Origin of the sequence: Postechiella marina (assembly GCF_039538365.1) — a bacterium.
Lineage (GTDB): Bacteria > Bacteroidota > Bacteroidia > Flavobacteriales > Flavobacteriaceae > Postechiella > Postechiella marina.
In genome coordinates, this window is sequence record NZ_BAABCA010000001.1 from 864,541 (window position 1) to 922,211 (window position 57,671).

Annotated in this window: 42 protein-coding genes (2 of these 42 only partly in view); 21 read left to right on the forward strand and 21 right to left on the reverse strand. The window is 32.1% G+C overall.

What is annotated here, in order from left to right:
• A protein-coding gene (locus ABD715_RS03565; RefSeq protein WP_344786694.1) for a hybrid sensor histidine kinase/response regulator crosses the window boundary here: on the reverse strand, positions 1-694 show its 5' end (the start). Its footprint begins 1,043 nt before the window's first position; only the first 694 of its 1,737 coding nucleotides appear in the window; it begins with the start codon at positions 692-694; its stop codon lies beyond the left edge, outside the window.
• Positions 695-1,096: 402 nt separating this feature from the next.
• Here ABD715_RS03565 and gcvT point away from each other — a divergent pair, with 402 nt between their 5' ends.
• From gcvT to ABD715_RS03590, 5 genes are all read left to right on the forward strand, one after another.
• Positions 1,097-2,176 (forward strand): glycine cleavage system aminomethyltransferase GcvT, encoded by a 1,080-nt coding sequence (gene gcvT / locus ABD715_RS03570; RefSeq protein WP_344786695.1) that lies wholly within the window; start codon positions 1,097-1,099, stop codon positions 2,174-2,176.
• A gap of 3 nt (positions 2,177-2,179) precedes the next feature.
• On the forward strand, positions 2,180-3,094 hold the full coding sequence (locus ABD715_RS03575; RefSeq protein WP_344786696.1) for a glutaminase: 915 nt from the start codon (positions 2,180-2,182) through the stop codon (positions 3,092-3,094).
• A 28-nt stretch (positions 3,095-3,122) separates the two neighbouring features.
• Positions 3,123-3,956: a sugar nucleotide-binding protein gene (locus ABD715_RS03580; protein ID WP_344786697.1), complete on the forward strand. Its 834-nt coding sequence runs from the start codon at positions 3,123-3,125 to the stop codon at positions 3,954-3,956.
• Between the two features lie 37 nt (positions 3,957-3,993).
• Positions 3,994-4,293: a 4a-hydroxytetrahydrobiopterin dehydratase gene (locus tag ABD715_RS03585; protein WP_344786698.1), complete on the forward strand. Its 300-nt coding sequence runs from the start codon at positions 3,994-3,996 to the stop codon at positions 4,291-4,293.
• A gap of 134 nt (positions 4,294-4,427) precedes the next feature.
• Positions 4,428-5,165: a YebC/PmpR family DNA-binding transcriptional regulator gene (locus tag ABD715_RS03590; protein WP_344786699.1), complete on the forward strand. Its 738-nt coding sequence runs from the start codon at positions 4,428-4,430 to the stop codon at positions 5,163-5,165.
• Positions 5,166-5,406: 241 nt separating this feature from the next.
• Here ABD715_RS03590 and ABD715_RS03595 read toward each other — a convergent pair whose 3' ends face one another.
• On the reverse strand, positions 5,407-6,651 hold the full coding sequence (locus ABD715_RS03595; protein WP_344786700.1) for an Ig-like domain-containing protein: 1,245 nt from the start codon (positions 6,649-6,651) through the stop codon (positions 5,407-5,409).
• A 26-nt stretch (positions 6,652-6,677) separates the two neighbouring features.
• Positions 6,678-7,553 carry a 3-keto-disaccharide hydrolase gene (locus tag ABD715_RS03600; protein ID WP_344786701.1) on the reverse strand — a complete coding sequence of 292 codons (876 nt, stop codon included), beginning with the start codon at positions 7,551-7,553 and terminating at the stop codon, positions 6,678-6,680.
• Between the two features lie 369 nt (positions 7,554-7,922).
• Between ABD715_RS03600 and ABD715_RS03605 the strand changes: the two genes are divergently transcribed.
• Complete coding sequence (locus ABD715_RS03605) at positions 7,923-8,438, forward strand: VOC family protein (protein ID WP_344786702.1); 516 nt, start codon at positions 7,923-7,925, stop codon at positions 8,436-8,438.
• 519 nt (positions 8,439-8,957) lie between these two features.
• On the opposite strand, the gene ABD715_RS03610 is transcribed toward ABD715_RS03605, so the two are convergent.
• Positions 8,958-10,178 carry a glycoside hydrolase family 117 protein gene (locus ABD715_RS03610; protein ID WP_344786703.1) on the reverse strand — a complete coding sequence of 407 codons (1,221 nt, stop codon included), beginning with the start codon at positions 10,176-10,178 and terminating at the stop codon, positions 8,958-8,960.
• 331 nt (positions 10,179-10,509) lie between these two features.
• Here ABD715_RS03610 and ABD715_RS03615 point away from each other — a divergent pair, with 331 nt between their 5' ends.
• Positions 10,510-12,093 (forward strand): transcriptional regulator, encoded by a 1,584-nt coding sequence (locus tag ABD715_RS03615; RefSeq protein WP_344786704.1) that lies wholly within the window; start codon positions 10,510-10,512, stop codon positions 12,091-12,093.
• Between the two features lie 122 nt (positions 12,094-12,215).
• On the opposite strand, the gene ABD715_RS03620 is transcribed toward ABD715_RS03615, so the two are convergent.
• The 11 genes from ABD715_RS03620 to ABD715_RS03670 form a co-directional block, all read right to left on the reverse strand.
• Positions 12,216-12,863, reverse strand: coding sequence for a DUF4982 domain-containing protein (locus ABD715_RS03620; RefSeq protein WP_344786705.1), 648 nt, complete (start codon positions 12,861-12,863; stop codon positions 12,216-12,218).
• A 117-nt stretch (positions 12,864-12,980) separates the two neighbouring features.
• Entirely contained in the window at positions 12,981-14,741 is a 1,761-nt protein-coding gene (locus tag ABD715_RS03625; protein WP_344786706.1) for a glycoside hydrolase family 2 protein, read from the reverse strand.
• A 152-nt stretch (positions 14,742-14,893) separates the two neighbouring features.
• Positions 14,894-16,483: a hypothetical protein gene (locus ABD715_RS03630; protein ID WP_344786707.1), complete on the reverse strand. Its 1,590-nt coding sequence runs from the start codon at positions 16,481-16,483 to the stop codon at positions 14,894-14,896.
• Positions 16,484-16,494: 11 nt separating this feature from the next.
• Complete coding sequence (locus tag ABD715_RS03635) at positions 16,495-18,234, reverse strand: RagB/SusD family nutrient uptake outer membrane protein (RefSeq protein WP_344786708.1); 1,740 nt, start codon at positions 18,232-18,234, stop codon at positions 16,495-16,497.
• A 12-nt stretch (positions 18,235-18,246) separates the two neighbouring features.
• Positions 18,247-21,348 carry a SusC/RagA family TonB-linked outer membrane protein gene (locus tag ABD715_RS03640; RefSeq protein ID WP_344786709.1) on the reverse strand — a complete coding sequence of 1,034 codons (3,102 nt, stop codon included), beginning with the start codon at positions 21,346-21,348 and terminating at the stop codon, positions 18,247-18,249.
• A 1,054-nt stretch (positions 21,349-22,402) separates the two neighbouring features.
• Positions 22,403-23,467 (reverse strand): AMP-binding protein, encoded by a 1,065-nt coding sequence (locus ABD715_RS03645; RefSeq protein ID WP_344786710.1) that lies wholly within the window; start codon positions 23,465-23,467, stop codon positions 22,403-22,405.
• 5 nt (positions 23,468-23,472) lie between these two features.
• Positions 23,473-24,432 (reverse strand): CPBP family intramembrane glutamic endopeptidase, encoded by a 960-nt coding sequence (locus tag ABD715_RS03650; protein ID WP_344786711.1) that lies wholly within the window; start codon positions 24,430-24,432, stop codon positions 23,473-23,475.
• A gap of 4 nt (positions 24,433-24,436) precedes the next feature.
• A complete protein-coding gene (locus ABD715_RS03655; protein WP_344786712.1) occupies positions 24,437-25,471 on the reverse strand; it encodes an o-succinylbenzoate synthase in 1,035 nt (344 codons plus the stop codon).
• Between the two features lie 3 nt (positions 25,472-25,474).
• Complete coding sequence (locus ABD715_RS03660) at positions 25,475-26,152, reverse strand: metal-dependent hydrolase (protein ID WP_344786713.1); 678 nt, start codon at positions 26,150-26,152, stop codon at positions 25,475-25,477.
• Between the two features lie 16 nt (positions 26,153-26,168).
• On the reverse strand, positions 26,169-27,074 hold the full coding sequence (menA, locus tag ABD715_RS03665) for a 1,4-dihydroxy-2-naphthoate octaprenyltransferase (protein WP_344786714.1): 906 nt from the start codon (positions 27,072-27,074) through the stop codon (positions 26,169-26,171).
• Positions 27,071-27,910, reverse strand: a complete 840-nt coding sequence (locus ABD715_RS03670) for a 1,4-dihydroxy-2-naphthoyl-CoA synthase (RefSeq protein ID WP_344786715.1) — start codon at positions 27,908-27,910, stop codon at positions 27,071-27,073. The genes menA and ABD715_RS03670 overlap by 4 nt, the downstream gene beginning before the upstream one ends.
• A 424-nt stretch (positions 27,911-28,334) precedes the next feature.
• Between ABD715_RS03670 and ABD715_RS03675 the strand changes: the two genes are divergently transcribed.
• Entirely contained in the window at positions 28,335-28,511 is a 177-nt protein-coding gene (locus ABD715_RS03675) for a hypothetical protein (RefSeq protein ID WP_344786716.1), read from the forward strand.
• Positions 28,512-28,527: 16 nt separating this feature from the next.
• Here the strand turns inward: ABD715_RS03675 and ABD715_RS03680 are convergent, their stop codons facing one another.
• Positions 28,528-29,190 carry a uracil-DNA glycosylase gene (locus ABD715_RS03680; protein ID WP_344786717.1) on the reverse strand — a complete coding sequence of 221 codons (663 nt, stop codon included), beginning with the start codon at positions 29,188-29,190 and terminating at the stop codon, positions 28,528-28,530.
• Between the two features lie 70 nt (positions 29,191-29,260).
• Between ABD715_RS03680 and ABD715_RS03685 the strand changes: the two genes are divergently transcribed.
• Entirely contained in the window at positions 29,261-30,754 is a 1,494-nt protein-coding gene (locus ABD715_RS03685; protein ID WP_344786718.1) for a YfcC family protein, read from the forward strand.
• 3 nt (positions 30,755-30,757) lie between these two features.
• On the opposite strand, the gene holA is transcribed toward ABD715_RS03685, so the two are convergent.
• On the reverse strand, positions 30,758-31,762 hold the full coding sequence (gene holA / locus ABD715_RS03690) for a DNA polymerase III subunit delta (RefSeq protein WP_344786719.1): 1,005 nt from the start codon (positions 31,760-31,762) through the stop codon (positions 30,758-30,760).
• Between the two features lie 106 nt (positions 31,763-31,868).
• Between holA and ABD715_RS03695 the strand changes: the two genes are divergently transcribed.
• From ABD715_RS03695 to ABD715_RS03705, 3 genes are all read left to right on the forward strand, one after another.
• Positions 31,869-32,318, forward strand: a complete 450-nt coding sequence (locus tag ABD715_RS03695) for a type I restriction enzyme HsdR N-terminal domain-containing protein (RefSeq protein ID WP_344786720.1) — start codon at positions 31,869-31,871, stop codon at positions 32,316-32,318.
• A gap of 28 nt (positions 32,319-32,346) precedes the next feature.
• Positions 32,347-33,336 carry a glycosyltransferase family 2 protein gene (locus ABD715_RS03700; RefSeq protein ID WP_344786721.1) on the forward strand — a complete coding sequence of 330 codons (990 nt, stop codon included), beginning with the start codon at positions 32,347-32,349 and terminating at the stop codon, positions 33,334-33,336.
• A 95-nt stretch (positions 33,337-33,431) separates the two neighbouring features.
• The gene (locus ABD715_RS03705; RefSeq protein WP_344786722.1) at positions 33,432-34,268 is read left to right on the forward strand and encodes an OmpA/MotB family protein; all 837 of its coding nucleotides are present in this window, start codon (positions 33,432-33,434) and stop codon (positions 34,266-34,268) included.
• A gap of 213 nt (positions 34,269-34,481) precedes the next feature.
• Here the strand turns inward: ABD715_RS03705 and ABD715_RS03710 are convergent, their stop codons facing one another.
• On the reverse strand, positions 34,482-35,102 hold the full coding sequence (locus ABD715_RS03710; protein WP_344786755.1) for an L-threonylcarbamoyladenylate synthase: 621 nt from the start codon (positions 35,100-35,102) through the stop codon (positions 34,482-34,484).
• 93 nt (positions 35,103-35,195) lie between these two features.
• Between ABD715_RS03710 and ABD715_RS03715 the strand changes: the two genes are divergently transcribed.
• Both ABD715_RS03715 and ABD715_RS03720 read left to right on the forward strand, forming a co-directional pair.
• Positions 35,196-36,161 carry a pepsin/retropepsin-like aspartic protease family protein gene (locus ABD715_RS03715; protein WP_344786723.1) on the forward strand — a complete coding sequence of 322 codons (966 nt, stop codon included), beginning with the start codon at positions 35,196-35,198 and terminating at the stop codon, positions 36,159-36,161.
• Positions 36,158-37,126 (forward strand): early set domain-containing protein, encoded by a 969-nt coding sequence (locus ABD715_RS03720; protein ID WP_344786724.1) that lies wholly within the window; start codon positions 36,158-36,160, stop codon positions 37,124-37,126. Before ABD715_RS03715 ends, ABD715_RS03720 begins: the two co-directional genes overlap by 4 nt.
• A 411-nt stretch (positions 37,127-37,537) precedes the next feature.
• On the opposite strand, the gene ABD715_RS03725 is transcribed toward ABD715_RS03720, so the two are convergent.
• Entirely contained in the window at positions 37,538-39,895 is a 2,358-nt protein-coding gene (locus ABD715_RS03725) for an ATP-dependent helicase (protein ID WP_344786725.1), read from the reverse strand.
• A 219-nt stretch (positions 39,896-40,114) separates the two neighbouring features.
• Here ABD715_RS03725 and ABD715_RS03730 point away from each other — a divergent pair, with 219 nt between their 5' ends.
• Both ABD715_RS03730 and ABD715_RS03735 read left to right on the forward strand, forming a co-directional pair.
• A complete protein-coding gene (locus ABD715_RS03730) occupies positions 40,115-41,671 on the forward strand; it encodes an FMN-binding glutamate synthase family protein (RefSeq protein ID WP_344786726.1) in 1,557 nt (518 codons plus the stop codon).
• A 263-nt stretch (positions 41,672-41,934) separates the two neighbouring features.
• The gene (locus ABD715_RS03735; protein ID WP_344786756.1) at positions 41,935-42,456 is read left to right on the forward strand and encodes a DUF7935 family protein; all 522 of its coding nucleotides are present in this window, start codon (positions 41,935-41,937) and stop codon (positions 42,454-42,456) included.
• Here the strand turns inward: ABD715_RS03735 and ABD715_RS03740 are convergent, their stop codons facing one another.
• Positions 42,457-43,371, reverse strand: a complete 915-nt coding sequence (locus tag ABD715_RS03740) for a patatin-like phospholipase family protein (RefSeq protein WP_344786727.1) — start codon at positions 43,369-43,371, stop codon at positions 42,457-42,459. It lies immediately after the preceding gene.
• Positions 43,372-43,581: 210 nt separating this feature from the next.
• Between ABD715_RS03740 and ABD715_RS03745 the strand changes: the two genes are divergently transcribed.
• Positions 43,582-49,668 carry a PKD domain-containing protein gene (locus tag ABD715_RS03745; RefSeq protein WP_344786728.1) on the forward strand — a complete coding sequence of 2,029 codons (6,087 nt, stop codon included), beginning with the start codon at positions 43,582-43,584 and terminating at the stop codon, positions 49,666-49,668.
• Positions 49,669-49,682: 14 nt separating this feature from the next.
• On the forward strand, positions 49,683-50,678 hold the full coding sequence (locus ABD715_RS03750; protein WP_344786729.1) for a PorP/SprF family type IX secretion system membrane protein: 996 nt from the start codon (positions 49,683-49,685) through the stop codon (positions 50,676-50,678).
• Here ABD715_RS03750 and ABD715_RS03755 read toward each other — a convergent pair whose 3' ends face one another.
• Positions 50,679-52,673, reverse strand: a complete 1,995-nt coding sequence (locus tag ABD715_RS03755; RefSeq protein ID WP_344786730.1) for a M1 family metallopeptidase — start codon at positions 52,671-52,673, stop codon at positions 50,679-50,681.
• 107 nt (positions 52,674-52,780) lie between these two features.
• On the opposite strand from ABD715_RS03755, the gene recG reads away from it, so the two are divergent.
• The 3 genes from recG to pheT all read left to right on the forward strand — a co-directional run.
• Complete coding sequence (gene recG, locus ABD715_RS03760; RefSeq protein ID WP_344786731.1) at positions 52,781-54,883, forward strand: ATP-dependent DNA helicase RecG; 2,103 nt, start codon at positions 52,781-52,783, stop codon at positions 54,881-54,883.
• Positions 54,884-54,931: 48 nt separating this feature from the next.
• Positions 54,932-55,513: a MiaE family protein gene (locus ABD715_RS03765; protein WP_344786732.1), complete on the forward strand. Its 582-nt coding sequence runs from the start codon at positions 54,932-54,934 to the stop codon at positions 55,511-55,513.
• A 294-nt stretch (positions 55,514-55,807) separates the two neighbouring features.
• Positions 55,808-57,671 carry the 5' portion of a phenylalanine--tRNA ligase subunit beta gene (pheT, locus tag ABD715_RS03770; protein ID WP_344786733.1) on the forward strand. 563 nt of this gene lie beyond the right edge of the window, so 1,864 of the gene's 2,427 nt are visible here — the first part of the coding sequence; the start codon lies at positions 55,808-55,810; the stop codon falls past the right edge of the window.

Consider the following 57,671-nt stretch of genomic DNA (forward strand, 5'->3'; position numbering starts at 1 on the left):
CTAGTATTAATTGTGTTACCCCATTAATGCTGTTAATTTGTGTACGTAATTCGTGCCCTAAATTAGACAGAACTCTGGTCCTTCTTTCTTTTTCGTTTTCTGCTAACTGCTTATCTATACTTATTTTCTTGATAAAAAACTTGCTATGGCTAAGTGCTTGTAACGAAAACACCATAATAAGTAAAAAGTTTATTGACGAGTTTAAAATAAATCTATAATGAATATCTTCTTTACTAAGCTCTGCATAAAACTCAGAATACATTGGAGAAATTATAAAAGAGAGAACCAAACATAAAATAGTTGAAGTATAAAGAATTGTAATATGCTTTTTAAAATGCATTCCTCTAGGAATAACATAAGGCAAAGAAAAAATTAAGCCCAATTGAAACCAATAATAACCAGACATTAAGCCTTCTAAATAAGACATCGCAAGCGTTGCGATACCTAAAGAAACGTAAACAATATACGACCCTAATACATAATTTCGTTTTACAACAAATACGTACAAACTAAGTAGTAAACCTATTAAAGGCAGTGCTGTAAATATTGTAGACAGCATATAGCCACTGTACATACTAATAAATACATAATAAGAAGTAGCTAAAATGGCACTAAAATAGATGCGAATACCTAACTTAAAAAAGGTTTTTCGCCTTAATTCCTTAAATTTGAGAGTTTGTATTTTAGGGTTCATCAGCAATTTAATATAGACAAATGAAGCATTTATAACGATAAAAAGCAAGAAATGTATGGTTTTCCTGTATGAAATACTTTAGTTTTATTCGTTCATCGAAGGTATTACACTTAAATAAATACAATAATGTATTATTTTAAGAGCAACCTTGCTTTTTTTGTAATACAAGAATTAACATTTCTTAAACACCTTTTTTAAATACTACGAAAACGTTATATATAAATTTTCAATACATTTGCTCTCATTATTTATGGAAGACTTTTTGATTGGAATAATTAAGTTTTTTGGGCAATGCTGGAAAATGTTATTAACGCCATAAAAGGCAAGAAAGCACTATTTGTAGCTTATGTTATTCTAATTATATGCGTCGTTATTGTTTATATATTAACTAAATATTTTTAAATGAAAAATACAGCCTTAACAGAAACTCACCAAGCACTTGGAGCAAAAATGGTACCTTTTGCAGGGTATAATATGCCTGTACAATATGAAGGTGTAAATGTAGAACACGAAACCGTTAGAAACGCTGTTGGTGTTTTCGATGTATCACACATGGGCGAGTTTTTAATTGAAGGCGAACATGCTTTAAGTTTAATACAAAAAGTATCTAGTAATGATGCCTCTAAGTTAACCATTGGTAAGGCGCAGTATAGTTGCTTACCTAATAATGATGGTGGTATTGTAGATGATTTAATTATCTATAAAATAAAAGAAAACACTTACTTATTGGTTGTAAATGCTAGTAACATAGACAAAGATTGGAATTGGATACAATCTAAAAATGATGTAGGTGCAAAAATGAAAAACTTAAGCGAAGACTACTCATTATTAGCCATTCAAGGCCCTAAAGCTATAGCAGCCATGCAAAGTATTACAAGCCATGATTTATCTGCTATTAAATTCTACAATTTTGTAGTTGGCGATTTTGCAGGTATAGAAAATGTTATTATTTCGGCAACAGGTTATACCGGAAGTGGCGGATTCGAAATTTATTGTAAAAACAGTGAAGTAAAACAAATTTGGGATAATGTTTTTAAAGCAGGAGCCAATTTTGGAATAAAACCTATTGGATTAGCAGCTAGAGATACATTACGTTTAGAAATGGGATATTGTCTTTACGGTAATGATATAGACGATAGCACATCGCCTATTGAAGCTGGTTTAGGCTGGATTACAAAATTTACCAAAGATTTTACAAACTCAGAAGCTTTAAAAGCAGAAAAAGAGCGTGGTGTTAGTAGAAAACTTATAGCTTTTCAAATGGAAGAACGAGCTATTCCTCGCCATGGCTACGATATTGTAGATGATAACGGAAATAAAATAGGACAGGTTACCTCTGGAACCATGTCGCCTAGCTTGTCTAAAGGCATTGGTTTAGGTTATGTGCCAACAGTTTTTGCAGATGTAAATAGTAAAATTAACATACAGGTGCGTAAAAAAACAATTCCTGCCACAGTAGTAAAACTTCCTTTTTACAAATAATATATGCCAAATTTTCAAGCCATTTTAAATACCATTTATAACGATACAGTAAAAGCGACAGATAAAGGAAATGTAGCTACCTACATTCCTGAGCTTGCACATATAGATAAAAATAATTTTGGTATGCATTTAAAAACTATAGATGGAAAAGTATATGGCATTGGTAATTATAATACAAAATTTTCTATTCAAAGTATTTCTAAAGTTTTAGCCTTGTCTAAAGCAATGTCTTTAATAGGAAATGATATTTGGAAACGAGTAGATGTAGAACCATCTGGACACCCTTTTAATCAATTAGCGCTATTAGAAATTAATGATGGTATACCCAGAAACCCGTTAATAAATGCTGGCGCTATTGTTATTGCAGATATATTAGTGTCTAATTTAGAAAACCCTAAGGCCGATTTTTTAAACTATGTAAGAGAGCTAACTGGCGATCAATCCATTCAATTCAACGAAAAGGTTGCCCACTCAGAAAGAGAAACAGGTTTTAGAAATTTTGCAGCAGCCAACCTTTTAAAATCATTTAAAAATTTAAATAATCCAGTAGACGAAGTTTTAGATTTCTATTTCCATCAATGTGCTATAGAAATGACTTGCTCGCAGCTTTCAAAATCTTTTTTCTTTTTGGCAAATAAAGGCAAATGCGTATTAAACAAAACTAGATTAACAAAAACCCAAGCCAAAAGAATAAATGCTATTATGCTAACTTGCGGATTTTACGACGAAGCAGGAGAATTTGCTTTCGAGGTTGGCTTACCCGGTAAAAGTGGTGTTGGCGGTGGTATTGTAGCTTTACTTCCAGATCATTTTGTAATTACAACTTGGGCTCCTGGACTTAATAAAAAAGGAAACTCTAAACTAGGCATGTTTGCTTTAGAACAATTTACAACAAAAACAAATCTCTCTATTTTTTAAAATGCTAATGTATTTTGAAGTGTAATACATGACAAAACAAGAAAATAAACATAGAATTTTAATACTTGGTGCTAGCGGATTTTTAGGCGGAGCGCTTTACAAAGAACTATGCTCCTATTTTAGAACCTTTGGCACATACAATATTAGCAATAAAGCACTAGAAAAAAACAAACACTTTTTTCAGTATAACATCGAAGAAGATGATATTTATGAAATTTTAGATATTATAAAACCAACCATTATTATATCTGCCATACGAGGTAATTTCTCTAAGCAAGTTTTAATGCATATGCATTTGGCAGAGTATGTATATATTAATAAAGTAAAGCTTTTCTTTTTATCGTCTGCCAATGTTTTTGATGCTTACAGTAAATACCCAAGCTACGAACAAGACAAAACTTATAGCACAAGTATTTATGGACATTTTAAAATAAAAATAGAAAACATGCTCTTAAAATTGCCAAAAAAGTATGTGGCCATTATAAGGTTACCCATGGTTTTTGGCGCAAAATCGCCTAGAATTAACGAAATAACACAAGCCTTAAACCAAAAAACAGCTATTGAAGTTTTTCCTAATTTAATAATGAATGTTACCACAGATAGAAAAGTAACACAACAAATTCATTATATGATTAATAGAAATAAAAGCGGTATTTTTCATTTAGGTAGTAATGATTTAGTGCATCACGACGATTTTATAAAAGAAATAATTGAAGCCATAAAACATAAAAACAAAGCCATATTAAAAAACGTTTATACAACAAACGAAGAGCGTTACTTAGCTGTTTTACCAAAGTTTAATTTACTACCAAAACACTTACAATTAAAAAGCAAAAATATAGTTAGCGATTTAAAAATTTAATTTATTTGATTAAATTGTAGGTCTAAAAGAGAGACACATGAAGCAAATAAAATTAACTGAAGACGAGATAGAAAAACGCTTATTACATTTACCAGATTGGGATTATTTTGATAATGCCATACATGGAGAATTTGAGTTTGAAAATTTTAAAGACTGTTTTAGCGCTATGAGCAGAATTGCTTTTGAATGCGAAGCCTTAAACCATCATCCAGAGTGGAAAAACGTTTATAACATACTTACCGTTTCTTTAACCACACATAGCGCAAATGGTGTAACACCCTTAGATTTTAAATTGGCAGAAGCCATAGAAAACATTGTAGAACCAGAAGAAGATTAATTTGTTTTTGATTACTAGGTTTTTAACTTTGCGTTAAATTAAAAATAATTTATAGAATCTATTTATATAGGTTTTAAAATAACATAAAATAAGGTTTTCGCTTTCGCGGAAACATCACACAAAATAATAATATTATGGGAAGAGCTTTTGAGTTTAGAAAAGCACGTAAAATGAAACGTTGGTCTGCAATGAGCAAAGCCTTTACACGTATAGGTAAAGACATAGTAATGGCTGTTAAAGAAGGAGGTCCAGATCCAGACAGTAACTCGCGTTTAAGAGCAGTAATACAGAATGCAAAATCTGTAAACATGCCAAAAGATAATGTAGAGCGTGCTATTAAAAAAGCTAGTGAAAAAGGCCAAGGCGATTATAAAGAAGTTATTTTTGAAGGTTACGCACCTCATGGTGTTGCTATTTTAGTAGAAACTGCAACCGATAATAATACGCGTACTGTAGCTAACGTGCGTAGTTATTTTAATAAGTGCGATGGTAGTTTAGGTACATCTGGCTCTGTTGTTTTTATGTTCGATCATACTTGTAATTTTAAAGTAAAGGGTGAAGCATTAAATTTAGAAGAGTTAGAACTAGAATTAATAGATTTTGGTGTTGAAGAAATTTTTGAAGACACCGATGAAGATGCCGATGGAAACGAAATTAATAGCGTTATGATTTATGCTCCTTTTGAAAGTTTCGGGAAAATTCAATCTTATTTAGAAACCAATGATATAGAGATTCTTTCTTCTGGTTTTGAGCGCATTCCTCAGGTTACCAAACCACTTGATGCAGAAAAAGTAGCTGATGTTGAAAAGCTATTAGAAAAGTTAGAAGAAGATGATGATGTACAAAACGTATATCATACTATGGAGGGGTAAACACATATTTACTTTTTTTAACAACCAAGTGTTATTTTGAGTCTGTTTAAAGCTCTATTTAGTTCATATAAATATTATGGCTTTACATTTATAGTCAATCTATAATATATCAATTTAAATCATAAAATAAGGGCATGATATTTTTCATGCCCTTTTTGTTGAATCAAACTAAACTAAACTAAACTAAACTAAAAAATAATCTGTTTAAAAACAACTGCAAATCGAGATAATACTATCTCAATTAAATATCTTCTAGTTTCCATGTGCGTACCCAGTCTACACGCATTGTATTTATACTATCATCACTTAAGTCGTCTTTATCTGCTAATCCACCTAAAAAGCATTCATCTACTGTCCATAAATCCCAAAGTAGCTCAAGTTCTAGTGTAAAATCTTGACTTGTAGTCACTTTTCCTGCTGGCTCTCCATCTAAATAAAATTGAACAGTTCTTTTATCAATCCACCAACAACCAACAATGTGATAGTCTTCGTTCCAAGTTTTATCCTTTTTAGGATTTTCTGGGAGTAACCACCTAGTATCATAATTACCCTCATGTCTTTCTGTAACCCCATTTTTAGCAATGAAATATTGAGAATTCATTTGTGTTGGAAACAAGTGAGTTGTCCAAGGAAAATTAGGTGTATTCATAGATGTATCAATACATTCTTGTGTTGGTTTTGAATTATTTTCAACAATATCTATTTCATCTCTATTATTGATATCTCCATTATTTAACCAAAATGTATTAAATGCAGAGATATGTGCTGTTTTCATGCTACACTCAGTATACATTGGAAAACTAATTTTTGTCTTTGAATATATTCTTGCAGATTGAAACCATCTTCCATCTGTATTTGGTTCTCTTAAAGTTGCCTTAATCCACAAATCTCCATCATCAACTCCAGAGTTTGTGCTTGCGTTGGTCATCCAAACTGGCACTCCATAATTCCAAGTATGGTGTCCCCATTTAGTAGTATCCAATGGCCCATTAAATTCATCAGACATCTTATCTACTTTTACCCATTTTTTTCCTGTTGGTGTTGTATTGTCAATAGAAACAAAAGAAGGAAAATTAGGATCCATATTTTCAAAATCTTCTGCTGAGGGTCCCGCAACCTCACTTACCTTTACTTCAACCGAAGCAGTATCTTCGTTAGCATCTTTGTCAGCTATTTTATAAGTAAAACTATCGGTTCCAAAAAAACCAGGATTTGGTATATATTCAAAAACCCCATCGCTTACTTCAGTAACATTTCCATTTGCTGGAGCATTAATAAGACTGTAGTTGTTAGAATCCCCTCCGTTACTACCTATATTATCGTTTGTAGACACATTTATTTGATTTGCCTCTCCAGAACTACTATTTTCATTAACTGTAAGAAAATCATCACTCGCAGTTGGTCCAGTAAATCCATCGCTAGAACTTGATGAACATGATATAAGTACACTAGCAATACTATAAATTAAGAATAAATTAGTTTTCATAGAATTTTATTTAAATTTTTATTAGCTTAGAAAAGATCTTGTTGTTTCTGAGTAAGAGAATCTATTTTTCGTATTTTAATATCTTTAAAGAATATTTCTGCAGCTTCACTTTGTAATTGAATCTTACCTTTAACAAGTGGTACATCATTTCCCTTCTCGTCGATATATCTAGAATTTTTCAAAATCATAACTACCTCTCCATTAACCATGTGCAAACTTTTGCCATCAAAACAGTAAAGGTCTAGCGTATTCCATTCATTATGTAACTTTTCATAATTGCCACTTCGTAAACAATAATTTCGATATGGACTGTTCATACTTAGTGTGATGAAATCTTGAGATTTATGAGCCATAGGGTCTAATACAGATTCTGGTTTATAAGCTCGTATGTCTATTGCTGAATTTGCTTGACTCCAAAAATCACCTGTATGTCCCTCCATAATCTGAAATTCTTGAGAAAGCATCCATGATCTCCAATACTCTGCACCCATAGGCCCTATAGAGTGATACAAAATACCTGAATCTTTAAGTAAATTTTTTCTGTAAGCCCATTTTTTATCGCCCCACTTATATTTTAACTGAAAATGATAGTTTTCATATTCTTCTTTAGTAATTAAGCAACCATAAAACTCTCCTGTATTTCTAACAATTACATTCTTTTCTTCTTGGAATGTTGTAAATACGTCATAACCCTTAGGATTTAAACCTATTGGAGGAATTAAATTGCCTTTATTATCTTTTGGTTGTGTTCCATTATATCCTGGTTGAATTTGATAACTTAAATAAACATCCCATTTTGATAAATTAGAATCAACTAATTCTTCCCAATCAAGAATATTACTCGTATCCTGCTTCCCTTCTTTTTTTAATTCAGAACAAGAGGTTAAAAGTAAAAGAAGCATTAAGATATTTTTGCCAATTGTCATACTGTTTTTATTTAGTTTAATAAATCTAGTTTAAAATCTATTTGTATTTATTCTATGGTCAATTTTTGTAAAAAGCGTTTTCAAAAAAAAGTAAAAACAAATTTTAAGAATGGCTCATTATAAAAAACTAACCAACTGTAATATTACGAAACAAAATGTTTTAAAAGACCACCATGAACGGAGTAAAACGAGTTGTTTGGTTTTTGTTGAGTAACTATTACTCCTCTTTTAACCTCTAATTTTACAAATATTTCTTGTTCAGTTTTAATTCAGTAACTTAAAGTTTAAACAAGGGTATATTAACCTAAATTCGTAAATACTAATTAATTTAAATACATAAGTTTTATGAAAAAAAGAGCCACCATTTTAAAGAAATTTTCTTTCCTTTTAATATTTACAATATTAGGTTCAACCTCTTGCTTAGCACAAAGTTCTACCCTAGAAACAGTAAAAGAAAAAATTAAACCTAAAGGTCAAGTTACAGGTTTAAAATACATTTGTATCCATGTACTAAAACTAGAAAAAACACTTAAACTTTATCGTGAAATTCTGGGATTTAAATTAAATGACGCAGAAGTTCTTCATGGTCCTGGACTCGAAGGAATGTTGGTAATGAAACTAAAAGCGAATGATTTAACAATAGGATTATCTCTTACTGCACCCGAATTTTGGAAAACTGTAGGAGAAATAGGAAATACTAATCATAATCATTTTATGCTTAAAGTTGATAATATTGCAACTATAGGTGATAAATTGAAAGAAGAAGGTTATGAATTGGAAAATGAGAATTATGCTCGTGATAAATATACTTTTTTTGTAGGACCAAATGGCGAAATCATAGGGCTTTCGGCCTGGGACTAATTAATAAGTATTGTCTTTTGGGTATCATTAATTCATTTAAAGACACACTTAAAAGAAAGTGTTGTTTTCTATACTAATTAACACCTTAAAGCATTGAAGATCAAATTATATTAGCACTAAGACTGTAAAACAAACAGGTTTCTTTTTGCGTTTTCTATTGGTAAAAAAATAAACCGTATCTTATTTACGGTTTATTTTTTTTTATAAGAGACTACAAAAATATACTATAAAAACTAACCTGATACTTTTAAATTGCCTTTTAGGACATACAGTGGGTTGTATTAAATTAAAATATAACTATTAGTTTTACTTAATAAGTTTAAAAAAGATAATTAGGCCATCGAAAATAACAGAAGGCTTCAATTATTTTTTAAAACAAAATTCCGTTCCATTTTTTCTTTCTTTCACAAAATAGGCTTAATAAAAACTTAAAAACACAGAGTATTGCAAATATAAAGGGGCAATTCTCGAAATATGAGTAAAGCCCCTTTAATAATAATAATAATAATAGTCCTAAAGTTATTCTCCAGGAGCCCGGTGTTCAGTTTTTCTTTCAGAAGAAAACCTCATTATACTTTGGTAATCCCAACTGTTATATACATGAGACAAACCCCAACGCAAAATTTCTGTAGGATCTTTATCATTGTCTACTGTTCTATTTAACCCAATAGCATGAGCATCAACACCTTTTAAAACAGACTTGATTTCGAAATTAACACCATCTGGCGACCATTGAATTGTATTTTTTTCTGGCCCATCAGTAGTGATTAACGATGCTATTCCGCCTTTATAAGGCCAAACACAAATTTCATGACCACTATTACTAATTGGATTATAAGACGATTTTACATAAGGACCTAACGGTTTATCTGCAATAGCTACACCATGACGAATTTGACGTCCTCCAAAGGTGATTTTCTCACCCATTTGTTCTCCCTTATAATATAAATAGAACTTTCCTTTATAAGGAATAATACAAGGGTCGTGTACTTTATGGCTATCAAAATCTCCCTTTTTTTCAACCATAAACCTGTTTTGTTTTTTTCCTTTCCAAACACCATTATCGGCAGGGCTTAGAATGGGTTTATCTAGTTTAGTCCATGGACCATTAGGCGAATCTGCCCAAGCTAACCCAACTTGATTTTTAACTCTAACCGTGTATGGAGATTTAACCGTTTGATAGCTTAAATAATATTTATCTTCGTGCTTCATAATTTCAACGGTAAATACAGATCTGTCGTCATAAGAACCTTTAGGTCCACGAGCAACAGCTATACCTTCCTCTTTCCATGTCCAACCATCTTTAGAGGTTGCATACCATATATCACATCTATCCCATGGAAAAACCTTGTCGTTTTCAACATCACCTCCAAAACCATCACATTTTCCTGTACTTCTAGAATACCATACGTAATATTTACCGTTTTCTTTTATCATAGCGCTAGGATCTCTGCGCACAACACCTTCTTCATAAGCTAGGTCTCCTTTTAAAGGTTGTAGACCTCCAAATTCAATATACCAATCATTACCAAGATCTGCAGGCCATTTTAAAGCTCTTTTAGATGCGGTACTCAAATGGTTTATATCCGTAATGCCTAAATGATCTATTTGCGCCTTAGATATTTGCAAATCAGCAGAGTTTTTGTTGTCTTTATTACTATCATTCCTTGTGTTAGTTTTACAAGAAACAAATACTATAATTAATAACATTTGTATGAGTAATTTTGCTTTTAAAGTCATTTTTAATTGTTATTTAAGTTGTTAATATTCTTGAACAGCTACATGTTTAAGTAAATTTTATTTGTTAGTAAGAGCGAAGAATACTCAATTAAGTATTTTATTAACTTTTACTGTAACTGTTACTACAAATATGGGCTATATACAGTTAAAAGCATGTGATTTTTAATCAATATAAACTGAACATTTTAAAAAAAGAACTAAATTTTAATGAACTCTATCTAATCAAATAGTATCTTGAACTAGAGTTATACACTTTATTGTCTGTTCAGAAAAAAAACATAAGTGTTCGATTTGATAAAACATTATAATACAAAGGATTGCAAAAATAAATATGAGGAATTTTAATTTTAAGAAAAAACTTTTTTTACTCGTTTTTTTTGTGTGTTTAGGTATGAATGCTCAATATCCATATGGTACAAATGAGTATATTAATAAGGCGAATCCGTTATTATCCAAAAATTTAGATAGTGCTATTATAAATTTAAATGAAGGTATAAAGTTCTACACTAATAAAAGGGATACAATAAATCTGATCAATACTTTGTGTTATCGCTCAGAGGTGTATGACAATGTATTAGATTATGGCAAGTCCTATGACGGTTATTGGAGCGCTTTAATTCTTGCAGACTTATCAAATAATGATATTTCTAAAGCAAGAATTTACCAAGAATTAGGTTGGCTATATACGTCCTATAGAAGAGAAGAAGAATCGTTACGCTATTTCAATTTGTCTCTCGAATTGAAGAAAAAATTACTTGAACAAAAGAAAATAAGTAGAAATTATTTGGTTAGTAATTATTTTGCTATTGTTAACTTTTACAGGGTGAATAAAAATTTACCCATGACCAAAATTTACTTAGACAGTTGTCAGATTTCTTTAAATAAAATAGAGCCAAAGGAAAGGTCTTATTATGTTGAATCTGAACAGGCTTATTATAAAGCTGTAATAGGAGGTAAATATAATGAAGCTCATGATATACTAAACGAAACCAAGGATTACTTTCAAGCAATAGATCCTTCATATTTAACTGTAATTAATTTCTTAATTGGAGAAGTTTATAGGATTAGCGGAAATATTGATGAAAGCATCAAGCATTATAGAGAATCGCTCAAGTTTTCTGTGATGTATAATAAACATTTAGGTTATAAACAGTATAATTATGAGTTGTTATCTGATTTATATTATGATAAAGGAAATTACAAAGAAGCCTTTTATTTTAAAAATAAAGCAGATGAGCTAAATGAGCGAATATTTGGAAGAACTAGTGAAAACAATAAGCATTTAATAGAAATTAAGGATAAATACAGGCTGCAAAAGGAGACTGAAAAGGCACTACTGAAAGAGGCTAGAATTGACAAACTTGAAAACCAAAAAAGAATAGGTTTTTTACGAAATATTTTAATGGCTGTTGTGGTTGTTTTTCTAATACTGTACGGAGTGCTTTTTGTTAAAAATTTAAGAAGAAAACATAAACTAGAGAAACAAAAAACAAATGAAGTTATGGCACTAAAAAATAGAGAACTTACTGCCTCCGCTTTACAATTAATTGAAAAAGAAGAGTTTATTACTAAACTAAAAGAAAGCATTTCTAATAATGAAAATATAGATTTGAAAGCTTTAAACAGAATGATTAGTGGTTTTCAGAGTTCACCTGGTGGCAATTGGGAGGAATTTGAAGCAAGGTTTACTTCTATAAATCAAAGTTTTTATAAAAACATTAGAAGTAAATATCCTAATTTAGGTAAAACCGACTTAAAAATTTGTGCTTTAATTAAACTTGGTTTTTCTAGCAAAGAGATGTCTTCTCTTTTGGGTATTACCATAGAGAGTGTACACACATCAAGATACAGATTAAGAAAAAAACTTAATATAGCTAAGGGAATTAACTTGGTAGAATTTATATCAACCATATAAGTTGACAAAAAAAATCTCAGATTAATTTATAATCTGAGATTTTAAAGCAAAGTATTACACAACACCGTCTTGTGTTTAAGTAGTTAATTACATTTCTTGTTCATACCTTAATTTTTATTAACTTACTTAATTTCAATATTAATTGTTTTATCTTCAAAACCAGAGGCTCTTGCTGTAACTTTTACAATACCCGGTTTAAACTTTGATTGTATAATGGCTAAACATCGTCCTTTGGCTGTAGTGATTTTTTTAGATTTAAAATCTTGAGTGTTTGATCTTGCTCCATTATCTACACCTAACCATCGGCAATCGCCTTCAACAATAAACTCTATATCAGTATTTTCTGTTATAACTTCTAATCCATTTTCATCTAGCAATTGTACTTCTAAATGAGCAACATCATAACTATCTGCTTTTAATGTGTTTTGATCAGTTGTAAACTTTAAGGTGGTTGGCTTAGAGGTTGTATGTAACTCTGCAATCACCTCTTGTCCATCAAAACCAGCTTTAGCTGTCAAGGTTCCTGCTTCATAGGGTACATTCCATCGGAATAGACGATCTGGACACTCTGACATGCTTCTCCTTCCTAATGATTTTCCGTTTAGCAGTAGTTCAACTATTGTATGATTAGAGCAGACTTCTACAACTACCATATCTCCTTCTTTATAATTCCAATGCATATTAGAATCTCTCCAATTATAGGACGCGTCAGCATTTTCAGGAAGTTCTTGACCAGATATTTCATTAGCCTTAGAAGCAGATTTTTTCATGAGTAATGTGCCTATTGAAATATGTGGTTTATTAACCCAAATACTCTTAAAATAGTTCCATCCTTGATACTTAAACCCTGCTAAATCTAATAAATCGCCCCATCCACTTTTATTTGGTCAATCTCCATGTCTTTCTCCCATATAATCGATTCCAGTCCACATAAAAATACTAAAAACACCGGGGTTTTCTATAACTTGTTTCCAATCGTCCCATGTACCTGGATTTTCGTTAATTGTAATTTGTTTATTTGGAAAGTATTTTAGACCCCAAGGAATATCCTTATTTCTATAACTAAAACCGGCAATGTCTATGGCGTCTGCATAACCACTCACCATACTTGTTTGCGCTACTACAAAGTTTGCTGTTACGGGTCTTGTAGTATCTAATTCTCTAGTCCATTTACTAAGCTGTTTAGCGGTCTCAGTTAAACTATATTCTGTTTTTTCAATAGAGTCAAAGCGTTTCTTCATTTCTTCTGGTGTAAATAATGGAGCACTACTCCAGTAACTTCCAGAATCTTGGGGGTCGTCTGGATTTTCCCAAAAACCAGTTACATACCTGTAATGAAGGTATGTCCATTCAATTTCATTTCCAATACTCCATTGAAAAACACTTGGATGATTTCTATCTCTTAATATGGTTCGTGTTAAATCACTCTTGTTCCATTTTCTAAAATGATCTACATAACCTCTAGTAATATAATCGTCATGTCTATCGTGGAAATTTAAACGTTTATCTTTAGCGTATTCAAACTCATCAAAAAACTCATTTTGAACAAGGATTCCCATTTCATCACATAAATCTAAAAACTCTTGAGAGTAAGGATTATGGGCTGTGCGAATAGCGTTTACTCCACAGGCTTTTAATTTTTTAAAGCGTCGTTTCCAAACACCTTTAGGAACTGCAGAACCTACTAAACCAGCATCATGATGCAAACAAACTCCTTTTACATCGGTTATTTTTCCGTTTAGTTTAAAGCCAAAATCTTTATTAAACTCTATACTTCTTATACCAAATGGTGTTTCGTATTTATCAATAACTTTTCCTTTTTCTAAAATAGTAGTAATAGCCTTATACATATTAGGGTTTTGAGTATCCCATAATTTTGGATTTACTATTTTTAGAGATTGGTTAAATGTATTTTCTGTTTTTGATGCTAAATGTAATTCTTGCGAAACTTGAGCCACCTCGTTTTCTTTATTATCTAGAATAGATGTTATAAGCGTAAAAGACTTACTGCTATTGTAATCATTTTTTACTTTTAATTCTAGATTAACCTTAGCTTCTTCATTGGTAACTATTGGAGTGGTTAAAAAGGTACCCCAAATAGGAATGTGTAATTTATTAACAGTTATTAACTTTACATTTCTATAAATACCACTGCCCGAATACCAACGACTATCTGCATATCTTGAGTGGTCTACATGTACCGTTAATATATTTTCATTACTAACATCTTCCAGAAGCTCTGTTAAGTTAAAATATACAGGAGAGTATCCATAAGGATTCTCACCGAGAAGTTTACCATTTAACCAAAATGTAGCATTATTATAGACTCCATCAAAAAGTACATATGTATTTGTTTCCTTTTTATTTGATGGTGTTTTAAAATGCTTTTGATATAGGCCTACTCCACCTGGAAGAAATCCAGTTGCTCCTTCATATTTAGGATCAAAAGACGTTTCAACACTCCAATCATGGGGCAATCTTAGTGTTCTCCAATTTTTATCTTTTAAAGGAATAATTTTAGGTTTTGTAGTGTCCTTCAGCATGGTAAATTTCCATTCGAAGTTAAAATCTGTTTCCCGTTGAATATCTTGGGCATTTGCCTTAGATAGAAACAAAACACTTAATAATAATAATATTAATATTCTCATAAAATTTAATTATTTATAAAGGGATTATTTGAATTTGCTACTTACGTATTGCAACAAATTACATCTATGTATTAACTATTTTAAGATTTAAAAAAGGGTCTGTCATTAATTTCAGACAAACCCTCTTTTTTCAACTAACTAAACTAATAATTTTAAGGTCTCAACTCAACTTCAGCTAAGAAGAAATCGTCTAAATACAACTTAATTGGATTAGCATTATTTTCATTATTACCTCTAATTAACCAAGTAATCTCGGCATCAGTAGAAGCTTTAATGTATGATTTATGATATACCCATTCTCCAGTAGGAAATGATGGATTTAAATTACTTATACCTATATCTCCCATGGCCCAGTTACTAGCATAAAATCTAACGTCTGAACTTGCAGTACCTGTAGGTGTAGCACTTAAATCACTATCAACATATAGCCAATATCCTAGTTCGTACTCTTGGCCAACAACTAGTTTAAAATTACCACTACCTGAGAAAATCCATCCTCCGTTAGACCTCATTGTAATTTCCATACTTTGCGATCCAGAATGTGGTAGATTAGAATTTATAGCGATGTCATATTCACCCCAGTTACCACCCCAAAATTGATAAGGCCAATCTCCTCCTCCATCGTTTTGTGCAGTAGTAGATTCACATCCAAAGTCGAAAGTGGTAGATTCATAAATGTTTGAGTTAGCATCAGTGGTTGTTGACATAACATCAGTAAAGGCATCAGCATCAACTTGATCTGCAGTTTTTAAGCTTCCTGGTGTATATGATACAAAGGCATCATCATTATCATACATGCGCTCTCCTGTCAATTCTAATAGTACAATATTATTTTCATCGTCATCTATGGTTACATTTTCAACTGTTGGGTTAAACACATTCTCACCATTCTCTAGCCTTACTGTAAAGTTAGAAGCTTTTAAACTAGCAGGATCCATATCTCTACTAAACTGAAGTGCAACAAAACCATTTTTCTCTCTAACCGCCTCCAAAACAACAGGTTCTGTAGAAGGAATAACCTTTATAACTTTTTCAAAGGATATAGTATCTGCATCTCTTGGGCGAAATCTTGAAGCTATGAAGTTTATATCATAAGAACCTAAAGAGTTAAACTTCATGTCTACTTCATTTAAAGTAGTTTGGATATTATCAGGTTTACCACCATCAGAAGTCCATAGTACACCATCTGGTTCGCCAATTGCCTCAAAAGTTAATCTTACAAACTTACTAGCTGTAACTTCATTTTCTGCATCATCAGTTAACATTAATTCATTTCCAGTTGTCCCATCATCATTAACATGGTATAACTTTAATGTAGATTTGATTGAATCAAGCACAGTTACAACAATAGTTGTATCTAATACTCTACTATTAATAGGTTGGGTACTATCATCATTTGGGTACACGTCTCCACCAAATGTTTGACTTAATTTAACATCATATACTCCAGGCTTGTAAAAAACGCCTTTAATTACAGCTTTTTCTGAGGTACTAGCTCCGTTTTCAGCAATAACGGATACACCGGTATCTCCGGGCATAGTCCAAATTCTTGATACTACACCTCTTGAAATGTCACCAAAGTCTATATGTCCATTGACAGAAACTTTATTTTCAAAATCCATTTCTGAGGTCACTATTATTCTATGGTTTGTGTCCATTGTTTCAACAGACAAATCTTCTCCACAGCTTACAAAAAGTAAGCCTAATACGAAAAGAATACTTAAATATTTGTTTATTTTCATGATAAGCAATTTTATTGATTATAGATTTCATTAGACTGTATCTCTGTACTCGGTATAGGGAAATAGTCATGCTGTGCAGGGTCATAAATACTTTGAGCTACAGTAAAATCTGGTCTAACTTGACCTTGTATTACAAATGGTTGCTCTGTAGGGTCTTGAATTGAAGCTAAATTGTCTTGACGCCATACTTCATCAGCTCTAAGATCATCAAAAACTTCTTGAACAATACCCCAACGTACTAAATCTTTCCATCTATGTCCTTCATAACAAAGCTCTAAAGGCCTTTCAACACGACGGATGTGAGTCATAACTGTTTCTGCACTTGGTGTAACAAATGGACGGTCTCCATCAACTTGATTTTGTACAACTTGTTTACTTACATGTAATTGTGGAAAGGTTCCTTCATTCATATCCATATACTGCTGTAATGTGTACACACCAGCACGACTTCGTACCATATCGATATATTTAATAGCAGTCATATAATCTCCACTATCTTCAATAATGGCCTCAGCATACATTAACAATACGTCTGCATATCTTATATGTCTAAAATTAATACCGCCACGTCCTTGCGCAGGTTCTGCTGGTAAATGATACCAATTAGAGTGCTTTTTTACGTATGCACTTTGGCCACCGCCCCATCCACCAATTGTGCCATAAGGTTCAAGATACCACAGGCCTTCTCCGTTTTGAGGCGCAATACTAGCGTTCATTCTTCTAGATTCTAAGTTATCATCATTTATTGAATTATCAGGATCTACTTCATCATCAACAAGCATTTCATGCAGGTTGTAAGTAGGAAGAACTGTATTAAATCCTCCAGCTCCTAAACGACCAACCTCTGAAGATAATGTAGTTGATTCAGACCCTGTATTAAAAGGAGTATCATCAACTGGAAATCCAGAGTTTCCAGGATTGATATCAAAAGAGTAATTAACTTCAAGTATTGATTCTTCATTAAACTCATTTTCATGCCAAAAATTGTCGGTAATATCTTTTGTAAGTGCATAGTTACCAGAATCTATTACTTCCTTAAATAAAGCGACAGCTTGTGGCCAATTTTTCTCAAATAAATGTACTTTACCCAACATGGTTGTAGCAGCTCCCCAAGTAATTCTACCAAGATCTTCACCGTTCCATTCTTCTGGTAGGTTGGCCATTGCGAATTCTAAATCAGGAATAATTATAGTAGAAGTGACTTCTGCCTTATCTGCAAATGGCTGGTTAAAATCTTCTGTAGAACGTGCTATATCTAAATGAATCATAGCTCCACCATAAGAATGCGCTAATTGCCAATAGAAAAAAGCTCTTAAAAAACGTGCCTGTCCTTCAATGACTGCTTTTGTATCGTCATCCATTATACCTTCTTCAACTGTCTCGAGATTTACGATAACTTGATTTGCTCTAAAAATTCCGACATAACATTCTTCCCACTTATCAACTACATGAATACTGGTATTATTAAATGCTAGATTTCTAAACGCAAAAGGTCTGTACCACGATTCGGTGCCACCTAGGTCTCCTAATACAAATTCTTGTACTAGCTCTGCACCACTAATGGAGCGGTATTGCAAAGCACCATATACAGTAGCTAGAGCAGCCTGAAATTGCCCTTCAGTCTTCCAAAACGTCTCTGGTGTAATAAAATTTGGATTTTGTTCATCTAAGAATACACCTTCGCTGCAACTCGTTGTAACGAATATAAAAAGCAGTGTAAACTTGATTAAGCTATTTTTAATTTTTTTCATAATATTTATTTTTTAGAAACTTAATTGTAATCCCATCATAAACTGGCGCGATACAGGGTAATTACCGAAATCTATACCTCTATTAGTTATACCATTACCTCCTACTTCAGGATCATATCCATTGTACTCAGTAAAAGTAAAAGGGTTTAAAGAGTTTAAAAACACTCTAAACTTCTCAATTCCAATTTTTTCTGTTCCTGGTACAGTATAACCAATAGAAAGTGTTCTAACTCTAAGGTAGGTACCATCTTCTAACCAATAGTCTGATGAAGGCTTAATATTAGAATGCCCAGATGTTTGTCTGTATGTTGGAATATTTGAATCTGGATTTTGAGGTGTCCATTGAAATACTTGATCTTGATGACGTCCAAAAGTGTAAGCAATATTCTTACCACCATTATAAATTTTTGCACCATTAGAATAAAACAATTGACATGCTAAATCCCAATTTTTGTAATTCATGTTTAAGTTTAATCCCACATCAAAATTTGGAATACCTGATCCTGAATAAATTCTATCATCTTCGGTTAAAGCACCATCTGGCACACCATCTGGGCCACTAACATCTTTATAACGCATATCTCCAATTTGAGGTGTACTTACAACACCAGCAGAATTATCTAATAATTGATATTCTGCCAACTCTTCTGCAGTTTTAATTACCCCATCATTTTGAAATAGGAAAAAAGCATAAGCCTCACGACCTACTTCAAGAAAGGTAGTTGCTTCTCCAGTTGGAACATTTACATTTATAAAACCATTTGCAAAACCTCTAGTAACACCATCTAGCTCTGTAACTTCATTTTCATTCTTAGAAAACACACCAGAAATATTATATTTAAAATCTTTACCTATTTGGTCTCTATAACTTATTCCCAATTCAATCCCTCTATTAACCATATTTCCTGCGTTAACTGGAATTGTATTATAGGCACCTTCAGCAAATGGTTGCCATGTACCAGTAGATGGTGCAAGACGTTGATTAATTAGCATATCCTCCTTATCATTCTGGTATACGTCTGCAGTGATATTTAACTTATTGTTAAAAAGCCCTAATTCAAGACCAATATTTCTGGAAATAGTAGTTTCCCAAGCTACATCTGGATTGCTGTATTTTCTTTGAGTTTGACCGAATACAATATCTTCATCAAGACCAAAAGGATAATTAACTCCTGTTTCAATAAGCTGTTGGAATCTATAATCTCCAATATTATTAAAACCTGTTTCGGCCATACTTCCTCTAAGTTTTAAGGAGTTAATAGCTTCAACATTAAACCAGTTTTCATCACTTACATTCCAACCAGCAGATACTCCTAAGAAATCTGCATATCTATTATTGCTTGGAAATCTGGAAGAACCGTCTCTTCTGTAACTTGCAGAAAGAAGATATTTACCATCATAATTATACTGAACCCTTGCTAGTTTACCTGCAATAGTATTTTTAAAATTATTACCTGTTGGTTTAATACCATCTGCCCCGTTTGATAATACTTGAACGTCATTGGAAGCTATATCGTCATACAATACTCCTACAGAAATATTTCTATTTTCAAACCTCTCATAAGAAGCTACTGCTAAAAGGTCTAAGTTATGCTTACCAAATGATTTATTGTAATTTAAAATATGCTCAATAGTTTCTCTTTTGGCAAAATTGTAAAATTCCTGTAAAGATGCATTAAGTCTTGACGCAGATTCATTTATTCTTCCAGTTCTATCAATAGCTAAATATTGTGGCTGAAAGAACTTTCTGAAAAAGTTAAATTGATTACGCCCCATATTTAATTTATACTTTAAGCCATCTACAATTTCATATTCTAGGTTAAGAGCTATACTATAATTGTTGTTTTCTCTTTCGTCTACATTATCCAATTGCCTAGATAAAAAACTAAAAAACACTTCATTTTCAACATCTAGGACTACTGCATTACCTTGAGACTCTATTGCGTTAAACGGTCTAGTATGAGGTAACTGACCAACTCCATACTGATAGAAATTGAAAGGTTCTTGGTTTCTATTCTCTTGGGTCATACTCATAGATGCAAAAGCTTTAAATTTACCTTTATTAAATTGCCCTGTTATTCTATTAGTCAATCTATCAAAGTCTGACACCTTAATTACACCATCTTGTTTAAAATAATTGGTGTTAAAGTTAAAAGTAAGATTATCAGATCCACCAGAAATATTAGCAGTAACATTTTGAATAAAAGCATTATTATTTGTTACTTCTTCCACAAAATTTGTATCCCAATCTAATGCATTGGCATCCAAGAAAAATGTGTTTGGCTCGCCCCCAGCTGCTTCTGCAGTAGTTTCTCTATTGTAAAGATGACCTGCAGTATTTGCTAAAGGTGGTCCTGATGTAATATTTTGAATACCAGTATAAGTAGATATATCTACTTTCATATTTCCAGCTTTACCTTTTTTAGTAGTAATTAATATTACACCACCTGCAGCACGAACACCATAGACAGAGGCAGAAGCACCATCTTTAAGAATATCTATTGATTCTATTTGCTCTGGAGCTATATTGGGATTACCTTCCTGAGGAATATTATCTACAACATATAATGGTTCACCTCCATTAAGAGAAACCAATCCACGTATTTGAATATTGGATGAAGAACCTGGACGTCCACTTGCAGCTTGAACGTTAACACCAGCAACTTTACCCTGAAGTGCTGCAGCAATGTCAGATACAGGAGATTCTAAGAGTTCTTCAGCACTAATTTTGGCAACAGCTCCCGTTACCTCTTTCTTTTTTTGCGTACCATAACCAACAACAACCACTTCATCAAGTTGTGAAAGATTCTCTGAAAGTATAATATTAATAGTTGTCTTATTTCCAACAGAAGCTTCTTGTGAAGTATACCCTATGTAGCTAAAAGCAAGTACGTCATTAGGGTTGGCTGTTAGCTCATAATTTCCATCAAAATCTGTTACTGTTCCGCTAGTTGTTCCTTTGATGAGTATAGTTACCCCAGGTAAAGGTAGTCCTCCTTCTGCACTAACCACACCTTTAATGGTTTTGCTTTGTGCATGTACCCAGCCCATTCCTAAAGTAAGGAATAACAGCAAGGCACTTGCATTAATAAGTTTTAATTTTTGTCTTTTCATAATAATGAGTTAGATAGTTAGCGTTTTAATGTTAATTACTGTTTTAGCATTAAAACATGTTTAATTTTACGTTTTTAATAATGAAACGCATGTAAACTTATCAGATAATTAATTAAGACACGAAAACTCGTCATCAATAAAAACTGAACAGAACTTTGCATAGTTTTTTTAATGTCATGTTTTTCGTTTAAATTAAAAATGAGTGTCAACGATTTTAAGCCTTACTTTATAGTGGTGGGAAATATTTATTTAACTTTTTTATACCTAATGTTACTTATTAGGAATTTACTATTAAACTCAATGTTTTAATGCGTTTTGAAGGGAGTTGCAAACTTATGTTGGCATCTTGTTTTTGTAGTATTAAATATAAGTTCAGTTTTTGTTCAGTATTTAAATTTAAAAAAAGAGCACTTAACTTTTCCTTGATTTTAACTTAAACATATGATAAAGAAATTTTATTATAAAATTAAAATGTTCAGTTGAGATTTATCTAAAAAGCAATTTTATTGGTTGATGCATGCCTTTTTTTGTGGTATTTACTTCTTAGAAGGAAATGGAAAGAACGATATAATGTGTAATAAAATACATATAATTAATCGTTACCAATTTTTAAATTAATTTCAAGTCTTTAAAGAATGGTATTAAAGTGCTATCTAGAATACGACAAGCCCAGATAAAAAAGATTTTTTTTTTTTAATACCCGTTATAAACTCTATCTATTCAAGGCATATCCAGTTGCAAAATATAAATCTGAATACATATTATTAACAATACGAGTATTATTGTCTATTTTACTAAGTAACAATATAACACCCAAATTGAATTAGAAAAAAAGGTTTCGTTTACAACTGGCAAATTTTAAATATAAAAATAGAACAAATTGAAATATTGTTTCGAGAAAACATCTACTATATAAAATGTATATCACACTATGGAAGAAGCTACAAATTAAATTATCAACTTTTAAATTATAATAAAAGAGCGCACTAAATTGGTGCGCTCTTTTATTGTATATAAACTATTTTATGCTTTGTTAAACTTTAAAGTATAAACATTAAATAGAATTTAATGTTTTAGCTCGATGTATTTTACCCGAAGCTGTATCTATAAACTTGTTTACAAAATACACCTCTTTTGGCTTCTCATATTTTTCTAAATCATCAAAAATAGCATTGTCTAAAGTTCTTTTTTCTCCTTCAATTAACATAATAACGCGCTCGCCTAAAGTGTCATCTTCTTGAGCAGTTACAAAAAATTGCTCTGGTATTTTATCTTGAAGCTTTTCTTCTATAGTTTCAGGATAAACTTTAATTCCGCCAGTATTAATTACATTATCATAACGCCCTAACCACTCAAATTCGGTATCAGAATGAATTTTTACAATATCGTTAGTAACAATAGTATCGTCAGATAGTTTTGGAGCATCAATAACCAAACAACTTCTATCATCAACAGATAGTTTAATATTTGGCATTACTTTAAAATAATTATCAGACTCGGTGCCATCAAAATTATTTATTTTTTTAATAGCAATATGAGATACGGTTTCTGTCATGCCATAAGTTTCGTAAACCTTTGGTTTTTTATCCTTAATAAGCTCCTTTATAGAATTTGAAACACGACCTCCACCAACAATAACAGTTTTAATACTTTTTAAATATTTAGCAAAATTCTTTAGTTGCATTGGTGTAAAAGCACAAAAATCGTAATCTTTTTCATAGTCTATTTGTGGCAAAGAAGCTGGTGCTACCATATCTAATTCTAAACCTAAAACAATAGCTCTTATAATCATCATTTTACCTGCAATAAAATTGGATGGTAAACAATTTAAAACCTTTTTTCCTGGCGTAAGGTTAAAGAAGTCTCCTGTTGCTATAGCAGAGTTTACCATAGCCTGTTTTTTAATTTGTAGCTTTTTAGGTTTACCGGTAGAACCCGAAGTTTGTACGGTAACGTAATCATTTTTATCTAACCAATCTAGAAGAAAAACCCCTAACGCCTCTTGGTAAGGCTCCCCTTCTTTAACATAGCTATAAGCTACCTCCATAAGACTGTCAAAGTTATAACTAATGTTGTCTAACTTAAATTTTAAATGTACTTTGTTGTAGTTTGGAATCATAATCTTTAGTTTATAATTTTATAATCTTCTTTCGGGAGTTCTTTTACAGTGCCAAGTAAATTTTCTTTCCAGTTGGTCCACTTGTATTTTTTAGATAAAATAAAAAGTAAAATAGGAAATATAACAAATACAGGTACAATTATTTCTGCTATTTTCATGGTTTCTGGATCGCTCATATCTTTAAAAACAGAATGTGTTTGCAATGCTGTCCAGTCTGCTGTTACCAACAATGCTGTAAATAAATTATTAGCAGCATGAAAACCTAAAGCAAGCTCTAAGCCATCGTCCATTAACGTAATAATACCAAGAAATAAGCCAGTACCTATATAATAAATCATAATAATAGGACCTAGTTTATCTACTTCAGGGTTAGCTATATGTAATAAACCAAAACCTAAGGATGTAATAATTAAAGGTGCCCATTTATTTTTAACTACAGCGCCTATACCTTGCATTAAATACCCTCTAAATAAATACTCTTCGAAACTGGTTTGAAGCGGAATCATTATCATGGCTATTACACAAAGAATTAAAAAAGGAACGGGTTTAAAATTTAAAACATAGTTTTCGGGTGATAAATAATAGTCTACTACCAATATACTACTAGATATTATACCCCATAAAAAGAAAATAAACCAAAACCTTTTCCAATCTATTTTTCTTCTACTTGTTGTAAAATTTAAAAGCGGAAGTTTATGAAAATACTTAACAACTACAAACAGCGCTATTAAACCAATTGCAAACATTAATAGCATAAAAAACAGGTTTAAATTTGGCTCTAAAACGGAAAGTAATTCGCTTTCATTTAAATTAGTTATGTCTCCGCCTTCTCCTAATAATTTAACCATTACTGCTATAAAAAAAGGAATACCACCTATTACTTGCCAGGCTATAGAAACAATAACGAGTCCTAATAAATAACGCCACCATTCGTGTAATCCTTTAAACGCTTGAGCTATATACATATATTTATAAATTTATTTTCCATGTTTTTAAATTATCGTATTGTAAAGTACCATTTTTAACCACCAAAGGCGAATCAAAATTATTGGTAAATAAACTACCTGTACCTAGGCCTTGAGGCAATTTACTTTGTTTGTTGTATGTGTACTGTGCAATGGCGTTTAAACCTACATTACTTTCTAATGCACTAGTTATCCACCAACCAGTATTATTTTTTTCTGCTACATTAATCCATGTATCACTTCCATTAAAACCTCCAACTAGCGTAGGTTTTAAAATTATATATTGTGGATTAATAGTTTGTATCAATTCTTGCTTTTTTGTTACCGAAAAAACACCAATTAATTCTTCATCTAATGCAATAGGTAATGGTGTTTCTTTGCATAAATTAGCCATAGCTTCAATCTGGCCTTGCTTAATAGGTTGCTCTATAGAATGCAAGTTATAATCTGATAGTATTTTTAATTTTTCTAATGCTTCATTTGCAGAGAAGGCTCCGTTGGCATCAACTCTTAATTCAATATCTTTTGATGTGAATTCTTTTCGTATCGATTTTAAAAGTTCAATTTCACTATTAAAATCTATAGCTCCAATTTTCATTTTAATACAACTAAAACCTGCCTCTATTTTTTCTTTTATCTGCTTATTCATAAAGGCTTTTGTACCCATCCAAATTAAGCCATTTATAGCTATAGTATCTTTGCTTTCTGTAAATTTTGAAGGAAATAAATTAAACGTATTTGTGCTTTTTAATGACAAAAATGCCATTTCTAAACCAAATTGAATACTAGGAAACTCTACTAATTCGTTTAACAAAACAGCTAAACCTAAATTAATATTATGGGTAGCCCAACGTAGTTTTTCTTCGTAATCTGCTCTATCGTCTATAGATAAGCCCTTAAACATACCGCATTCTCCAATTCCAATTTTATCATTTTCTTTTATTATGATAAGCCAAGTAGATTTGGTTTTTAAAATGCCTCGCGAAGTACCACTAGCTTGTTTAAATTCTAAAATATGTTTTTTAAACGAAGCCTGCATAGTTTATAGTTCTATATTATCACCTATGTTTAAAAGCATCAGGTCTTTATCTTTATCGAAGAATTTTCGTTTTGCAACCTCTTTATCTATTTCAATATAGCCAAAAGTATCAAAATGATACCCTAAAACTTTATCGCATTCCACAAAATCGCTAGCTAATATAGCGTCATCAATTCCCATGGTAAAATTATCTCCAATAGGTAAAATAGCCAAATCTAATTTTGTTTGAAGCGGAATTAACTTCATATCGAAAGTTAAAGCAGTATCGCCTGCAATGTATATATTTTTATGCTCGCTTTCTATAACAAAACCTCCTGGTTGACCGCCATAAGTACCGTCTGGAAAAGATGATGTATGTATTGCATTTACGTATTTTATGGTGCCAAAATCGAAATCCCATGTACCGCCATGATTCATAGGATGTCCTTCTAAACCAAGGTTTTCATAATGTTTTATAATTTCGTAATTAGAAACTATTACTGCATTAGTACGTTTTGCTATGGCTTCTACATCTAAAATATGATCTTCGTGAGCATGTGTAACTAAGATATAATCTGCTTTAAGCGTATTTATATCTATATGTGATGCGTTTGGGTTTCCTGTAATAAAAGGATCGACTAAAATATGAATGTCATCAATTTGAATACCTAAACTTGCATGACCGTAAAATGTAATTTTCATGTTTTAATTTTAAAATTTAAATAATATATCCAACGCCCATTAAAACAGCTAAAAGAAATGTACTTAATGCTAGTTTTTTTAACTCCGGATTTAAATCTTTTGGTTCTGTATTTTTCGAAACTTTTATTAAATGTAAAAGGATAGGTACAAAAGCAATAAAACAGATAAAATTATAGGGCGATGTATAATATAAAATTGCGAATAATAGAGATAAAGTTAAAGCAGAAATAACTAAAAAATAATGATATCGTTTAATTTTTTTACTTCCTAATTTTACAGCCAAAGTAATTTTGTTCGATTTTTCGTCAGATTTTATATCGCGCATATTGTTAAGGTTTAATACACCTGCGCTTAAAAGTCCAATAACACATGCTGGTAAAAACACCACATGATCTATAGTTTTAGCATACAAAACATAACAGCCTGCAACGCTAACTAAACCAAAAAATATAAATACAAATACGTCGCCAAGTGCCCTATAGCCATAAGCTTTATCGCCTACAGTGTAACGAATTGCAGCAACAACAGAGGCTATACCTAGAATAAAAAAGAGTAGTGTTAATAAAAAATGTTTTACTCCAAACGATACAAAAATGAGCATAATAGCCAAAACAATACAGATTAACACATTAATTTTAATAGCATTAAACATTTTTTCTGGGCTAATTTTACCAGATTGTATAGCACGTTCTGGGCCTATTCTGTCTTTATTATCTGTGCCTTTAACGCCATCGCCATAATCGTTTGCTAAATTAGATAGTATTTGTAAACTTAAAGTGGTTAACATAGCAAGTGCAAAAATACCCCATTTAAAAACACCATTATACTCGGCAAAACAAGACGCTACTATTATACCAGATACCGATAAAGGTAGTGTGCGCAATCGCATTGTAGATATCCATAAAGATGCTTTTTTAATCATGGAATCCATTTTTTATCAAAATTAGGCTTACGTTTTTCAAGAAAAGCATTTCTACCCTCTTTCGCCTCCTCTGTCATATAAGCTAATCGAGTTGCTTCTCCTGCAAATACTTGTTGCCCAACCATACCATCGTCTGTTAAATTCATGGCGAACTTTAACATTTTAATAGAAGTTGGCGATTTAGCTAATATTTCTTGAGCCCATTGATAAGCAGTATCTTCTAATTCTTCATGCGGTATTACAGCATTTACCATACCCATTTCGTAAGCTTCTTGAGCGCTATAATTTCTTCCTAAGAAAAAGATTTCTCTTGCCTTTTTTTGACCTACCATTTTTGCTAAATAAGCAGAGCCATATCCTCCATCAAAACTAGTAACATCTGCATCGGTTTGCTTAAAAATAGCATGTTCTTTACTGGCTAAAGTTAAATCGCAAACTACATGTAAACTATGTCCGCCACCTACTGCCCAACCTGGCACAACAGCTATTACAGCTTTTGGCATAAATCGTATTAAACGCTGTACTTCTAAAATATTTAAACGATGATACCCGTCTTCTCCTACATATCCTTGATGGCCTCGTGCCTTTTGATCTCCGCCACTACAAAAAGAATATACACCATCTTTTGTAGATGGGCCTTCTGCAGATAGTAAAACAACACCTATGTTTACATCTTCGTTTGCATCATAAAAAGCATCATACAATTCGCTTGTTGTTTTTGGTCTAAAGGCATTTCTAACATTTGGTCTATTAAATGCTATTCGAGCAACTCCATTACATTTTTTATAAGTTATATCTTGATATTCTTTTACTGTTTCCCAATTTGCTTGCTCCATTTTCTATATTTTATTCAAAAATAAATTTTATTTAATAATATCAATCAATTACAAGCTAAAATAATGTTTAAAATACACTTCCTCAAAAGGATGTTATACAAATTGTAATAACATATGTAAGTGCTTATAAATATTAACTTATTGTAAAGATTAAGTAAAGTAAAAGAGACTAAAAAACGAATTATTTATTCGTTACAACCAACTTAATGGTATTATGCTAAAAAAAACGTTAAAATTTTATCAAATTAAGAAAATACATAGGAGTATAATTGACTATAATGTAAAAATAATTATACTTATTTATAAGTGTTGTTTCGTAGTCCTTTATTGGTTAATTTTGTCCAAAATAATTAACATACCGATGGAATTTGCTTTTAATCAGTATTTTATGTATTTTTAACAAATAACAAACCCCAGTTAATATATGGTATCTACAATTACAATTACACTTATTACTTTAGTAATTTTAAATTTACTTCTACTAAAATTTAGTTCTAACAAAGTTTCAAGAAGTAAGAAAACAGTTAAAAAACCTGTAATACTACATCCGCAAGCAGCTTATACTGTTGGATCAGAAAAACTAGCTTTAACAGGAAGCTAATATTTTATTTTTTTTATTACCATTTTATAGTAAGCAAATTACAAGCTTTTAAAGCTTTATTTGTCTTACTAAAATTTTTATTGCCAAACCAATACCCTCTATTAGCGCTTAAAGGAGATGGATGACCAGAAGTAAAAACAATATGTTTACTGGTATCTATTAGCTTTTCTTTTTTCTTTGCATAACCTCCCCAAAGCAAAAAAACAATATTTTCCTTTTTATCACTTAATGTTTTAATTACAGTATCTGTAAAAACTTCCCAGCCTTTTTTTTGATGACTTCCTGCATTGGCTTCTCTAACCGTAAGTGTTGCATTTAATAATAAAACACCTTGTTTTGCCCAACGCTCTAAATTGCCACTTTTGGGATAACTTATATTTAAATCTTTTTCAATCTCTTTAAATATATTAACTAAAGATGGAGGATGCTTTACTTTATCTTTTACAGAAAAAGAAAGTCCATTAGCTTGATTTTTGCCATGATATGGGTCTTGCCCAATAATAACCACTTTTACATCGTTGACATGACAATAATTAAAAGCATTAAAAATTTCTTCTTTTGGAGGGTAACACGTATGATTATTATATTCTGTATCTACAAAATGCTTCAACTCCTTATAATAGGGTTTATTAAACTCATCACTTAACAACTCTCTCCAGCTTTTATGTAAATTCAGCATATTTTATTCTATTTCAAAATTCGAAAATTAAAATTAACACTATCTTTATTCTTATAAAAACTTATTTAATTTGAAAACCATAAAATTTCCTACAGCTCAAACTATTTTATTAATTATAGCTGGGCTAATTGCTGTTTTAACTTGGATAATTCCTGCAGGTAACTTTGATACTTTAACGTACAATAAAAAAGAGAATACATTTAGTGCTAAAAGTTTAGACAATAGTAAAACATACCCTGCAACACAAGCAAGTTTAAATAAGTTAAATATAAAAATACCTGTAAATAAATTTATAGATGGTGATATTTGGAAACCCATAGGCATTCCTAATACATATAAAGTTGTAGAATCTAAACCGCAAGGTGTATCTGATTTTATTAAATCGCCCATTAAAGGTATTATTGAAGCTGCTGATATTATTTTTTTGGTATTAATTATTGGTGGACTTATTGGTTTAATAAATTATACTGGAGCTTTTGATGCGGGTATTTCGTGGCTCGCAAAAACATTAAAAGGTTACGAGTATATACTTATTATTGTGGTTACCATTTTAATAGCTATTGGTGGTACTACATTTGGTTTGGCAGAAGAAACTATAGCCTTCTACCCTATTTTAATTCCGGTTTTTCTTGCTGCAAAATATGATGCTATGGTAGCTTTAGCCTGTATTTACTTAGGCTCGTCTATTGGCACCATGTGTTCTACAACAAACCCTTTTAGCTCTATAATAGCGTCTGATGCAGCTGGAATAAACTGGACTACGGGTTTAACAGGCAGATTTATAATGCTTATATCTTGTACCATAATTTGTTTAATTTATGTTATTGTTTATGCACAACGTGTTAAAAAAGACGCTAGCAAATCTATAATTTACGACCAAAAGGAAGCTATCGAAAAACTTTTTGGAAATACAACTAATGCCTCTTTAAAATTAACAAATCAATTACGTTTAATTCTATTTGTATTTATAATGTGCTTTATTATTATGATATACGGAGTTTCGAATTTAGATTGGTGGTTTGTAGAAATGACCTCTGTATTTTTTGTTGGTTCTATTTTAATAGGTTTTATTGCGCGTATAAAAGAGTATAAATTTGTAGATCTTTTTGTAAAAGGTGCTGGTGAGTTATTAAGTGTTGCCATAATTATTGGTATTGCAAGAGGTGTTACTGTACTTATGACCGACGGACAAATAAGCGACACCATGTTGTATTATGCAAGTAATATTACTAATGGTATGAATAAAGGACTCTTTGCTAATGCTATGCTTTTTATTTATGGCGGACTTTCATTTTTTATTCCCTCGTCATCTGGTATGGCTGTTTTAACCATGCCTATTATGTCGCCTTTGGCAGATGGTGTGGGTATTGGTAGAGAAATTGTTGTAAATGCATACCAATACGGTATGGGGTTATTTGCATTTATTAACCCAACAGGGTTAATTTTAGCCTCGCTAGCTATTGTAAAAGTAGGCTATAATAAATGGCTAAAATTTGTAATACCATTAGTTGTTATTTTAACCTTATTTACAATGCTTATGCTAACTTTACAAGTATACTTATAAGTATTAATTTAAAATTCTAAAAAGAAGTTCTTTTAATAAGTCGCCTTGAGGTACCGAGTTAGCCCCTACGCCTTTACTTTTTACATCAAACTCCCTTAACAGAGCAATAACAGCACTTACTTTACGCATCGGGAAATTTCTAGCTGCAACATCATAATCTTTAACAAAATAAGGGTTTACTCTAAGTGCAGAAGCTACATTACGAGGCGATTTATCGCTCAATCCGTGATAATTTAATAATTGAGAAAAATAACTAAATAATAACGATACTGTCATAACCATAGGGTTATCCTTAGGGTTTTCTGCAAAATAATTTACAATTTGGTGTGCTTTAACAACATTACGCTCGCCAATAGCTTTTCTTAATTCGAAATTATTATAGTCTTTACTTATACCTATATTTTTTTCAATATCTTCTGGAGTAATCTGTGTGTCTTTATCCAGAATAATTTGAAGTTTTTCTAATTCATTATTAATTTTACTTAAATCTGTACCCAAAAACTCAACAAGCATTTGTGCTGCTTTTGGAGAAATGGTATATTTTTTTGGAGCCAACACACGCCTAATCCAATCTGCAACTTGGTTTTCATAAAGTTTTTTACTTTCGTAAACAACACCAACCTTTTTAATAGCCTTATAAAGTCCTTTACGTTTATCAATCTTTTTATATTTATAATTAACCACTAAAACAGTTGTTGGCTGTGGGTTACTAGCGTAACTAACTAGTTTTTCTATATATCTAGATAAATCCTGCGCTTCTTTAACAATAACAACTTGGCGTTCTGCCATCATTGGGTAACGTTTGGCTTGTCCAACAATATCGTCTATAGTAACATCTCTACCATACAAAACCATTTGATTAAAACCTTTTTCTTCTTCTGCAAGCACAGTATTTTCAATAAAATCTGAAATCTTATCTATATAATAAGGCTCCTCTCCCATTAAAAAATAAATAGGTTTTAATTGTCCATTTTTAATATCGCTAACTAATTGTTTGACTTCGTCCAAAAGCTATAAATTTTCGTAATTATAAGTACTAATATTCAAAATTGATAATTGAATATTGTGAGTTATCATTTTGTGGTTTAACTTTGAAAAAAACTAAAAAAGCCCATTGCAAGCATTAAATTTTCCAAAGTTTTCTTTTCGATTCAAAAATAGCGAAAATAAAATTTCTATTTTCGATGTCATCCGTAAAAAGTTTGTCATTTTACAACCAGAAGAATGGGTGCGTCAACATTGTGTTGCCTATTTAATAGAGCATAAAGGCTACCCTACTTCGTTAATTAATGTAGAAAAAGAACTAACCGTAAATGGATTAAAGAAAAGATACGACATTGTTGTTTTTAACCCTGACGGAAGTATTTTTTTAATGGTAGAATGTAAAGCTGATAAAATTAAAATAGACCAAACCACATTCGACCAAATAGCAAGGTATAATTTAGCGTTAAATGCAGAGTTTTTAATGGTAACCAACGGTATAAATCATTATTATTGTCAAATGGACTTTAAAAATGAATGCTACAATTTTTTAAAAGACATACCGCATTACAACCTACAATAAAACGTTAAAAACTAAAAAAGAACAAACTTTGAAAATAGCAATTGTTATATTAAATTGGAATGGAAAACAGCTTTTAGAACAGTTTTTGCCATCGGTTATAAAACATTCTCAAAATGCTATTATTTATGTTGCAGACAACGCCTCTACAGATGATTCTATTCGTTTTGTTACAGAAACATACCCATCTATTAGAATAATAAAGAATGCTAAAAACGGTGGATACGCCAAAGGTTATAACGATGCATTACAGCATGTTAATGCCGATGTGTTTTGTTTGTTAAACAGCGATGTAGAGGTTACAGAACATTGGTTATTGCCCATAATAGACACCTTTAAAGCAGAGAAAAACACTGCTATAATTCAACCTAAATTATTAGATTTTAAAAACAAAGATACGTTTGAGTACGCTGGAGCAGCCGGTGGTTTTATTGATAAATACGGTTACCCATATTGTAGAGGTCGTATTTTTGATACTTTAGAAAAAGACACCAAACAGTATAACGATACCGCCGAAATATTTTGGGCCTCGGGAGCTTGTTTATTTATAAGAAGTGAAATTTATAGACAACTAAATGGCTTAGACGAATTGTTTTTTGCCCACATGGAAGAAATAGATATGTGTTGGCGTGCAAAAAACTTAGGATATAATATAAAATATGTGGGTAACTCTACTGTTTATCATGTAGGTGGCGCAACTTTAAATGCTGCAAACCCTAAAAAAACATATTTAAACTTTAGAAACAGTTTATTTGCTTTAACTAAAAATGCCAAAGGAAACATTTTTGGTATTATTTTTGTGAGGTTAGTTTTAGACGGTATTGCAGGTGTAAAGTTTATGTTCGAATTTAAATTTAAACATGCTTTTGCTATAATTAAAGCACACTTTAGCTTTTACCATTATTTAAAAATCATGTTAAACCAACGCAAAACCATTGTAACCCGTGTAAAATACTACAGAACTAAATCTATTGTTTACAATTACTTCATCAAGAAGAACAAAAAATTCAAAAGTTTATAAATACTTTGCAAAAATTTTGTTAACAATGTTACTTTCAACGTATTTTTATATACTTTTGACCTTACAACAACTAAAAATAATCCATATTTCAAAACATGAAAAGAATTCTATTACTTAGCGCAACATCATTATTATTGTTAGGTTCTTGTGTTGCTAAAAAAGATTTTTTAGCCTTAGAGCAAAAACAAAAAGAAACTCAAGATTTATTAAACTCAGCAACTGTAAAACTAAACTCTTGTTTAGAAGAGAGAGCATCTGCTACAGCTAAAGCTTCTGCTTTAGAAGACAGAATTGCAGATTTAAAAAAGAGTAACGATAACTTAACAATTCTATCTACAAAAGGAGCTAGTAATGTTGAGAAAACGCTAGAAAGCATTAAAGAAAAAGATTTAAAAATAACACGATTACAAGATGCACTTACACAAAAAGATAGTGTAACATTAGCCTTAGTAACTAGCTTAAAAAGAGAAGTTGGTATTAACGATCCAGATATCGAGGTTAATGTAGAGAAAGGTGTGGTATTTATTTCTATAGCAGATAAGTTATTATTTCAAAGTGGTAGCTACAACGTAACATCTAAAGCTAAAGATGTATTGGCTAAAGTAGCTAAAGTTGTTAATAGCAAACCTGATTTTGAATGCATGATTGAAGGACATACAGATAGCAGATCTTACTCTAAAGGTGTTCTTGTAGATAACTGGGATTTAAGTGTAAAACGTTCTACTTCTATTATTAGAGTATTACAAGATTTAGGTGTTAACCCAGGACAATTAATAGCTGCTGGTCGTAGTTCTTACGTACCGTTAGTAGATAACGATACCGCAGAAAATAGAGCAAAAAACAGACGTACACGTGTTGTTGTTCTTCCTAAAATCGATCAGTTTTACGAAATGATTGAAAAAGAAATGAAAAACTTAGAAGGCAATAACTAATTGTTTTAAAGTATAAATTAGAAAAGCTCAACCGAAAGGTTGGGCTTTTTTTATAGCGTAAAAAAGAGAAATAATACATTAAATTTTGATTTCAAATTGTATTTTTACGTGAGGAGCTGCAAATCAATAATGTAAGAAAAAGTATAATTAAAAGGTTTATCTGCAAAAAAAAATATGCCTTATAAAAACTATTAAAATACTTTAGATAAAAAATTAAAATATCTCTAAATCTCCTTTACCCTCTCTTAAAATAACAGGTTCACCGTCAGACAAGTCTATAATAGTAGATCCAAGATTACCGCCATAACCACCATCTATTACTAAATCTACAAGATTACCCCATTTTTCTAAAATAAGTTCTGGGTCTGTGGTGTACTCTAAAACCTCGTCTTCGTCGTGTATAGAGGTAGACACAATAGGGTTACCAAGCGCCTTTACAATATCTATAGCTATGTTGTTATTTGGTACACGAATACCAACGGTTTTCTTTTTCTTAAATGGATTTGGTAGTGTTTTGGCGCCTGGTAAAATAAAAGTATAAGCACCAGGCAATGCCCGTTTTAATATTTTAAATGTAGTTGTGTCTATTTGTTTAACATAATCGCTTAAATTACTTAAATCGTGACAAACAAAAGAAAAATTGGCTTTATCGAGTTTTATGCCTTTAATTTTGGCAATACGCTCTAGGGCTTTAATATTGGTTATATCGCAACCTAAACCATAAACAGTATCGGTAGGATATATTATTAAACCACCTTTTTTAAGAATAGCTACTACTCTATCTATTTCTCTAGGATTTGGGTTTTCCTCGTAAAGACGTATATATTCGGCCATATTTATTATGTGCATTCTTAGTTTACTAAAGTAATATATTTATTTAATGATAAAAAATTGTAACATTTCTCAATTTTAATAGTCTTTAATTATATGCTTAAACTGGGTTTTGCTTTTATAATTTATATTTCAATAGTTTGCTTTGGTAATGCAGCTAATGAGGCAAAACTCCCTATTCATTTTCCAAAGGCCGAAATACTTAATAAGTATACTACTAGAATACCTTTTAAACTGGTAGACCATTTAATTGTTGTTGAGGCAGAACTTTATAATAAAAAAGGTATGTTTATTATTGATTCTGGTTCTGAAACTATGATTTTAAACAAGGTTCATTTTGGAAAAACATACCATTTTCATAGAAATACTAATAAAGTTTCTGGGGTTAATGAATTAATTGACTATTCTTACAAGAAACGAATTAAAGCGTTTGATTTAAATGGCTTTAAACTTGAAAATAAAATTTCTGATGTTATAGATTTATCTCATATAGAAACCAGTAAAAAAATAAAACTTCTTGGTGTAATTGGTTATAATATTCTTAAAGATTATGAAGTTTTTATTGACCTCTATCTAAATCAAATTACCTTAACTAAGGTTGATAAAAAAGGAAATAAATTAAACAATAAAGTTTACTTAGAAAAAATAGTAGATAGTTTAAATTTTAGTTTAAAAAAACATACTATTGTAGTAAATGGAACAATAAATAAACATAAAGTAAAACTGGGTATAGACACAGCTGCAGAGTTTAACCAAATAAACAAGAGTATTAACAAAAAAGCGTTAAAATATTTTATACCTAAAAAACGATTAAAATTAAACGGTGTTAGCAACAAAACAATACGTGTTTTGGCAGGAAAATTGCATCGTGTAAAGTTAAATGACAATGTTTATTTTGGTCCCATGTACACTGTTTTAACTAACTTAAATAAAATGAATGAGGTTTTTGGAATACAGCTAGATGGTATTTTAGGTTATGAGTTTTTTGCGCAAAAAAGAACTATTATTAATTATCAAAAAGAAAAATTATATTTTATAGATTACCCGCTAAACACACAATGAAAATTTTAAAATCACATATTATATGTATCGTATTTGTTTTTGCTTGTTTTAGTGTTTTTTCACAAACTAGTGAATTAAAAGGGTATACGATAGAAAATGATACTGTAGTATTTAGATTTGATGTTAGAGATTACTCTAAATTTACAAAAGAGCATACGGGACAATTACTTGAATTTGGAGATTTTAACATAGAAAGTGTTGTGGTAGCAGGAGATTTTAATCTTTGGTCTAGAGATCATTGGAAGATGAATAAAGTTAATAAATACATTTACGAACTTAAGAAAAACATACACGATTTTACAGACGAATTTTCTTGGGATTTTAAATATGTAATTAATAATTCTTATTGGGCAGAACCATCAAAATACGACCCTAATATTTCAAGAGCTATAAAAAATGGTAGAAAGCTAAGAGGCATTTATAATTTAAAAATGTATACCGCTTACCCTTATAAAAATGGAAATGCAAGCTTTAAATTAAAAGGTTATAAAAGTGCTAAAAAAGTAATTTTAGCAGGCTCTTTTAATAAGTGGCACGAGCATCTTTTTAAAATGAATAAAACAGAAAATGGATGGGAACTAACGCTGCAAATGAAACCAGATATATATCAATATAGATTTATTGTTGATGGTAATTGGATAGAAGACCCTAATAATACTAACAGAACACCAAATGAATTTAATGAATACAATTCTGTAATAGATATTCAAGAATATACAACCTTTACTTTAGTAGGTTACCCAAAAGCTAAAAAAGTTATTTTAGCAGGTAGTTTTAATAATTGGAATGAGGATGCTCTTAAAATGAATAAAACAAATAAAGGTTGGACTTGTTCTTTACCGCTTTCTGGAGGAAAACATCACTATAAATTTATTGTAGACGGAAAATGGATAACAGATCCAGAAAACCCTTTAAGAGAGTATGATGGCGATGGACATATTAATTCTGTTTATATGCTAAAATAATATATACAATTAACGCCTCAACCATCTATCTCATCGATTTTAGTTATTTTCTTGTTGTTTAGATTTCAGTCCTCCTTTCTTAATTCTTTTGGTACTTAAGCCATGTATAAAATTATTTTCTTTTAAAATAGCTTCAAAATTTTATAATCGTAATTATATGCATATTTATAGCTTTTCTAACTTTTATAAAAAGCTTGTTGTTCTTTTTAACTTTAGTTTATAACAACATTTACATCAAATAAAAACCCTAGCCATTTTTATAAATGTTTAATGTCAGTGCTTCTAGGTGTTAGCGCTCTTTAACATTTTGTATATCTGCTTACGCTTTAATAATATAAAAGCGTAAACAGATAATATCATTTAAAATAAATGTAAATTTCTAATGCTATTTATATGCTAAAACACAATGTATTAGCCTATAACCTCTAACTTAGCAAAACGCAGTAACAACTTTTTAGTACCACCATGCTGAAACTTAATTTCTGCTTTTGTATCTGCGCCTGCACCTTCTATTTTTAAAACTTCGCCAGTACCAAATCTTAAATGTTTTACTTTATTTCCTGCTACCAGTTTATTATCAAACAAATTGGTATTACCTCCTGTTTTTGCAACTGGTTTTAAGTTTTTGGGCGTAGTAACCTTAAACTTTTCTGGTTCTTTTTTAGATTTAAAATCCTTTTTTAAAACAGCTTGTTTGGCAGGTTTAAATCTTATTTTATTAGGCGATGCTTTTTTACTTGTTGCAGAAGGAGTGTCTCCAAAAATATCGGCACTAAGCATGGGGTTAAAACGTAACTCTTCTTTTGGTGTTGTTATTTCTAAATACTGCTCGTCTATTTCCGAAATAAAACGACTTGGCTCTGAGTCTACCAACTTACCCCAACGGTAACGCGATAAAGCGTAAGTTAAATAGGCTTGTTTTTCTGCTCTTGTTACTGCAACATAAAAAAGACGACGTTCTTCCTCCAATTCTGCTCGTGTATTACCACTCATAGCACTAGGAAACAAATCTTCTTCTAAACCAACAATAAAAACATTAGAGAACTCTAACCCTTTTGCAAGGTGAATAGTCATTAACGCCACATGATCTGGATCGCCTTTATCTGCATCTGCATCTGTTGCTAAAGCAACATCTTCTAGAAATTCTGCTAAAGACCCTGTAGTATCGGCAATTTCTTTTTGTCCTTCAACAAAATCTTTCATACCGTTAATAAGCTCTTCAATATTTTCCATTCTGGCAACACCTTCTGGTGTACCATCTTTATTAAACTCTTTAATAATTCCGGTAGTTCGTGTTACATGTTCTGCTAACTCAAAAACATCTGCAGTTTGGTTAAGTACTTGAAAACTCTCTATTAATGTTACAAAGTCTTGCAGTTTCTTTTTAGTACCAGAATTAACTTTAACATTGGTTTTGTCAATGTTTTTCATAACCTCGAACATAGTACGGTTATAACCGTTTGCAGATACTATAAGTTTATCTACTGTGGTTTGACCAATGCCTCTAGGCGGAAAATTAATAACACGTTTTAAAGCTTCCTCGTCTGCAGGATTTATAATTAACCTTAAATAAGATATAACATCCTTAATTTCTTTTCGTTGATAAAAAGATGTTCCTCCATAAATTCTATACGGTATATCGCGTTTACGCAAGGCATCCTCTATAGAACGCGATTGTGCATTTGTTCTATACAAAATGGCAAAATCACTATTATGAAGTTGATTATTCATCTTTTCTTCAAAAATAGTACTTGCAACAAACCGCCCTTCGTCTCCATCAGTTAACGATCGGTTTACTTTTATTTTTGCACCCTCATCATTCGCGGTCCATACCACTTTATCAAGTTTAGTTTGGTTTTTGTCTATAATAGAATTGGCTGCATTTACAATGTTTTTTGTCGATCGGTAGTTTTGCTCTAACCTAAACACTTTTACATCGTCATAATCTTTCTGGAAATTTAAAATGTTATTAATATTTGCTCCTCGAAAAGCATAAATACTCTGTGCATCATCCCCTACCACACAAATATTCTGAAACTTATCTGACAATGCTCTTACTATTAAATATTGCGAATGGTTTGTATCCTGGTACTCATCTACCAAAATGTATTTAAAACGGTTTTGGTATTTCATTAAAACCTCTGGAAATCGCGTTAACAACTCATTGGTTTTTAATAGCAAATCATCAAAATCCATAGCGCCAGCTTTAAAACAGCGCTCTACATAAGCTTTGTAAATATCTCCCATTCTAGGGCGTCTTGCCATAGTATCTGCTTCTTTTAATTCTGGATTTTGAAAGTAAGCGCGAACCGTAATTAAACTGTTTTTGTAAGACGATATTCTGCCTAACACCTGTTTGTATTTATAAATATCTTTATCAAGATTCATTTCTTTAATAATAGACGCTATTAAACGCCCAGAATCTTGAGAATCGTAAATAGTAAAATTGCTTGGGTATCCTAATTTATCGGCTTCAATACGCAATATTTTAGCAAAAACCGAGTGAAATGTTCCCATCCATAAGTTTTTAGATTCGCTAGAGCCTACTATGGTAGAAATACGTTCTTTCATCTCTTTTGCTGCCTTATTTGTAAAGGTTAAAGACAAAATATTAAACGGATCTATGCCCTTATGCATCAAATACGCAATACGATATGTTAATACTCGTGTTTTACCAGAACCCGCGCCTGCAATAATAATCATAGGGCCTCCAATTTGTATCGTTGGCTCTAACTGTGCTTCATTTAACTGACTTAAATACTTTTCCAATCTGCATGTAAATTTAAAGATGTGAAATTAACCATTGTTACGCTTTTATTAAGGTAGAATTGTTAAAAATTATAAACAATTAAACTTAATTACTGCTTAATTAAAATTTAAATATCTTTAGACTGAAAATAAATTATAAATTTTATGAAATAATTCACTTTTTTTATAGAAAAAAGACCGTTACAGAAATTACCTTTGATCTTTTTTAAAACAATTTACATGGATATAGTTTTAGATTTTCTTTCGAGCATCTCTTGGTGGATGTGGGTTTTAATTCTTTTAATAGCAGTTGCTATTAGAGATGTTTTTTTTAATAAAAGACACACTATTAGTCATAACTTTCCTATTGTTGGCCACTTACGCTATTGGCTAGAAAGTATTGGCCCAGAAATGAGGCAGTATTTTGTAGCGAATAATAGAGAAGAATTACCTTTTAACCGTATAGAACGTGGTTGGATTTACGCTTCGGCAAAAAAAGAAAACAACTACGAAGGTTTTGGTACAGATAGAGATATTAACGAACACGGACATATTTTTATTAACAATGCCATGATGCCTTATAAGGTAGACAAAAACCATCCGCACGATATCGATAAAACCTTTTTACCATGCGCTAAAGTTATGGGCGTGCATAATAAAAGAAAAAGACCTTACAGACCTGCATCTGTTATAAACGTATCGGCTATGAGTTTTGGTTCTTTATCTGCAAAGGCCATAGAATCTTTAAATAAAGGCGTGAAAATAGCAGATGCTTACCATGTTACAGGCGAAGGTGGTTTGTCGCCTTACCATAGTAATGGTGGCGATGTTGTATTCCATTTTGGTACAGGTTATTTTGGTGTACGCGCCGAAGATGGAGGTTTTTCTATGGAAAAAATGATAAAACTAGTAGAAACTAATCCATTTATTCGCGCCATAGAAATTAAACTATCTCAAGGTGCTAAACCAGGAAAAGGAGGTGTTTTACCAGGTGCAAAAATAACTAAAGAAATAGCAGAAATTAGAGGCGTAGAAATAGGCAAAGATGTGCTTTCGCCTCCAAACCATAAAGCGTTTTCTAACGTTCCAGAAATGGTAGAGTTTATAGAAAAAATTGCAGATGCTACAGGCTTACCTGTAGGTATAAAAGCAGCCATTGGTAAACTAGAGCAATGGGAAGAATTAGCTAACTTAATGGCCAAAACAGGAAAAGGACCAGATTTTATTACTGTAGACGGTGGCGAAGGCGGTACAGGTGCAGCGCCTCCAAGTTTTGCAGACCACGTATCTTTACCATGGGTATATGGGTTTAGCGACTTATACAAACTTTTTCAAAGTAAAGGTTTAAGCGAGCGTATTGTTTTTATAGGCAGCGGTAAATTAGGCTTTCCCGCCAAAGCAGCTATGGCATTTGCTATGGGTGCAGACTGTATTAATGTAGCTCGAGAAGCCATGATGAGTATTGGCTGTATACAAGCCCAAGTTTGCCACACAAACCGCTGCCCTGCAGGTATAGCAACGCAAAGCAAATGGTTGCAAAACGGTGTAGATCCTACTTTAAAATCTGAACGATTAGCGCAATACTTTAAAACATTTAGAAAAGAATTTGTAGAAATTACACATGCTGCAGGACACGAGCACCCGTGTCAATTTAACATGAAAGACATCGAAATTAATGTAGAAAACCGCAGCAAGTCGTCAGAATTAAATAACACCTTTAAATACGAGAAAACAGAAGTCCCTTTTTCTGGTATGCAACATTTAAAAGATTGCATGCATTTAGGCGGTTGCAAATAATAAAAACAAAACTTTTAGTTATTAAATATATTTGGGGCGTAACCCTATCGGGTCGGGCTATACATTGCAAGTCCTCGGTCATACTTCCCTGTGGGCTATTCATTACTATCCCTTACGCGGTATTTCGCAGCAATATTGTTTAACTATTAATAGCTAGTATTTATGCCAAAGTTATTTTTACATAACCATACATCTAAAGGCAGATATTTTATTTGTAAGATAAAATCAAACCCACTATGTTTGTAAAAAAACAACTATTATTTATGGATGCTAGCAGATTTGTTGACTTATTATTCTTTTTAATACCGTCTCTATTAACCGGACTTATTGCTTATTACTTTTTTAAAGAGCATACAAGAAACGAAGATGGACGCAGACGTTTTTTATTAAAAAAAGATTTGCAAGTTAACACCATGCCAATGCGCCTACAAGCTTACGAACGTATGGCTCTGTTTTTAGAACGTATTACACCATCCAAATTATTAGTAAGAGTACCACCAATGTCTACAAATAAAAACGATTACGAAGCATTACTTATAAAAAGCATAGAGCAAGAATTCGAACATAATTTATCGCAACAAATTTATGTAACAGATAAATGCTGGAGCATTATCTCTACAGCAAAAATAACCACTATTCAGTTAGTAAGAAAAGCTTGTTTATCAGAAAAAACAGATTCTGCCAATAAGTTAAGAGAAGTATTAATTACAGAAATGATGGAGCGTACAGCACCAAGCGATACTGCTCTAGCATATATAAAAGAAGAAGTATCTCAAATGTGGTAATTATTTATCTATGCGTAACTCGTTCGAGTCCGCTTCCATAAATTTACGCTCAGCATAATTATAGCCTTGCTCCCACCAAGAAAGCATGAGTTTTTTATTAAAAATAAGGGAGTTTTCTGTAAGTTTAGAAGGTGTATAATACAAATTAAGCTTAACATCTCTATTAATAGCAGCAAGTTTACCTATTGTAATATCGCTTCGCTCTACTTGGTCTAACAAATGGCCAAATAAGTTAAGCATTAAAGAAAACGGATTTTTTCCCAGCACCTTATTATACTGCATGTTTTCAGACTCTAAAATAATAGCGTCTATCTCTGTCGCACCTCTTAAAATAGCTTCTCTAATAGGAACAACACAACCAAAAGCACCATCTGCATATTCAAAACCATCAACTTTTGCCAAAGACATAAACGGAATATAGTTACAAGAAATCCAAATCCAATTACAAAACTCATCATAAGAGAAATCTTTAATAGACTTATACTCCACTCTATTTTTAGACAAATTAGAAACCGTAACAATAACGTCTTCTTTGGTAGTTCGTATCAAATTAAACTCAGCCTCAGTAAAATGTTTTCTTAAATAACGCTTTAAAGCTTTACTTTCTCCAAACGTTCTTTTACTTTTTATAAACTGAATAAGTGTATTAAAATAATTAATGGTAACATACTCTCTATTATCCTTTTTACGTAATACAAAAGGGTTAATACTAAAAATATTACTCTGTTTTACATTAGTAAAAACACCATGTAATTTATCTATTTTACCCAAAGCTAAATGTGGCACAAGCAAACTACCTGTTGATGTGCCAAGGTACATATCGTAATCTCGTTTTTTTTCCTGAATTAAATATTGCGCTACGCCACCTGCATACGCTCCTTTGCTACCTCCTCCAGAAATTACTAATGCTTTCATTTATTTTTCTTAATGCGTAAATATACTAAGAAGCATTACAAAAATTTAAATCCATTTTAAAATATTTTAAGTCCAATACCATAAATAATACACTAAAACAACTTATAATTAAGCATTTTTATATAAAAAGTAAGAATATGTGTCTTTTAATAATAGTTACATAAAAAAGAATAATTATTTTAGTTGCAGCTATTAACATAATTATTACACATGAAGAAAAATTATTTCTTTACGGTCTTGTTGTTTTCTATAATCAGCTTATCAATTTTTGCATTAAATAAAATTGACACCACCAAAAGCCTTAAAACAAGAGTAATACACCTTGCTCTTAAAACCAAAGATAATTCAGCTATATTTTTACCGCCAACTGCTAATATTTCTGGCTCGACTAATGTGTGTAGAAACGATCCTGCTCCCCGAGTTACTTTTACAGGCTCTAACGGAAACGCCCCTTACACCTTTACATACACTATTAACGGAGGAACTCCAAACACCACAACCAGCACTTTCGTTCCAGTAAGTACAAGTGTTGCTGGCACATTTGTATACGAACTTATCTCTGTAGAAGACGCTAACAATGACGTTACTACATTTACTAATAGACGAGTAACCATAACGGTTGGTGAACCGGTAGTAGATTTCTCTTTTGATAACGATGGTGTTTGCGCTGGTACTAATGTAAACTTTACATCTACAGTAACAGGCAACGCACCTTTTACTTATAATTGGAGTTTTGGTGATGGCGGATCTTCTGCAAGAGAAAACCCTACGCACAGATTTAATTTATTAGGTTGTAATATGCAAACTGCTAATGTAACTTTAACAGTAACCGATGCTAATGGTTGCACCAATGTTGTAACAAAGCCAGTTAACGTACAGCAAAAGCCAAGATTAGAATTTCAAGATGTTGATAATAGGTTCGATCCTTTTAATAATTGTGGAAACAATACTACAGACCCTTCATACACCATAAATGTGGATATAGAAAACGTATCATCTTGTATAACTTCTTACGATGTAGATTGGGGAGATGGTAGCAGCATAGAAACCAATGTAACATTTCCTGCTACACATACATACACACAGTTGGGTTCTTTTAATATGGATATTACTGGTAGAGGTACTAATTGCGATAATACAGTTACCTATTTAATTAAAAACTCTAGTAACCCTACAGGTTCTATTGTTAACCCAGGAAATACCGTTAATTTATGTACGCCAGTTAACCCTATTGAATTCGCTATAGGTTCTTGGGCTACCAACCCGCCAGACACTAATTATTCTATTGATTACGGAGATGGCAATACCGAGAACTATACACAAACTCAATTAGAAGCTTCTACTTATTTTGATTCTGCAAATCCTGCAGCTTCTCAAAATTACCCCATACCACATACCTATACCGAGTCTAGTTGCCCAAATAGTTACACTGTAATTTTAGCTATTACGACATCTTGCGGACAAACAAATTTAACTGCTGGACCCATTATAATTTTAAGAAAACCAGAAGTTAGCTTTGAAGATCCACCTACAAGTTGTGTTAATACACCTGTAAGTTTTAATAACACATCTTTGGATGGTTACAGCAATAATTGTAGTGTTAACGATGGTTATTATTGGGATTTTGGAGACGGTAACACATCTACCACAAGAAATCCTTCTCACACATATACTTCTGCAGGAACCTATACCGTATCTTTATATGCAGAAAACTCTTGCGGTGTTACCAATACCGTTAGCAAAACCATTTGTATAGAACCACAATTAACAGCAGCTTTTACTGTAGATGCCAATAATGGTTGTTCTCCTTTAGCAGTGCAAACTACAAACGCTACCGATTTAAGCTTAAGTTGTGGCACAGAAACTTACCTTTGGGAGGTTACCTATACTTCTGAGTTTTGTGGTACAGTTCCTGGACAATGGAATTTTACTGGAAGCACAGACCAAACATCTGCATCGCCATCAATAAACTTTATAACAGCAGGAAGTTATGAACTACAATTAACTACCACCAACTCTTGCGGTACAAGTATTGCTACCCAAACCATTGAAGTAAAACAACCTCCAACAGCAACTATAGATGCTATTCCAGATTTTTGTGGCACTGCTTCTATTACACCTGTAGCTACCATAAATAGTTGTGCACCAGCTTCTGAAACCATAACATATAGTTGGACATTTCCTGGAGGTACACCTGCGACAGCAAGCACATTAGATCCGGGCACTATTACTTACGCGTCACCTGGAGACTACCAAATATCTTTTAGTATTACCAATAATTGCGGTACAATAACAGATACAGAAGACTTTAGTGTAAACCCAATTCCGTCTGTTACTAACACTAATTTAAGTCAAACTATATGTTCTGGCACAGACACTGCCACAGTAAACTTAACATCGAATATTGCTAATACTTCTTTTTCTTGGACTACAAATGCACCATCAGGAATTACTGGACATACAAGCTCTGGAACTACAAATGTTATACCTGCCCAAACTATTTTTAATTCTAACACAACATCTGAAGATGTTATCTACACCATTACACCATCTGTTGGAGGTTGCGCAGGCTCTTCTGTATCTTTAATTATCACTGTAGATCCTGCACCTGCATTTACGAGTCAGCCACAACCAGAAACCATTTGCTTAAACGGACCAGTAAATACGCTTTCGGTTGCTGTAAATGGTCCTGGTACATCATCATACCAATGGTATAGCAATACCTCAAATAGCTCTACTGGCGGAACCGCTATTGCAAGTGAAACAAATGCCACTTATACACCTCCAAATAATAATGTTGGTATTATGTATTATTATAATGTTGTATCGTTTACATCTGGTGCTGGTTGTAACGAAATAACATCAAACGTAGCGCAAATTGAGGTTGTTAATGGTATTCAAATAGACACCCAACCTATAAATACTCAAAGTATATGTAATGGTGGTAATATTACATCTCCTTTAACTGTAATGCATTCTGGAGGTACAGGCTCTGTGACATATCAATGGTACACTAATACTACAAACTCTAACACAGGAGGCTCTATTATATCAGGCGCCACAGGAGTAGATTATACACCGCCTATGTTTTCAACATCTGGCAATTTTTATTATTATGTTACAATTTCTCTAACAGGAAGCGGTTGTAGCGCTGTTACAAGTAATGTTGCTCAAGTTGTTGTAACAGAAGATCCTACAATAACAACACAACCTTTAAATTCGCAAACTTTATGTCAAAACGTAACACCTACAAATTTAGAAGTTGCAGTTTCTGGAGGTTTAGGCTCTACATACAATTACCAATGGTATAGCAACACATCAAACTCCAATATAGGAGGAAGCTTAATAAGCGGAGCAACCAATAATACATACACGCCACCAACAAATACAGTAGGCACTTTATACTATTATGCCGAGGTTACGCAACCAGATCCTGGTTGCGGTGTAACCAGTAGTACAGCTGAGGTTATTGTTAACCCTGCACCTAATTTTACAACACAGCCTATATCTAATACCTATTGTTTAGGAGATAACTTAAATACATTATCTGTTTCTTACTCTAACGGAGTTGGCTCACCTGCTTATCAATGGTATTCTAATACAATAAACGACGCTTCAACAGGAACTCCTATTTCTGGTGCTACAACATCAACTTACACCCCGCCATCTACATCAACCGGTACAATATATTACTATACTATAATTACATTTTCTGCAGGAGGCTGTACCGAAATCACATCGGATGTGGCAGAAATAACGATTAACCAAACGCCTCGTGTTAGTGATAAATCTGATATTATTTGTAGCGGAACTGCATTTAATATTAGTCCAGATTTTGCTGGTGGAGATATTGCACCTTCAGGGACATTTTACACATGGCCTACCCCCAGTGTTTCTCCTTCGGGTACTATTACTGGAGCATCTAGCCAAACAACAAATGAAACTACAATAAGTCAAACATTAACAAATACAACAACATCGCCAGCAACCGTAACATATGTAGTTACACCAACTATAGCTAGTTGCACTGGTAATCCGTTTACAGTTACCATTACTGTAAATCCTTCTATTAGCATTGTAGAAAATACAGTAAATAGCAATTGTTATTCTGCAAATAATGGTTCTATCGATATAACAATAAGTGGAGGTGTCCCATTTTCTTCAGGAAGTCCCTATCAAGTTTCATGGTCTGGACCAAATGGATATACTAATAATACAGAAGATATTTCAAGTTTAGCTCCCGGAAATTACACGGTTAATATTCAGGATGATGGAGGATGTCCGTTTACAAAAACCTTTAATATTACAGAACCTGACGAATTGATTTTTAGTGCCATAGATTTTAATCCTGAAACAATTTCATGCTTTAATGTTAATGATGGAGAAATTGGTATTACCGTAAGTGGCGGAACCACACCTTATCAATACAATTGGACTAAAAACGGATTGCCTTATGCTACAACCGAAGATTTATCTAATCTTGACGAAGGTATTTATGAAATTACTGTAACCGATGCTAATAGTTGCACGCCTATAACCCAAACCTTTAATATAATAGAGCCAGACTTACTAGATGTAAGCCTAAACAACCAAGTCAATGTTATTTGTTATGGAGAAGCCACAGGAGAAATTTACATTAATACAAATGGTGGTAGACCAACTGAAACTAGTCCTGGTAATTTTGATTACAGCTATGCTTGGACAGGTCCTAACGGTTATACCAATAGCACCCAAAACATTACAGGATTAATAGCTGGAACCTATAATGTAACAGTAACAGACAAATCGAATTGTACAGATACACTAGAAGTTATTTTAACCGAAACCAATGAGATTTTAATAGATTATACCGCAACAGAAATAGAATGTTATGGAGATAATGATGCCTCTATAACTATAAACAATATTTCTGGAGGTAATGCTCCTTATACTATTACTTGGAGTAACTTAGGTTCTGGCGTGTCTCAAACTAATTTATCGCCAGGCGATTATACCATTACAGTTACAGATAATACCAATTGTCCTAAGTCTGTAACCGTAACAATAGAAGAGCCACCAATATTCGATATAACACCAACTACAAATAACGTGTCATGCTTTGGAGCAAACGACGGAAGAATTGTTTTAAATTTAGTTGGAGGCATAAACCCTGTGTCGTTAGTTTGGGATGATGATGCTACAGCAGGTGTAGAAAGAAATAACATTGGACCAGGAAGTTACACGGTAACCATTACAGATGGCACACCTTGCGAAATAACCGAAACATTTGTAATTGCAGAACCAGCAGCTTTAGCCTTATCTGCAAATACAACCGACGCCTTAAATTGCGATAATGCCAACAGTGGCGCTATAAATCTTATTGTAACTGGAGGTACATTACCTCTCTCCTATTTATGGTCTAATGGAGAAACTACAGAAAACTTAAGCGCTATACCTCCAGGTAATTATTCTGTGGTAGTTACAGATGCTAATAACTGTGAAATAACAGGGAGTTGGAATATAAATAGATTTGAACCATTAGTTGTTAATGTTGATACTTTAACAGATTTTGATTGTGAAACAAAAACTGTAAATCAAACATTTGAAGCAAAACCAGAAGGTGGTGTACCGCCTTATAACATCAGCTGGTCTAACGGAACTGTTAGTGGAGCAAATGGTGAATTTATGAATACCTCTCAAAATGGATTTGTTATTATTGAAGTTGAAGACAGTATGGGATGTACAACAAATTACTCTTATAATGTTGATATTACAACCTTAGGAGATCCTGGTTTTAATATTTCTTCCAGTACTTATAATAATTTTGGTTTTTATTCAATTCACGATCCTATTCAATTTACAAATACAGCAACAGGAAGCTACACCAATGTGAGTTGGAATTTTGGTGATGGTCATTTCTCTATAGAAGAAAACCCTGTTCACACCTATACTAACGAAGGTAATTACACCGTAGAACAAACCGTAACCTATCCTTTTGGGTGCGTTTACACCATGCAAATATTGTTAATTGTTGAAAAAGGATATCGAATTATTATACCCAATGCGTTTACACCCAACGGAGATAATATGAATGAGTATTTTGTGCCAGAATCTATTGCCTTAAGCGAACTAAGTTTTAATATTTATAATACTTGGGGAGGTTTAATATATTCTGAAGAAGGCGAAACCATAAAAGGTTGGGATGGAAAAATTAAAGATAACCAAACAGAGAATGGTAATTACTATTACACTTTTAGTGGTAAAACATTTTACGGAGAAACAATAACAAGAAAAGGAGCATTTGTTTCTATTAAGTAACCTAAAGCAGAACGATGAAATTTAAAATTATAATCACACTATTTATTTGTTGTTTTTCTACTTTTGTAAAAGCGCAAGATCCCATTTTTTCTCAATACTTTTTAGTTCCAGAAACCATAAACCCCGGTTTTTCTGGTTTTGAAGATGCCACATACTTTGGTATTATGCACCGTACACAATGGCCAAATCTTAACTTAAAAGTAGAAACCGAATATGCTTTTTTTAATACCTGGGTAGAAAATTTAGGTGGATTGGGATTTAGCATTTTAAATCAGCACGAAAGCAATACCAATTACAATCATCTTCAAGGTAATATAAACTACGCCTACCATGTTAAATTAGCTAATGCATGGTATTTTAGACCCGCTGTAGAGCTAGGTTTTGGTGCCAAATCGTATAATTTTAGGAATCTGGTTCTTTCAGATCAAATAAATATTGGCACAGGCACTATTAACCCTGTTTCCTCAGATGTTTTTGCATTAAATGCTAATAGAAATATTATGTTTTTCGATTTTACAGCTGGCTTTGTTTTCGATAAAAAAAACACAAGTAACGATACCGATTTATGGATTGGTGCCACATTTAAACATTTAAACAGACCAAATATTTCGTTTGTAGAAAATAACAATGTGCCTCTAGATATTTTCTATTCGCTACATGCAAATTATAAATTTCCTTATTATGATAGAAACGATTTTCTTTTATCTGCAAATTATATGCAGCAAGGCGAATTTAATAGATTAGATTTAGGAGCAACCATGAAAATAAATAAACTTTTTTTAGGAGCAATAGCGGTTACAAACCCTGCAAAAAACAACAATAACAGTTATTTCTTAACGTCTGTAAACGGACTTATAGGTGTTGAGTTCGAAAAATTAAGATTCGGATTCTCTTACGACATAAACACATCAAACATAGGAAGAACAGATGGTGTTTACGAGCTTTCTATAACCTACCTAGCAGGATGTTTAGTTTGTAGAAATCCTGCAAGACTTGAGCGTAGAAAATAATTAGTTTGTTTTTAAAAGTGTTTTAGCAAATTTTGACAACCTCCAATTATGATGCTTAGTTGCCTCTTGTAAATGCGCTTTACATGCAGTGCCACAAGCTTGTATTTGATTAAGATATTGAAAAGCACTTTGACGAATATCGGCTCCATATTTAGAACTTGTATAATCGGTTAATTCATCAAAATATTGTTTTTTGTTTTTAACCTCAAAATCATCAGTAACTAAAGCTAAGGTTAACCAAAGCATTCTCACATTTTTATCGTTAAAACCAATAATATGCTTAGTTTTATTTAAGTAAATTATACGATCTTCTGGAAAATTACTCCACAAATTAAACAACATCGTTTCTATAGTTACATAAGAAGCATCATCCAAAAGTGTCTCAAAACCTTCTTTTAAATGCAAAGGTATTTTAGATACCGTTTGTGCTATAGCTTGACGTAATTTTAGGTTTTTAGAGTTTAATCCATCAAGAATAATACGATTATTTATAAGTTCTGGTTTAATATTTAATAAAATTTGAGATTTAATTTTAAAACTATGTGCTATATCAAAATACCTACTATCTTTTATATTTGATGTATTTTCTATAGTAGACAACTCTGCTTTAAGTTCCAAAAACGCTTTAATTTCTGTAGATTTTCGTTTTAAATAATCCAAACAAAACTCGTTTTTAAATGTTTTATTAACAAGCCAAGCCTCAACAAAATCACTTAAATCTATCTTGCTCACCTGCTCTACTTCGGTAATAAAATCTTGAGTAGCTACATTTTTATATTTATGTTTAAGTAAATAATTTTTAACCGCAGCTTTAAAAGCTTTATCGCCTACACGATCGCGAAGTATTTCTAAAACCCAAGCTCCTTTTTTATAAAATGTTGTGCTACTCGATTTAGGGTTAAGTATTGATGTGCTAGCGCCTGCAAGCTCTTGTGCTAATAGCTCTTTAGTGTAGTCATACAAGGTCCAATAGTAATAATTATCTCCAAAAATGTCTTTCTCTGCTAAAAGCGCATAATAGGTTGCAAAACCTTCTTGTAACCAATGGTGCGTGCCAGATGTTTCTGTAACCAAATCTCCAAACCATTGATGTGCCAATTCGTGAGCATTTACGTTTACATAATTTTTATCGACAAAAGCTATAGAATCAGTTAAAAAGGCATCAGAAAAAATGGTTGTACTAGTGTTTTCCATTCCTGCATACAAAAAATCTTTTACAGGTACTTGTTTGTAATTTTGCCAAGGATAAGTCACACCTATTTCGGCTTCTAAGAAATCAAACATTTGTTTTGTGTAACGGTAAGTAGGCTCAAATTTTAGAGAATCTTTTGGGTAATAATACATCTCTAAAGGAATGCCACTTTTAGAATAGGCTGTTTTTTTACTGTATTTACCAATAGCAAAAGCAAGCAAATAACTAGACATTGGTTTTTGCATTTTATATTGCCAATTAATTAAAGTATCGGTTATGTTTTTATTTGTAAGCTTTCCATTCGCAATTACCTGATAATCTTTACTAAAAGCAATGTTTAAATCGAATATTACTTTTTCGTTCATATCATCAAAACTAGGCAACCAATTGCTCGTGTATTTACCTTGGCCTTGTGTCCATACTTGCTTATTACCGCCTTCGTTATTCCAATCAATAAAATACATGGCTTTTTTGGGGTGTGTTTTCCATGTTATTGTAACCTTATGCTTTGTTCCTGTTTTAAATTTGCTTTTTAAAATAAGTTGCTTTTTATTATAAACAGTTTTAAACCTCTTGCCATTTAACGTTGCACAAATAGTATCAATTTTTTTTGCATCAAAATAAATAGAGTCTGTATTTTTTAAAACATCGAATTCGTAAGTTACTTTACCAAAAACAGTATTACTTTTTAAATTACCAAAAGTTATATTGGTATTAGCAGTTTTAAAATCTACATATGATGTTTGTTGTGCGAACACAGTTAAATTGATTAATAAAAAGAGAGTGAATAATGTTTTTTTCATATTAAAACTACAACAAGTATTAGACCAAAATACGCTTTTAATAACTATCTTAAAAGTTCGATTATTATAGATTTTCAGATTCATAAGAATTAATTAAATTCGCTTTTATGTCTGTTAACCTTCAAACTCCTATAGATTATTTAAAAGGCGTTGGTCCAAACCGTGCCGATTTGCTTCGAAAGGAATTGGGTATACACACATATCAAGATTTAATTAATTTATTTCCAAACAGATACATTGATAAAACGCGGTATTATAAAATAAAAGAATTACAGCGTAACACATCTGAAGTACAAATAGTAGGCAAAATAGTTGGTTTTAAAGAAGTGGCACAAAAGCGAGGAAAACGTCTTGTAGCTACCTTTCAAGATGAAACAGGCACTATAGAATTGGTTTGGTTTCGTGGGCAAAAATGGATAAAAGAGAATCTTAAACAAAATTTACCTTACGTTATTTTTGGAAAAATAAACTGGTTTGCTGGTAAATTTAACATGGCTCATCCCGATATAGAAACTGTAACAGCGCATAAGTCTGGTATAAGTATTGGCATGCAACCTATATATCCATCTACAGAAAAATTAGCGACACGTGGCATAACAAACCGCATGATAATGAAAATTATGCAGCAAGTGTTTGTAGAATCTAAAGGGCGTTTTGTAGAAACGTTAAACGATAGTTTGTTAGCCGAGTTAAAATTAATTAATAAAAGTAGTGCACTTTTAAACATACATTTCCCAAAAAATCAAGAACTATTAGCTCGTGCTCAATTTAGGTTAAAATTTGAAGAATTATTTTATATTCAGCTACAACTCATACTTAAAAATTTAATTCATAAATCTAAAATAAAAGGGTTTCCTTTTGATAAAGTTGGAGACAACTTCAATACGTTTTTTAAAGAGCATTTACCCTTCGAATTAACTAATGCACAAAAGCGTGTTTTAAAAGAAATTCGTGCAGATATGGGTAGTAATGCACAAATGAATAGACTTTTGCAAGGCGATGTAGGTTCTGGAAAAACCATTGTGGGCTTAATGTCAATGTTAATAGCTATTGACAACGGTTTTCAAGCTTGCTTAATGGCTCCTACTGAAATTTTGTCAGTTCAGCACTATAATGGTTTGCATAACCTTTGTAAAAACTTAAATATCAACATATCAATACTAACAGGTTCAACTAAAACTTCAAATAGAAAAGTAATTCATGAGGCTTTAGAAAATGGTGAGTTAGACATATTAATTGGTACGCATGCACTACTAGAAGACAAGGTTAAATTTAAAAACTTAGGACTCGCTATTATTGACGAACAGCACCGTTTTGGAGTTGCACAGCGAAGTAAATTATGGAAAAAAAACACGTCGCCTCCACATGTTTTGGTTATGACAGCAACACCAATTCCTCGTACTTTAGCCATGTCTGTTTATGGCGATTTAGACATCTCTATAATAGATGAATTACCTCCTGGCAGAAAGGCCATAAAAACGGTACATCGATATGATAATAACCGCTTAAAAGTTTTTAAATTTATTAGAGACGAAATAAAATTAGGCAGACAAATTTATATTGTTTATCCGTTAATTAAGGAAAATGCAACCATGGATTATAAAGATTTAATGGATGGTTACGAAAGTATTTCTAGAGATTTTCCAATGCCAGAATATCAAATATCTATTGTACATGGTAAAATGAAACCTAATGACAAAGAGTACGAAATGCAACGGTTTATAAAAGGCGAAACCCAAATTATGGTTGCCACAACCGTAATAGAAGTTGGCGTTAACGTACCTAACGCATCTGTTATGATTATTGAGAGTGCAGAGCGTTTTGGCCTATCGCAACTACACCAATTACGAGGTCGTGTTGGTCGTGGTGCAGAACAAAGTTATTGTATTTTAATGACGGGGCATAAATTGAGTAGCGACGGTAAAACACGCTTAGAAACCATGGTAAGAACTAGCGATGGTTTTGAAATAGCAGAAGTAGATTTAAGACTTCGCGGACCTGGTGATATTATGGGAACCCAACAAAGCGGTATTTTAAACCTTAAAATAGCCGATATTATTAAGGATAATGATATTTTGCAACACGCACGTTATCATGCAAAAAAGGTTTTAAACGAAGACCCTTCGCTATCTAAAACAGAAAATCAAGTTATTTTAAATACGTATAGATCTTTAAGCAAGTACAAAAATATTTGGAATTATATTAGTTAGAGTAAACTATTAATGAGGTAATAATTACTTTTGTAAAAAATTAAAAACATGTTAGGATTAAAATTAGCTACAGACCCTCGCTGGGTAAACATTGTAGAATCGAATATAGAAGAGATTTTAACAGACCATGCATGGTGCGAGCAAAAAGCTGCAACAAATGCTATTACTATAATTACACATAACTCTGAACATGAAGATTTAGTAACAGACTTACTATTGCTTGCTCAAGAAGAATTAGAGCATTTTAAAATGGTACACGATATCATAAAAAAAAGAGGTTATAAGCTTGGCAGAGAGCGCAAAGACAGTTACGTAAACGAATTGTATAAATTTATGAACAAAGGTGGAAGTAGGTTGCAAAGTATGGTAGACAGACTCTTATTTTCTGCCATGATTGAAGCTAGAAGCTGCGAGCGTTTTAAACTACTATCTAAAAAAATAAAAGACCCAGAATTATCTAAATTTTATCATGATTTAATGATTAGCGAGGCTGGACATTACACTACTTTTATTGGCTTTGCCAGAAAATATGGAAAAGATATAGATGTAGATAAACGCTGGCAGGAGCTTATTGATTTTGAAGCTGAAGTGATTCAGAATTACGGTAAATCTGAAACCATTCATGGATAAAAGTCCAACCGCGATTAACGATTGGACTTAAAAACTGATTGTAATTTGATTGATGACTATTTTGATATTAAAACCAAAAACAATTAATAGTCAACAAATTAAACATTTAAAACATACAACTATGTTATAAATAAGTTAAAGACATACAGTTTAACATGTCTTAAACTTTAAATATATATTACGCCCTTGTTTTTAATTAAATAAAAATTAATTAACAAGCACATAAAACACCTAGCATTGTTTGAATGCTAACTTCAATATTTTATCTTTGCTGCCTTAAATAGCAAATATTACATGAAGATTTCATACAACTGGATAAAACAATTTATTAAAATTGATTGGACACCAGAACAAACAAGTGAATTACTTACAGACTTAGGATTAGAGGTTGAAGGTTTAACACCTTATCAATCTGTAAAAGGAGGATTAGAAGGTGTTGTGGTTGGCGAAGTGTTAACTTGCATTAAACACCCTAACGCAGATAAATTAAACATAACAACTGTAAATATAGGTAAAGAATCTCCTTTACAAATTGTATGCGGAGCGCCAAACGTTGCTGCTGGGCAAAAAGTTCCTGTAGCTACAATAGGCACAACGCTTTATACAGATGAAGGCGAAGCTTGGACCATTAAAAAAGGTAAAATTCGAGGCGAAGAAAGCCATGGAATGATTTGTGCTGAAGACGAATTAGGTCTAGGCAAATCTCATGATGGTATTATGGTTTTAAGTGAAAACATACCTGTTGGAACCCTTGCAGCAGATATTTTTGATATAGAAAACGATCTGGTTTTCGAAATAGGCTTAACACCTAACAGAGCTGATGCTATGAGCCACTACGGTACTGCTAGAGATTTAAAAGCAGGACTTATTCAAAAAGATACCAAGTTAGAACTTATAACACCATCTGTTAGTGCTTTTAATGTTGAGAACAGAACATTAAAAATTGATGTCGATGTTAAAGATAAAGATTTAGCACCACGCTACTGTGGTGTTACCATTTCTGGTATTAAAGTTAAAGAATCGCCAGAATGGATACAACACCGCTTAAAAGCTATAGGCCTTACTCCTATTAATAATGTGGTAGATGCAACCAATTATGTACTACACGAATTGGGTCAGCCATTACACGCATTTGATGCTGCAAAAATTACCGACAATAAAATTGAAGTAAAAACAGTAGAAGCTGGCACTAAATTCGTTACTTTAGATGGTGTAGAACGCGAGCTACACGAAGATGACTTAATGATATGCGATAGTGAAAAACCATTGTGTATTGCAGGTGTATTTGGAGGTTTAGATTCTGGAGTGTCTGAAAACACAACAAGCATTTTCTTAGAAAGCGCATACTTTAATCCGGTAAGCGTGCGTAAAACAGCAAAACGCCATGCCTTAAACACAGATGCTTCTTTTAGATTTGAAAGAGGTATAGATCCTAATATTACAGAATACGCTTTAAAACGTGCAGCTTTATTAATTCAAGACGTTGCAGGAGGCGATATTACTAGTGATATTACAGATGTATATCCGTCAAAAATAAAAGATTTCGAAGTGCGTTTAAGCTTTGAGAATGCTAGAAAACTTATTGGAGAAGAAATTCCTAAAGAAACCATTAAACGTATTCTAGCATCTTTAGATATTAAAGTAAATAATGTTACAGAAACAGGCTTAGGCTTAACCGTACCTGCATATAGAAATGATGTACAACGTGAAGCTGATATTATAGAAGAAATTTTACGTGTTTACGGTTACAACAATATTAAAACAACCACTAAGCTAAACGCATCTATAGCAAGTACATCGCGTTTTGAAGATTATAAAATTCAAAATGTTGTAGGCGATCAATTAGCAGCTCAAGGCTATTACGAAATACTATGCAACTCTTTAACAAATCCTAGCTACAACAATTTAAGCGAGCAGTTAAAAGACGAACACAACATTACTATGCTAAACCCTTTAAGTAACGATTTATCTGTATTAAGACAGTCGTTATTGTTTTCTGGTTTAGAATCGTTAGCACATAATATTAACAGACGCCAATTAAATTTAAAAATGTTTGAATTTGGCAAAACATATCATAATTATAACGACAAACGCGAAGAATTTAAGCACTTAACACTTTTTATAACAGGTAATAAAAATGCTGAAAACTGGACGTCGC

What these genes read in the sequence shown, in the direction of transcription:
- gcvT (WP_344786695.1), top strand. Translation starts at nt 1,097, where the DNA reads ATGAAAAATACAGCCTTAACAGAAACTCACCAAGCACTTGGAGCAAAA.
- ABD715_RS03575 (WP_344786696.1), top strand. Translation starts at nt 2,180, where the DNA reads ATGCCAAATTTTCAAGCCATTTTAAATACCATTTATAACGATACAGTA.
- ABD715_RS03580 (WP_344786697.1), top strand. Translation starts at nt 3,123, where the DNA reads ATGACAAAACAAGAAAATAAACATAGAATTTTAATACTTGGTGCTAGC.
- ABD715_RS03585 (WP_344786698.1), top strand. Translation starts at nt 3,994, where the DNA reads ATGAAGCAAATAAAATTAACTGAAGACGAGATAGAAAAACGCTTATTA.
- ABD715_RS03590 (WP_344786699.1), top strand. Translation starts at nt 4,428, where the DNA reads ATGGGAAGAGCTTTTGAGTTTAGAAAAGCACGTAAAATGAAACGTTGG.
- ABD715_RS03595 (WP_344786700.1), bottom strand. Translation starts at nt 6,651, where the DNA reads ATGAAAACTAATTTATTCTTAATTTATAGTATTGCTAGTGTACTTATA.
- ABD715_RS03600 (WP_344786701.1), bottom strand. Translation starts at nt 7,553, where the DNA reads ATGCTTCTTTTACTTTTAACCTCTTGTTCTGAATTAAAAAAAGAAGGG.
- ABD715_RS03605 (WP_344786702.1), top strand. Translation starts at nt 7,923, where the DNA reads ATGAAAAAAAGAGCCACCATTTTAAAGAAATTTTCTTTCCTTTTAATA.
- ABD715_RS03610 (WP_344786703.1), bottom strand. Translation starts at nt 10,178, where the DNA reads ATGACTTTAAAAGCAAAATTACTCATACAAATGTTATTAATTATAGTA.
- ABD715_RS03615 (WP_344786704.1), top strand. Translation starts at nt 10,510, where the DNA reads ATGAGGAATTTTAATTTTAAGAAAAAACTTTTTTTACTCGTTTTTTTT.
- ABD715_RS03620 (WP_344786705.1), bottom strand. Translation starts at nt 12,863, where the DNA reads ATGAAAAAATCTGCTTCTAAGGCTAATGAAATATCTGGTCAAGAACTT.
- ABD715_RS03625 (WP_344786706.1), bottom strand. Translation starts at nt 14,741, where the DNA reads ATGAGAATATTAATATTATTATTATTAAGTGTTTTGTTTCTATCTAAG.
- ABD715_RS03630 (WP_344786707.1), bottom strand. Translation starts at nt 16,483, where the DNA reads ATGAAAATAAACAAATATTTAAGTATTCTTTTCGTATTAGGCTTACTT.
- ABD715_RS03635 (WP_344786708.1), bottom strand. Translation starts at nt 18,234, where the DNA reads ATGAAAAAAATTAAAAATAGCTTAATCAAGTTTACACTGCTTTTTATA.
- ABD715_RS03640 (WP_344786709.1), bottom strand. Translation starts at nt 21,348, where the DNA reads ATGAAAAGACAAAAATTAAAACTTATTAATGCAAGTGCCTTGCTGTTA.
- ABD715_RS03645 (WP_344786710.1), bottom strand. Translation starts at nt 23,467, where the DNA reads ATGATTCCAAACTACAACAAAGTACATTTAAAATTTAAGTTAGACAAC.
- ABD715_RS03650 (WP_344786711.1), bottom strand. Translation starts at nt 24,432, where the DNA reads ATGTATATAGCTCAAGCGTTTAAAGGATTACACGAATGGTGGCGTTAT.
- ABD715_RS03655 (WP_344786712.1), bottom strand. Translation starts at nt 25,471, where the DNA reads ATGCAGGCTTCGTTTAAAAAACATATTTTAGAATTTAAACAAGCTAGT.
- ABD715_RS03660 (WP_344786713.1), bottom strand. Translation starts at nt 26,152, where the DNA reads ATGAAAATTACATTTTACGGTCATGCAAGTTTAGGTATTCAAATTGAT.
- menA (WP_344786714.1), bottom strand. Translation starts at nt 27,074, where the DNA reads ATGATTAAAAAAGCATCTTTATGGATATCTACAATGCGATTGCGCACA.
- ABD715_RS03670 (WP_344786715.1), bottom strand. Translation starts at nt 27,910, where the DNA reads ATGGAGCAAGCAAATTGGGAAACAGTAAAAGAATATCAAGATATAACT.
- ABD715_RS03675 (WP_344786716.1), top strand. Translation starts at nt 28,335, where the DNA reads ATGGTATCTACAATTACAATTACACTTATTACTTTAGTAATTTTAAAT.
- ABD715_RS03680 (WP_344786717.1), bottom strand. Translation starts at nt 29,190, where the DNA reads ATGCTGAATTTACATAAAAGCTGGAGAGAGTTGTTAAGTGATGAGTTT.
- ABD715_RS03705 (WP_344786722.1), top strand. Translation starts at nt 33,432, where the DNA reads ATGAAAAGAATTCTATTACTTAGCGCAACATCATTATTATTGTTAGGT.
- ABD715_RS03710 (WP_344786755.1), bottom strand. Translation starts at nt 35,102, where the DNA reads ATGGCCGAATATATACGTCTTTACGAGGAAAACCCAAATCCTAGAGAA.
- ABD715_RS03715 (WP_344786723.1), top strand. Translation starts at nt 35,196, where the DNA reads ATGCTTAAACTGGGTTTTGCTTTTATAATTTATATTTCAATAGTTTGC.
- ABD715_RS03720 (WP_344786724.1), top strand. Translation starts at nt 36,158, where the DNA reads ATGAAAATTTTAAAATCACATATTATATGTATCGTATTTGTTTTTGCT.
- ABD715_RS03730 (WP_344786726.1), top strand. Translation starts at nt 40,115, where the DNA reads ATGGATATAGTTTTAGATTTTCTTTCGAGCATCTCTTGGTGGATGTGG.
- ABD715_RS03735 (WP_344786756.1), top strand. Translation starts at nt 41,935, where the DNA reads ATGGATGCTAGCAGATTTGTTGACTTATTATTCTTTTTAATACCGTCT.
- ABD715_RS03740 (WP_344786727.1), bottom strand. Translation starts at nt 43,371, where the DNA reads ATGAAAGCATTAGTAATTTCTGGAGGAGGTAGCAAAGGAGCGTATGCA.
- ABD715_RS03745 (WP_344786728.1), top strand. Translation starts at nt 43,582, where the DNA reads ATGAAGAAAAATTATTTCTTTACGGTCTTGTTGTTTTCTATAATCAGC.
- ABD715_RS03750 (WP_344786729.1), top strand. Translation starts at nt 49,683, where the DNA reads ATGAAATTTAAAATTATAATCACACTATTTATTTGTTGTTTTTCTACT.
- ABD715_RS03755 (WP_344786730.1), bottom strand. Translation starts at nt 52,673, where the DNA reads ATGAAAAAAACATTATTCACTCTCTTTTTATTAATCAATTTAACTGTG.
- recG (WP_344786731.1), top strand. Translation starts at nt 52,781, where the DNA reads ATGTCTGTTAACCTTCAAACTCCTATAGATTATTTAAAAGGCGTTGGT.
- ABD715_RS03765 (WP_344786732.1), top strand. Translation starts at nt 54,932, where the DNA reads ATGTTAGGATTAAAATTAGCTACAGACCCTCGCTGGGTAAACATTGTA.